Genomic DNA, 56,395 nt, shown 5'->3' with positions numbered 1-56,395 from the left:
CGCAGCGACAGCCTCACCGCACAGACCAAGAAGCTCGATGCGCAGAAGGAGGCCCTGGACACGCGCATGGCCGCGGCCGAGGCCCGCTACAAGGCGCAGTTCACCGCACTGGACACGATGATGAGCAAGCTGCAGAGCACCAGCGACTTCTTGACCCAGCAGCTCAACAAGAGCAGCAGCGAAGACTAATCGACGAGCCTTGCCATGAATGCCCGCAGCCTAGCCAATCAGTACAAGCAGACCGGCGCCAGCAGCGCGACGCTGGACGCCAGCCCGCACCAGCTGATCGCGATCATGCTGTCCACCGCGCGCGAGCGCATCCGCCTGGCGATCGCCTCGCTCGAACGCGGCGACGTCACCCGTAAGGCGCATGCGATCACCGACACCTGCGCCATCATCGGCGGGCTCAACGGCTCGTTGAACATGGACGCCGGCGGCGAGATCGCCGCGGGCCTGGCCGCGCTGTACGACTACTGCCAGCGCCGCCTGCTGGCCGCCAACCTCAACAACGACCTGGCCCCGCTGCAGGAAGTGGACGGCCTGCTGGGCGAGATCGAGGCCGCCTGGCGCCAGATCGCGCCGCAGGGCGCGTGATGGAGATCGCGCAGCCGCCCCCGTCGGCCCTGGCGCAGGTGCCCGCGCTGCCGATCGAGCAGATCCGCCACGCCATCCACCTGGAGACCTGGGAGGCGGCGGACGAACTGCTCAGCCGCTACCAGCACCAGCTGGTCCTGGCGCTGTCGCGGATCGACCTGAAGACCGCCGACCGCGGCCTGTGGCTGGCCCTGCTGGCCGACTACCAGCTGCTGATGGAAGAACTGCGCGCCGGCCGCGACGCCGCCAGCGCCGAACTGGCCCGCCTCGGAGCCGGCCGTCGCGGCGCCAATGCCTGGATGCGTGCGCTGAAGTAGCGCCCCGCGCCGGCGCAGCTGACGCGCCGCCGCTGTCCTATCCGCATCCTGCACGCGACTTGCGGCATCCTGCCGCCTTCGTCCCCCGAGTCCGCGCGATGACCGACCCCGTGCCCGCGACGCCCGAACAGGCGCACGCGCTGCTGTTCGACGAGATCCTGACGCTGGAGGAGACGCGCGCGGCGGCCTTCGTGCCGCAGGCGCTGGTGCCGTCGGCCGTGGATGGACTGCTCGGCCGGGCCGAGTCGCTGCTGCGCGCGCTGGCGGTGATCGACGATGGCATCGGCCGCGGCGACGATCCGGACCAGCCGCCCGACCCGGCGCTGCTGCGCCTGGAGGCCAAGCTGGATCTGCTGACCCTGCTGGTGGCCGACCTGGCCGGCGGACAGGCCGCCCAGGACGCACAGCGCGCGCTGCGCTGGTCGGCGCGCGGCGTCGAACTGGTGCTGGACCAGGCCGCGCAGCCCGGCACGCAGGGAGTCTTCCGCGTGCGCGCCTCGGACTGGCTGCCCTCCCCGCTGGTGCTGCCCGCGCAGGTGGTGGCCGCCGCGCCCGACGCGGCCGGCACGCGCGCCTGGCTGGCCTTCGCGCCGAGCTCGCCCGCGCTCGAGGCGGCGCTGGAACGGCACGTGTTCCGCATCCATCGACGTGACATCGCGCAACGTCGGCGTGGGACCTAGGCACGCTTGCGAGGTGATGCAAGCCCTTTTCAGCCGCGACGTGGTTCGTTAAGGTGCCACGCGCAGGGGGTTACACGGAAACAAAACGAAGGAGCGGCGCGTGCTGTCCGTCCTGATATGCGATGACCACGCGCTGGTGCGAGCCGGCGTGCGCCGCCTGCTGGAATCCATGGAAGGCGTCGAGATCGTGGGCGAAGCCGCCAACGCCGACGAGGTGGTGATACGCACCAAGCAGCTGCTGCCCCATGTCGTGGTGCTCGACCTCTCGCTCAAGGGCCGCACCGGCTTCGACGCGCTGGCCGAACTGCGCCGGCTGCATCCCGACGTGGCCATCGTGGTGCTGTCCATGCACGAGGATGTGCTGCACGTGCGCGAGGCGCTCACGCGCGGCGCGCTGGGCTATGTGGTCAAGGATTCCTCGCCGGCGGAACTGGAGATCGCGCTGCGCGCAGCGGCGGCCGGCCGGACCTTCCTCAGCCCGCAGGTGTCCGCGCCGCAGCTGCGCGGCTATCGCGCCCCGCGCGAGCCGGGCGATGTGGAGAGCCTGCCGCGCCGCCAGCGCGAGATCCTCGACGCGCTCGGCGCCGGGCGGACGACCAAGCAGATCGCCGCCGACCTCAGCATCAGCGTCAAGACCGTGGAGACCCATCGCGCGCGGATGATGGAGGCGCTGGGCTGCCGCAACGCCAGCGAGCTGCTGCGCGTGGCGATGCGCCACCACGACCGCCCCTGATCGCGCGTCGGAGGGCCGTCGCCACCCCGTGGCACGGCGCGTGCTGACACGCTCCGCAGCCCGCGCATCGGCGACCACTTTTCGACGCCTTGCCCGGGTGCGTTGCCGCAAGGTGTCGGCACGTGTCGCACGGTCCGCCAAAAACCCGGCTTGTGATCCGTGTCGCACGTGACGCATTGGGTCAACTTTCTACGTTCAGCTGGCTTTCACGTCAGATTTACGACGCAAAGTGGGGGATGCCCCTACAAGACGACAGGATTACCCTGAGTCCCTACAGGGTTTGCCCCGATTCGGAAGTCGGCGCGTCAATTCCACGATAGCTCCACACACCGGCACTGGGCCGGATGCCACGGAGAGATCAACGTGAAAGGCACCCTGACCGCCAAGATGGCGCAAGGCGTCAACCTGACGCCGCAACTGCTCCAGTCCATCCGCCTGCTGCAGCTCACCAGCCAACAGCTGGAGCTGGAGCTGGCCCAGACCCTGGAGCGCAACCCGCTGCTGGAAACCGACGAGCCCGAGGCCGAGGCGCAGACGCTCGAAGCCGATGATGCGGCTCAGCTGGAAGCGGCCGCGTGGGACGAACTGCCCGAGCCCGCGTTCATGGCCGGCCTGTCCGGCAACGCCGGCGGCACCCTGGACGAAGACGCCACCGCGCGCATCGCCGCCGGCGAGTCGTCGGACATGCGCGTGCGCCTGCTGACCCTGCTGGCGGTGAGCTGGAACGCCGCCGACCTGGCCATGGCCGCCTGGTGGCTGGACCGCTGCGACGACCGCGGCTATCTGGAGCAGCCGCTGGACGCGCTGCTGGCCGAAGGCGAGCAGCGCTTCGACCTGGACGCGCTGCAGCTGGTGCGCCAGCGCCTGCTGCACGGCGAATGGGCCGGCATGGCCGCCACCGATCCGGCCGAGTGCCTGCGCGCGCAGCTGCGCACGCTGGCCGACAGCCCGGCCCGCACCCTGGCCGCGCGCATCCTGGCCGATCACCTGGACCTGCTGGCCGCGCACGACGATGCCGCGCTGGCCGCCGCCACCCAGGCCAGCCTGGACCAGGTGCGCGCCGCGGTGGCGCTGGTGCTGTCGCTGCGCGCCCATCCGGTCGAGGCCCCGGCCGCGACCGAGGACAGCCACATCCTGCCCGACGTGGTGGCCTGGTTCGCCGGCGGCGCCTGGCGCGTGGCGCTGGGCCGCTACACCACCCCGCGCGTGCGCATCAGCGCCCACTGCGAGCGCGCCCTGGCCGGCAACGGCGGCGAGAACGCCGTGCTGCGCGGCCTGCTGGACGAGGCGCGCTGGCTGGTGCGTGGCCTGAACATGCGCAACGACACCTTGCTGCGCACCGCCCAGCTGCTGGTCGAGCGCCAGCGCGGATTCCTGGAGCAGGGCGAGGAAGCCATCCTGCCGCTGACCCTGCGCGAGGTGGCCGACGCCATCGGCGTGCACGAGTCCACCGTCTCGCGCATCGTCGCCGGCAAGTACATGCAGACCCCGCGCGGCACGATCGAACTCAAGCGCCTGTTCGCCGTGCGCCTGGAAGGCGCCGACGTCTCCGGCAGCGCCGTGCGCGCCATGGTCAAGCGCCTGATCGAGGAAGAGCCCCGCACCGCGCCGCTGGCCGACGACGTCATCGCCAGCCTGCTGGCCCGCCAGGGCGTGCGCATCGCGCGCCGCACCGTGGCCAAGTACCGCGACCAGCTGGCCATCGGCCCGGCCAAGGCCCGCCAGCTGTCCCGTCCTTCCATTTCGGTTGCCGCCTGACATGAACACCGCCCGCATTCTCGTCATCGACCAGGACATGGACCGCGCCGAGCGCGTGGCCACGCTGCTGGAATTCATGGACTACACCCCGCGCATCGTCGCCGAGGTCGCCGACCTGGACCTGGGCCGTGCGCGTCCCAACGACTGGATGGCGGTGATCGTCGGCGACGTCGAGGCGTCCGCGCTGGTCACCTTCACCAGCTGGCTGTCGACCCAGCCGCTGCACCCGCCGGTGCTGGAGCTGCCCGGCCACGCGCCGGACGCGGCCTGGCGCGCGCCGCTGCATCGGCAGACGGTGTGGCCGCTGGACTTCCCGGTGCGCCGCACCCAGCTGCAGGACGCGCTGTCCAAGGCTGCGGTCAAGCACGCCGAGGCCGAGGCCCGCGTCGGCCGCGCCCAGTCCGGCCCGACCGGCCGCAGCGCGGCGGCGATCGAACTCAACCGCATGATCGACCAGGTCGCACCGCACGACACGACCGTGCTGATCCTGGGCGAGTCGGGCACCGGCAAGGAAGTGGCCGCGCGCGCCCTGCACGATCGCTCCTCGCGTCGCGACAAGCCGTTCGTGGCGGTCAACTGCGGCGCGATCCCGGCCGACCTGCTGGAGAGCGAGCTGTTCGGTCACGAGAAGGGCTCCTTCACCGGCGCGCTGACCCAGCGCAAGGGCCGCTTCGAGATGGCCGAGGGCGGCACGCTGCTGCTGGACGAGATCGGCGACATGTCCCTGCCGATGCAGGTCAAGCTGCTGCGCGTGCTGCAGGAGCGCTGCTTCGAGCGCGTCGGCGGCACGGCCACCATCAAGTGCGACGTGCGCGTGATCGCCGCCACCCACCGCGACCTGGAAGCGCGCATCGGCACCGGCCAGTTCCGCGAGGACCTGTTCTACCGCCTCAACGTGTTCCCCATCGAGATGCCGGCGCTGCGCGAGCGCATCGAGGACCTGCCCGAGTTGGTCGACGCCATCACCCGCCAGCTGCGCGACAACGGCCGCGGCCATGTGACCCTGTCCGACGAGGCCATCGCCACGCTCGCCCGGCATCGCTGGCCCGGCAACGTGCGCGAGCTGTCCAACCTGATCGAGCGCCTGTCGGTGCTGCATCCGGCCGGCACCGTGCGCGCGGCCGACCTGCCGGCGCGCTATCGCAGCGCCGCGCCAGGCGAAGGCCTGGAAGACGCACCGGCGCTGCAGCAGATCGCCCAGCCGCAGAGCGCGGTGGCGGCGCTGGTCAACGCCACGCCGGTGGCCAAGGCCGCCGCTCCCGCTGCCGCGGTGGCGATGCCGGCGCCTGCCGCGCCGGCCGGCGAGGCCGTGCTGCCGGCCGCGGGCATCGACCTGCGCCACCACATGGCCAGCATCGAGCTGGACCTGATCCGCGCCGCGCTGGCGCAGACCGGTGGCGTGGTCGCCCATGCCGCACCGCTGCTCGGCCTGCGCCGCACCACGCTGGTGGAGAAGCTGCGCAAGTACGGCATCGACCGCGAAGCCGAAGGCGTCGCGGTGGCGGCGGGTTTCTGACTTGGGGGATGGCACGCGTCTTGCCTGATCCCGTCAAGAACCCAACGGCAACACGGCCATGACCGACGCCATCTCCTCGATCCTGTCCCAGATCCGCGCGCACGAACTGCGCACGCGCGAAGGCGTCGGCAACGCCATCGACGTGAACGGCCTGGGCAACGTCGGCGGCGTGGCGGGAAGCAACGCGGTCAACCCGGCCGGCCCCGGCGGCTTCGGCCAGCTGCTGTCCCAGACCATCGACAACGTCAGCGCGACCCAGGCCAACGCCAGCGCCATGCAGACCGCCTTCGAACTGGGCGATCCGCGCGCCGACCTGGCCCGCACGATGGTGGCCATGCAGCAGTCGCAGGTCGCCTTCCGCGCCACGGTCGAAGTCCGCAACCGGCTGGTGCAGGCCTATCAGGATGTGATGAACATGCCGGTGTAAGGGCCGGGACCGGGGACCAGGGACCGGGGACCCGGGACAAGCGGCTTCTGGCGAGCGTGACGATTCACCAGAGCCGCCGTTCAAACCACAGGAAAGCTACAGCTCCACCGCTCTACCGCTTTTCCCGGGTCCCCGGTCCCGGGTCCCGGGTCCCGGCTCCTCCCACTCACCACCCACACATCCGCCACCCATGAGCGCCACCGCCCTTCCCAAAGCCGCCAATGCGCTGCGCGACCTCGGTCGCTTCCAGGACATTCCGGTGGTCCGCCAGCTGGCGGTGTTCATCCTGGCCGCGGCGGCCATCGCGCTGGGGCTGTGGCTGTTCTTCTGGACGCAGAAGCCGGACTACGTGGCGGTCCAGGCCGGGCTGGACGCCAAGTCCACCGCGCAGGCCTCCGAGGCACTGCGCGGCGCGCAGATCCCGTTCAAGCTCGACGCGGCCACCGGCGCGCTGACCGTGCCGGCCGACCAGGCCGGCGCGGCGCGCATGACCATGGCCAGCGCCGGCATCACCAGCAGCGGTCCGGCCGGGTTCGAGTCGCTGCAGGGCGACCAGGGCTTCGGCACCAGCCAGTTCGTCGAGAACGCGCGCTACCAGCACGCCATGGAGATCGAGCTGGCCCGCACCATCGCCCAGCTGCGCCCGGTACGCGAGGCGCGCGTGCACCTGGCCATGCCCAAGCCCTCGGCCTTCACCCGCCAGAACGAGCCGGCCAGCGCCTCGGTGGTGCTGCAGCTGGGCGCCGGGCAGACCCTGGAGCAGAACCAGATCGACGCGATCGAGCGCCTGGTCGCCTCGTCGGTGCCCGACCTGTCGCCCGAGCACGTGACCGTGGTCGACCAGTTCGGCCGCTTGCTCTCGCAGGACGATCCGGACAGCGCCGAGGCGGTCAACGCCAAGCAGTTCGAACAGCAGCGTCGCCAGGAAGCCCTCTACGTCCAGCGCATCGAGGAACTGCTGGCGCCGATGACCGGCCCGGGCCGGGTCAGCGCCAAGGTCAGCGTGGACATGGACTTCGCCCAGACCGAGCAGGCCAGCGAGACCTATGGCCCGCAGCCGGCGATCGTGCGCAGCGAGCAGCTGAGCGAGTCGGGCAACCTGTCGGCCTCCAACGCCAACGCGCAGGGCGTGCCTGGCAGCGCCAGCAATACGCCCAACGCCAACAACGCGGCCGCGCCCGCCAACGGCGCCAACCCGGCCAACGGCGCCGCGCCGCAGCAGGCCAATGCCAACGCCGGCAACAACCAGGGCACGCGCAGCACGGTGCGCAACTACGAGATCGACCGCACCCTGACCCACACCCGCCAGGCGACCCCGCGCATCCGCCGCGTCACCGCCGCGGTGCTGGTGGACAACGTGCCGGCCGGCAGCGCCAGCGCCGGCAAGCCGGCCGCCACCCGCGCGCTCAACGACGGCGAACTCAAGCGCATCGAGACGCTGGTGCAGCAGGCCATCGGCTACGACCAGCAGCGCGGCGACGTGGTCTCGGTGGTCAACGCCCCGTTCGCCCCGGCCGCGGTGGAGACGCCGCAGGACGCGCTGCCGCTGTGGCAGGACCCGCGTGCGCTCAACATCGCGCGCATGGTGCTGGGCGGGCTGGCGGTGCTGGGGCTGATCTTCTTCGTGCTGCGCCCGGCCTTCCGCGCGATGCTGTCCCCGCGCGTGGCCGTCGGCAATGCGCTGGTGCCCGCCGGCGCTGGCGGCCAGGTCATGCCCACGGTCACCGCCGAGATGGTCGACGACGACGAGGTGCCGGTGAAGCTCTCGCCGGCCTATTCGCCCAAGCCGGTGCTGCCGCCGGGGCCGGGCTTCGAGCAGAAGCTGCAGACCGCACGCGAGGTGGCCAGCACCGATCCCAAGCGCGTGGCCCAGGTCGTGCGCGAGATGGTGAACTCCGATGGCTGATCAGGATGCGCCGCTGACCGGCACCCAGCGCGCGGCCGTGGTGCTGCTGTCGCTGGGCGAGGCCCAGGCCGCCGAGGTGCTCAAGCACATGGAGGCCAAGGAAGTGCAGAAGCTCGGCGTGGCCATGGCCAGCGTCGGCGACATCCCGCATTCGCTGGTGCAGCAGGTGATCGCCCGGTTCGTCGACACCCTGGAGCAGCCGGCCAAGATCGGCGACGGCGCCGACGAATACGTGCGCGCGGTGCTGATGCAGGCCCTGGGCGAGGAGCGCGCCAGCGGCCTGATCGACCGCATCCTGTCCGGGCGCAACACGCCGGGCCTGGAAGCGCTGAAGTGGATGGAGCCCAAGGCCATCGCCCAGCTGGTGCGCAACGAGCACCCGCAGATCATCGCCATCGTCATGGCGCATCTGGAAGGCGACCAGGCCGCCGAGGTGCTCAAGCACATCCCGGCCGAGCTGCACGGCGATCTGCTGGTGCGCATCGCCACGCTGGACGGCATCCCGCCGCATGCGCTGGCCGAGCTCAACGATGTCATGGCGCGCCAGTTCAGCGGCAGCCAGGGCAAGCCCTCGGCCATCGGCGGGGCCAAGGTGGCGGCCAACATCCTCAACTTCGTCGAGGCCGGCCAGGACGAGTCCCTGCTCAAGGCCATCGCCGCGGTCGACGACGGGCTGGGCACCGAGATCCGCGACCTGATGTTCGTGTTCGACAACCTGGCCAATCTGGACGACCGCACCATGCAGGCGATCCTGCGCGAGGTCTCCACCGACAAGCTGGCCCTGGCCATGCGCGGCGCCGATGTGCGCGTGCGCGAGAAGATCACCAAGAACATGTCCCAGCGCGCCGCCGAGATCCTGCTCGACGACATGGAGGCCCGCGGCCCGGTGCGCCTGGCCGAAGTGGAGGCCGCGCAGAAGGACATCCTGGACCAGGTGCGCAAGATGGCCGAGGCCGGTGACATCTCCATCAGCACCCGCAGCGAGGCGCTGGTGTGATCGACGCCTTCGCCCCGGCCGCCGACGCGGTGCGCTGGACCGCCCCGGGCCTGGGCCCGCGCCGCGACGCGCCCGAACTGCCCAAGCCGCCGACCGCCGCGCAGATCGACCAGATCCGCAGCGACGCCCAGGCCGAAGGCCACGCCGCCGGCTACGCGGCGGGGCTGGCCGCGGGCCAGGCAGAGATCCAGCGCCGCATCGAGCAGATCCAGGCCGTGCTGGACGGCTTCACCCGGCCGCTGGCGCGCCTGGATGGCGAGGTGGCCGACGCGCTGGCCGACCTGGCCACGCGCATCGCCGGCGTGCTGGTCGGCCGCGCCTATGCCGCCGATCCCAGCTTGCTGGCCGACCTGGTGCGCGAGGCGATCGACGCGGTCGGCAGCGGCAGCCGCGAACTGGAACTGCGCCTGCACCCGGACGACTTCGGCGTGCTGGCCCCGCACCTGGCGGGCCTGAGCGGCGTGCGCCTGACCGCCGACGCCGGCCTGGGCCGCGGCGAGCTGCGCCTCAACAGCGAGGGCGTGCGCATCGACGGCACGCTTCATGCACGGCTGCAGTCGGTGCTGGAGGCCACCCTGGCTTCCGGCGAAGGACATGCGCCCGCGCCATGAACGCCCTGCCCCACGACGCCGTGACCGATGGCCTGCAAGGCGCCCGCAATCTGCGCCTGGCGCAGCGACTGCGCCAGGCCGATCCGGCCAACGAATCGATGGGCCTGGTGCGCGAGGGCGTGCTGCGCCGCGCGGTGGGCCTGACCCTGGAAGCCTCCGGCTGCAGCGCGCCGATGGGCTCGCGCTGCCGCGTGGCCACCTCCGGCGGGCGCTGGGTCGATGCCGAGGTGGTCGGCTTCTCCGGCGAGCGCACCTTCCTGATGCCGACCGGCGACCTGCAGGGCCTGCTGCCCAATGCGCGCGTCATCGCCACCCGCACCAAGGGCGAGGTCGCGGTGGGCGAAGGCCTGCTGGGCCGGGTCATCGACAACGACGGCGCGCCGCTGGACGGCAAGGGCCCGATCCGCGCCGAAGGCTATGTCGCCCTGGCCGGCGTGCCGATCAATCCGCTCTCGCGCCAGCCGATCGTCGAATCGCTCGATGTCGGCGTGCGCGCCATCAACGCCATGCTGCCCATCGGCCGCGGCCAGCGCGTGGGCCTGTTCGCCGGCTCGGGCGTGGGCAAGTCGACGCTGCTGGGCATGATGACCCGCTACACCTCGGCCGATGTCATCGTCGTGGGCCTGATCGGCGAACGCGGCCGCGAAGTGCGCGATTTCGTCGAGGCCACCCTCGGCGAGGAAGGCCTGCGTCGCGCGGTCGTGGTCGCCGCGCCGGCCGACCGCCCGCCGCTGGCGCGCCTGCACGGCGCGCTGCGTGCCACCGCGATCGCCGAGTGGTATCGCGATCAGGGCCTGCACGTGCTGCTGCTGATGGATTCGCTGACCCGCTTCGCCCAGGCCCAGCGCGAGATCGGCCTGTCGGTGGGCGAGCCGCCGACCACGCGCGGCTATCCGCCCAGCGTGTTCGCCAAGCTGCCCGCGCTGGTCGAGCGCGCCGGCATGGGCGCCGACGGGCGCGGCTCGATCACCGCCTTCTACACCGTGCTGACCGAGGGCGACGACCAGCAGGAGCCGATCGCCGATGCCTCGCGCGCGATCCTGGACGGCCACATCGTGCTGACCCGCCGCATCGCCGACGCCGGCCAGTACCCGGCCATCGACATCGAGCAGTCGGTCAGCCGCGTGATGCAGGACATCACCGACGCGCCGTGGCGCGAGCACATCCGCAAGCTCAAGCGCCTGATGGCCGCTTACTCGGCGCAGCGCGACCTGATCGCCATCGGCGCCTACCAGCGCGGCAGCGATCCCAACGTCGACGAGGCGATGGCGCGCTGGCCGGCGATCCAGAACTTCCTCGGCCAGGACGTGCGCGAAGCCTCCGACGTGCAGGCCAGCCGGCAGTCGCTGCATCGCCTGCTGGACGACACGCCCGGCCAGCCTTTCCCGCTCAAGCAGTAACCGCTGCTCCCCCTCGCAATCCACGTAAGAGAACGCCCCCATGCGCTCACAACGCCTCGAACCGCTGATCAAGGTGACCCAGCAGCGCCAGGACGACGCCGCCCGCGCGGTGGCCGAGCGCGAGCGCGTCGTGCACGAACAGCAGGAGCGCCTGGACGCACTGCGCCGCTACGCCGAGGAGTACGCCGCCTCGCCGGCCAACGCCACCATGTCGCCGGCGCTGCTGGTCAACCGCGTCGCCTTCCGCGAACGGCTCAATGCCGCGGTCGTGCAGCAGGCCGGCATCGTCAGCCAGAGCCAGCAGGTCACCGACGTCGAACGCGCGCGCCTGCTGCTGGCCAGCCGCGAGACCCTGGTGCTGGAGAAACTCGCCGACAGCTACCGCGCCCAGGAGGCGCAGGTGCAGCAGTCCAAGGCCCAGCGCGAGCTGGACGAGATCGGCAACCGCGGCGTCGCCGCGCGGGCCGCCGCGCTGCAGGCCGAAGGAGAAGGCGCATGATCGCCGGGGGCGCAGCGTTCTTGAGCGGCGCGGGCCTGGCCTCGCCGGGCGCGTCGGCCTCACCGGCCGCTTCGGCGGCGACGGCCGGCGACGGCCGCAGCTATGCCGATTTCGCCGCCAGCGCGGCCACTGCGGCGACCGGCAGCGCCACGCCGGCGGCCGGTGCCAGCGCTGCGGCGCAAAGCGCTACCGCCAATGCCACCTCTTCGCAGCCCGCCAACCCCAGCGCCGCCGCCGCGCCGGCGGCGGGCAGCGCCACGCCGCCCGCCGGCGGGAGCGACACCATGCAGCCCAACCCCGCCAATGCCACGCTTCCGCTGCCTGCCGCCAATGTCGGCACCGCAGTGCTCGCGGCCGCCGCGCACCAGATCCGCCGCGGCGCGGACCCCGAAGCGGCCATCCCGGATGCCACGCAGTCGATGCAGGCCGCGCTGACGCCCCAGATGGCAGACAGCATCGCGGCGCCGCTGACCACGTCCGCGACCGCCAGCAAGGACGACATCCAGGCCGCGCCCGTGCCGTCGAGCGATCCGCAGCAGCTGCTGGCCCTGCTGGCCGGCAGCCTGGCCATCACCGCGCCGGTCACGCCGGCGGCCAACGCGCCCACGCTGCCGGCGGCGGACGTCAGCGTCACCGGCGCGGCCAGGGCCGTGAACCCGGCGCTGCTCGCCGGCAATGCCGTCGGCGCCAACGCTGCGTCCACCGCTGCCACGCCCGCGGCTGCGACCGCTCCTGCGTCCACCGGCGATGCCCAGCCGTCGCTCGCCACCGGCGTCGCGTTCACCGCGCCGGCCCAGCCGCTCACCGACGCGGCGACGCTGCCGACGGCGGATGGCAGTGCCACCAGCGCCACCAAGGGCGCGACCGCCGCGCTGATCGCCGGCAACGCCGCCGGCGCCCTGCAGCAGTCGCCAGGCCTGGTCTCGACCGGTGCGCTGGCCGCCCTGCTCGATCCCAAGGCCGCCGCCACTGCCGCGCCGGCCGACGCGCTGAAGCTGGCGGTCGGCGCCGCGCTGGAGCGCGAGGGCGCCAACGGCTTCGCGCTGCCGGACAGCAAGGACGACAGGTCCGACGCGCTGAGCTTCGGCGGACTGGTCCAGGGCACGCCGAGCCTGGATCGCCCGCTCACCGCCAATGCCGTGACCGCCACGCCGATGAGCATGCCGGCGCAGCTGGACGACGGCTTCGACGACAGCTTCGGCACGCGCATCGCGTGGATGGCCGAGCAGAAGCTGGGCCACGCCGAGATCCGCCTCAACCCGGAGCACGCCGGCCCGATCGACGTGCGCATCCAGCTGGACGGCACCCAGGTCAATGCCGCCTTCCACAGCGCCAACGCCGATGTGCGCCAGGCCCTGGAAGCCAGCCTGCCGCGCCTGCGCGACCTGCTCGGCCAGCAGGGCCTGCAGCTGGGCAACGCCGACATCGGCCAGCGCCAGCAGTCCGGCCAGCAGCAGGATCAGGGCGCCGCGCCGCGCTCGCAGGGACAGTCCTTCGGGAGCGATGCGTTCGGCAATGGGCGCGCCACAGCGCAGGCCTCGGTCGCTCCGGTGGTTGTGCGTAGCCGGGGCCTGCTCGACGAGTACGCCTGATCGCTGCGCGCACTCATCGCCATGGCGCCGGCAGAGGACAGCCGCGGCTCCCGTTGAGACGGGAGGCCAGCGCCTTGACCCTTCGCGTGTAAAGCCACTGGGTTCCCGCTTTCGCGGGAACGACGGTAGGGAGGTTTTGCTAGTAGTGACGATAGGGAGGCTAGCTGCTAGGTGCGGCGCGCGCCTTGAAGCCACCTACTCGCCGAAAGCCAATCCCACTCCGCGCGATGAATTCAAAGCCCGTCATCCCCGCGAACGCGGGGATCCAAGGACGTCCGTGCAGGCCGAGCAACGTCCATGGGTTCCCGCTTTCGCGGGAACGACGGTAGGGAGGTTTTGCTACTGGTGACGATAGAGAGGCTAGCTGCTAGGTGCGGCGCGCGCCTTGAAGCCACCTGCTCGCCGAAAGCCAATCCCGCTCCGCGCGATGAATTCAAAGCCCGTCATCCCCGCGAACGCGGGGATCCAGGGACTTCCGTGCAGGTCGAGCAACGTCCATGGGTTCCCGCCTTCGCGGGAACGACGGTAGACGTTTCGTGGGGGCGCCAAGGCGCCTCGGCGCCGGCGGATCGTTGGGCGAGAGCCCATGACCGCGACGGAATTCCGCCGCCAACAAGGCGCATCGGACGTTCCCCGCAGGCTCACCCAGGCATCGGACGCACGGCACGCCGCTTGCATCACGCGGGGCAGTCTCCCCTTTCGTCGATACCGGAGTGGTTCCCGTGGCTTCCAAACCCGCAGCAGCGGCCGATGCGCCCAAGAAGAAGAGCAAGCTGCCCCTGATCCTCGGCGCCGTGGTGCTGCTCGGCGGCGGCATGGCGGGCGGCTGGTTCATCCAGCAGCGCGCCGGCGGCGGCCACGCCGCGGCGGAAGGCGCGCCGGCGGGCGAACACGGCGCGAGCGCCAAGGCCAAGGCCGGCGCGACCTACTTCGCGCTGGACCCGGCCTTCGTGGTCAATCTGGCCGATACCGACGCCACGCGCTATCTGCAGGCCGACGTGCAGGTGATGACGCGCGACCCGGAAACGCTCAAGGCGCTGCAGGACCAGGCGCCGGCGATCCGCAACCGCCTGTTGCTGCTGTTCGGCCAGCAGACCGCCGCCGGCCTGGCCCAGCGCAGCGGCAAGGAGCGCCTGCAGGAGGCCGCCCTGGTCGAGGTCAAGAAGGTCCTGGCGGGCGAAGGCGGTCCCAACAAGCCCGAAGCGGTCCTGTTCACCAGCCTGGTCGTGCAGTGATGAGCAACGAACTGCTGTCCCAGGACGAGATCGACGCGCTGCTGCACGGCGTGGACAGCGGCGCGGTCGGCACCGGCCAGGCCGCCGCGCCCGGCGAGGTGCGCCTGTACGACTTCAAGCAGGCCGGCCGCGCGATCCGCAACCGCCTGCCCGGGCTGGACGCGCTCAACGAGCGCTTCGTGCGCAACTTCAGGACCGGGCTGTTCAACCTGCTGCGCCGCGCGCCGGAGCTGACCTACCGCGGCACCGACGTGCTGCGCTTCGACGAGTACGCCAATGCGCTGCCGATGCCGGCCAGCGTCACCCGCGTGCACATGGCCCCGCTCAAGGGCACCGCGCTGGTGGTGTACGAGCCGCGCCTGGTCTTCAGCACGGTGGAGAACTTCTTCGGCGGCGCCGGGCGCCTGCCCACGCGCATCGACAACCGCGAGTTCACCCCGACCGAGCAGCGCGTGATCCAGCTGATGCTCAAGCAGACCCTGGCCGACCTGGCCGAGGCCTGGACGCCGCTGGCGCCGGTGGCGCTGTCGGTGCTGCCGCCCGACCCCAACCTGGCCACCGCCGACCTGATGGACGGCCGCGACTACATCGCGGTCAGCCGCTTCTCGGTGGCGCTGGAAGGCGGCGGCGGCGATCTGCACCTGGCCATGCCCTACAAGATGCTCGAGCCGGTGCGCGAACAGCTGGAGGTCTCGAGCAAGCGGCCCAAGGCCGAGGCCGACGCCGGCTGGTCGCGCGCGCTGCGCGCCGGCCTGCAGGACGCCGACCTGGAGCTGAGCCTGTCCATCGCCCACCGCCAGATCAGCCTGCGCGATCTCTCGCGCCTGCGCGTGGGCGACATCATCCCCATCGAGCTGGCACGCCCCGTGCATCTGGAAGTCGAGCGCACGCCGATGTTCGCCGGCGAGTTCGGCGTCCACAACGGCTTCAACGCCTTCAAGGTCACGCAGGTGCAGTTCCCGCGCGTGCCCTCCTCCAACGATTCCCCCGAGTCCGACCTCCTATGAGCACCGATCCCGCCGCGCCCGCCGCCTTCGATTCCCTCACCGCCGAACCCGGCGCCGTGGCGGGCGATCTGAATCTGGACGTCATCCTGGACGTGCCGGTGCAGCTGTCGCTGGAAGTCGGCCGCACCCGCATCCCGATCCGCAACCTGCTGCAGCTCACCGCCGGTTCGGTGGTCGAGCTCGAACGCGCCGCCGGCGAGCCGATGGACGTCTACGTCAACGGCACGCTCATCGCCCAGGGCGAGGTGGTGGTGGTCAACGACCGTTTCGGCGTGCGCCTGACCGACGTGGTCAGCCCGGCCGAACGCATCAAGAGGCTCAAGTGAGCACGGCGGCGTCCGCATCGGCGTCGCTGGCGGCGCCGGACGCGGTCGTCGCCCCCGCCGACACGCTGCCGGCCACGGCCGCCGCCAGTCCGCAGATCGACGGCCACGCGCCGACGAGCACGGCGCCGGCCGCGGCCACCAGCGTCCCGGCCTCCACCGCGCCGGCGACGACCGATCAGGCGTCCGCCGCCGCGCTGCCGACCAATGTCGAGGCCGAGGCCGCAGCCGCGTCCACGGCGCAGCCGGCCAAACAGTTCACCGTGCCGGGCCGCCTGGCCGCGCAGGCCACCACCACCCAGCTCGGCGCGCCGGTCGGCGCCCCGGCCAGCGGGACCGGCGCCGGCAGCATCGGCGGCGCGGTACTCGCCCTGGTGCTGGTGGTCGGCCTGATCCTGCTGCTGGGCTGGCTGGCCAAGCGCATGCCCGGCATCGGCGGCGCCAGCAATCCGGCGCTGAAGGTGGTCGGTTCGCTGTCGCTGAGCCCACGCGAGCGCGTGGTGGTCGTGGCGGTCGGCGACACCCAGCTGGTGCTGGGCACCGGCGCCGGCGGCACGCGCGTGCTGCACCAGCTCGACACCCCGCTGCCGCTTCCCCAACACAAAGCGCCGCCTGCCTTCGCCCAGGTGCTGGCGCAGCACTTCGGTAAGAAATCATGAGCCTGTCGCGTTCGCGCCTGATGCCGCTGCTGGCGGTGCTGCTGCTCGGCCTTGGTCTGGCCCTGGCCGGCAGCGCCCTGGCCCAGCAGGCCGCCCCCCCGGCCGCACCGGCGCAGGCCACCGCCGCGCCGCAGAACAACCTGCCCAGCGTCACCGACCTGGCCGGCCAGCCGCTGCCGCAGGTCAACGTCGGCCAGGTCGGCGGCGAGAAGGTCAGCATGCCGCTGCAGGTGCTGCTGCTGATGACCAGCATCACGCTGCTGCCGGCCGCGCTGCTGGGCATGACCGCCTTCACCCGCGTGATCATCGTGCTGGGCCTGCTGCGCCAGGCGCTGGGCACCGGTCAGACCCCGTCCAATCAGGTGCTGCTGGCGCTGGCGCTGTTTCTGACCTTCATGATCATGACGCCGGTGTTCGACGCGTCCTGGACCCACGGCATCGCGCCGTACCTGGACAAGACGATGGACTTCAAGTCGGCCTGGAGCGCGGCGATCGAACCGTTCCGCGGCTTCATGCTGGCCCAGGTGCGGCAGAACGACCTGATGACCTTTGCCAACCTCTCGCACACCGGGCCGTACGCCAACCCGCAGGACGTGCCGTTCGGCGTGCTGGCCGCGTCGTTCCTGACCAGCGAGCTGAAGACCGCGTTCGAGATCGCCTTCCTGATCTACATCCCGTTCGTGATCATCGACCTGGTGGTGGCCAGCGTGCTGATGTCCATGGGCATGATGATGCTCTCGCCGATGCTGATCTCCGCCCCGTTCAAGATCCTGCTGTTCGTGCTGGTCGACGGCTGGGTGCTGGTGGTGGGGTCGCTGGCGTCGAGCTTCAATCCGTTTTGATGGGCTTGGAGGGTTGGCCACAGCTGTAATTCGTTTCGATATTTTCGAAGAGCTGTGTCCTGTCTTCCATTCGCCTTGACCGGTGAAGGTTCCGACCTGGGTCGATGGACTCTAGCTTCGGCTTGTTGTTAAGGGTTCTCGCGAAGAGCGACCCCTCCCCAGCCCTCCCCTTGGCCTGCGGCCGAAGGGAGGGGGCAAAAGCGGGGCCAAGCGCTTCTCCGCGACGGCAAGATCAAGCGATTCTTTTGCCGCCCGCATGACCGCCCCCCTCCCTTTCGCGAAGCGAAGGGGAGGGCTGGGGAGGGGTTACGCCGTTGCCGTTGCCGTTGCCGTTGCCGTTGCCGTTGCCGTTGCTGTTGCTGTTGCTGTTGCTGTTGCCACCCGCATCAGCCCTCCAGCCCCAGCGCCCGCAAGATGTCCTCCAGCACCGCGTCGGTCCGCTGCAGCACGTCATGATTCCAGTAGCGCAGCACGCGATAGCCCGCCGCATTGAGCGCTCGTGTCCTCACCGCGTCCGCCTGGAGCTGTTGGGCGTGCTGCCCGCCGTCGAGTTCGATGATCAGCCCCATCGCTGGTGCCGCGAAATCGGCGATATAGCCGGCGATCGGCATCTGGCGCCTGAACTTCACTCCGGCCAGTTGCCCGCCGCGCAAGCGTTGCCAGAGTCGGTGTTCGGCGTCGGTCGGCGCGTTGCGCAGCTGGCGTGCGCGGTGGCGCAGGGCATCCATGCCTGAGCTCCTTGGGTGGTCGCTACAGAATGCGACGTAGGAAATGCGAAAAAGCGGAAAAGCTCACCCCTCCCCAGCCCTCCCCTTGGCCTACGGCCAAAGGGAGGGGGCAGGTCATGAGTTCAGCCCAGATCCGCACGGCCGTGCTTTTTGCCCCCTCCCTTTGGCCGCAGGCCAAGGGGAGGGCTGGGGAGGGGTTAGCTTTTGCTCCTGGGCTCCAGGCACGCGCCTTGCAGCCTTGCCGGCATTCGCCGGAAACCCGGCGCCCGACGCGCTTCGCCCGATACGGCCATGACCCCCGAAACCGCCCTCACCGAAATCTCCCGTGGCCTGGAAATCGCCCTGGTCCTGGGCGCGCCGCCGCTGTTGATGGTGCTGGTGGTCGGCGTGGTGGTGGGCATCGTGCAGGCGGCCACGCAGATCAACGAGGCCACCATCGCCTTCGTGGTCAAGGCGCTGGCGCTGGTGGCCACGCTGGCGATCGCCGGCAACTTCCTGCTGGGGCGCCTGACCGCCTTCACCATCGACCTGTTCCACCGCATCCCGCAGCTGATCGGCTGAAGCCTCAAGGCGCGCGACGATGGATGCCGTCACCCTGACCACGTCCACCGGCGTGGACCTGTTCGGCCTGCTGGCCACGGTGCTGTGGCATGGGCTGCGCATCGGCGCGGCGTTCCAGGTGCTGCCGGTGATCGGCGGGCGCACGCTGCCGGCGCGGGTGCGCCTGATCCTGGTGGTGGCGCTGTCGGCCACGCTGTCCACGGTGCTGCCCGCCGCGCCGCCGCTGGCGATCGATTCGGCCACGGTGCTGGGCGTGCTGCGCGAGTTCACCGTGGGCCTCGCCATCGGCCTGGTGCTGCGCCTGGCCTTCGAGGCCGGGCAGCTGGCCGGCGAACTGGTGTCCCAGGGCATGGGCCTGTCGTTCGCGACCATGGCCGACCCGCTGTCCGGCGCGTCCTCGCCGGTGCTCTCGCAGTGGTTCTTCCTGGTGTTCTCGCTGCTGTTCTTCAGCTTCGACGGGCACCTGGCGCTGATCAACCTGCTGGCCGGCAGCTATGCCAGCCTGCCCATCGGCGCGGCCCTGCCCGATCCGCATGCGGTGCTGTCGGCGGTGCCGGACTTCTTCGGCGCCGCGCTGCGCGCCGGGGTGCTGCTGGCGCTGCCGGTGATCATGGCGCTGCTGGCGGTGAACATCGCCTTCGGCGTGCTCTCGCGCGCCGCCCAGCAACTCAACCCCATGCAGATCGGCCTGCCGGTCTCGCTGCTGGTCGGCCTGGTGCTGCTGATGCTGCTGGCACGCCAGCTGCAGGCCCCGGTGCAGGCGTTGTTCGACCAGGCCTTCGCCGCAGCCCGCGCGATCACGGGCTGACCAGGAGCGCAGGAAGATGAGCGAAGACCAGGAAGACCGCACCGAACTACCCACCGAAAAACGCCTGCGCGAGGCCCGCGAGAAGGGCAACGTGCCGCGCTCGCGCGAGCTGGCCAACGTGGCGGTGCTGGGCTGTGCGGTCATCGCGCTCAAGGCCAGCGCCGGCCACATCGGCGCGGTCAGCCGCGACTGGATGCGCGGCGCGCTGCAGCTGGACCGGGCCATGCTCGACGCGCCCGAGCGCCTGCTGCCGCACGCCGCCTCGCTGGCGGTGGCGCTGTTCAAGCCGATGCTGCCGCTGCTGGCCGCCGCGCTGGCGGCCTGCCTGATCGCACCGGCGATCATGGGCAGCCTGCGTTTCACCAGCCAGGCGCTCAAGCCGGATTTCAGCCGGCTCAATCCGATGAGCGGCCTCGGCCGCATGTGGGGCAAGGAGAGCCTGGCCGAGCTGCTGCGCTCGCTGCTGCGCGTGGGCCTGATCGGCGGCATCGGCACCTGGATGGTCTACCGCGCCTTCAAGGCGCTGCTGGGAATGCCGCAGGCCTCGCTGGAGCAGTCGGTGGCCGGCGGCGTGCAGATGGCCATGTCCACCCTGCTGGCGATGATCGGCGCGCTGGGCGCGCTGGCCCTGCTGGACGTGCCCTGGCAGCACTACCAGCACCGTGCGCGGCTGAAGATGACCAAGCAGGAGATCAAGGACGAGTTCAAGGAGGCCGAGGGCAACCAGGAGGTCAAGGCGCGCGTGCGCCAGGTCGCCATGCAGATGTCCAAGCGCCGGATGATGGAGGCGGTGCCCACCGCCGATGTGATCCTGATGAACCCCACCCACTACGCGGTGGCGCTCAAATACAAGGCCGACGCCGGCATGCGCGCGCCGGTGGTGGTGGCCAAGGGCGTGGACGAGACCGCCCTGGCCATCCGCGAACTGGCCCAGGCCCACCGCATCGCCGTGGTCGAGGCGCCGCCGCTGGCACGCGCCTTGTACAGACAGGCCCAGGTCGATCAGGAAATCCCGGTGAAGCTCTACGCCGCCGTTGCCCAAGTGCTGTCTTACGTCTACCAGCTGCGCGCCTGGGCGCCGGGCCGCGGCCCGATGCCGGCGCTGGCGCCGCTCGACGCCGGTCCCGAGGGCGCGGTGGATTACGACCCCCACGCCGCCGGCGCCATCGCCAAGGAACCGTCACCGTGAGTGCGCAGCAAGGTCGGTTCTCCGTCGATGGGCTGATGGGCGCGGTGCGCTCGGGCGCGGCCGCGCCGCTGGTGGTGGTGGCCATGCTGGCCATGGTCATCGTGCCGCTGGCGCCGTTCGTGCTGGACGGGCTGTTCACCATCAACATCGCCCTGTCCCTGGTGGTGCTGCTGGCGGTGGTCTACGTGCGCCGCCCGCTGGAGTTCTCGATCTTCCCCAGCGTGCTGCTGCTGGTCACCCTGCTGCGCCTGGCGCTGAACGTCGCCTCCACCCGCGTGGTGCTGCTGCACGGCCACAAGGGCCCCGGCGCGGCCGGCCATGTGATCGAGTCCTTCGGCCAGTTCGTGATCGGCGGCAGCTTCGCGGTGGGCATCGTGGTGTTCGCGATCCTGACCATCGTCAACTTCGTGGTGGTGACCAAGGGCGCCGGGCGCATCTCCGAGGTGTCGGCGCGCTTCATCCTCGACGCCCTGCCCGGCAAGCAGATGGCCATCGACGCCGACCTCAACGCCGGCCTGCTGACCCGCGAGGAGGCCAAGGCCCGCCGCCAGGAAGTGCGCGAGGAGGCCGACTTCTACGGCTCGATGGATGGCGCCAGCAAGTTCGTGCGCGGCGACGCCATCGCCGGCATCCTGATCCTGGCGATCAACATCGTCGGCGGCCTGCTGATCGGCGTGCTCCAGCACGACATGTCCTTCGCCGACGCGCTGCGCACCTACACGCTGCTGGCCATCGGCGACGGCCTGGTCGCCCAGCTGCCGGCGCTGCTGATCGCCACCGCCGTGGCGATGCTGGTGACCCGCTCCACCGGCGAGCAGGACATGGGCGCCACGGTGTCCAAGCAGGTCTTCGGCCATCAGCGCGCGCTGACCATCGCCGCGCTGCTGCTGGGCCTGATCGGCATCATCCCGGGCATGCCCAACGTGCCGTTCCTGATCCTGGCGGCGGTGCTGGGCTATGCGGCCTGGCAGCTGCACAAGCGCCGCCTGGCCGCCCCGCAGGAAGACGCCGCGGCCGCGGCGGCCGCCGCCAGCACGCCGGCCGGCAATGCCGAGCTGAGCTGGGACGAGATCCGCCCGGTCGAGCCGCTGGCCCTGGAAGTGGGCTACAAGCTGATCGCGCTGGTGGACAAGAACCAGGGCGGCGAACTGCTGGCGCGCCTGAAGGGCGTGCGCCGCAAGCTGACCCAGGACCTGGGCTTCCTGATTCCCGCCGTGCACGTGCGCGACAACCTGGAGCTGGCACCGGGCCAGTACCGCGTGCTGGTCCACGGCGTGCCGCTGGCCACCGGCGACATCCATCCCGACCGCGAGCTGGCGCTGGACCCGGGCCGCGTGTTCGGCGCGCTGGACGGCATCCCCGGCAAGGACCCGGCCTTCGGCCTGGATTCGACCTGGATCCTGCCCGCCCAGCGCGCGCACGCCGAGTCGCTGGGGTATACCGTGGTCGACGCGGCCACCGTGGTGGCCACCCACCTGTCGCACCTGATCCGCGAGCGCGCCGCCGAACTGCTGGGCCTGGAAGAGGTGCAGCAGCTGCTGGCCACGCTGGGCCGCGGCGGCAACGCCAAGCTGGTCGAGGACCTCACGCCCAAGCTGCTGCCGCTGTCGGTGGTGGCCAAGGTGCTGCAGTCGCTGCTGGCCGACAAGGTGCCGCTGCGCCAGATCCGCCAGATCGTCGAGACCCTGCTCGAGCACGCCGTCCACACCCAGGATCCGGCGCAGCTGACCGCCGCGGTGCGCGTGGCGCTGGGCCGCTTCATCGTGCAGGAACTCAACGGCATGGCCGACGAGCTCCCGGTGTTCACCCTGGCACCGCAGCTGGAGCGGGTGATGCAGGACTCGGTCAGCGGCCAGGGCGGCGCCCTGGAACCCGGCCTGGCCGAGCGCATCCACCAGAACCTGAGCCAATGCGTGACCCAGCAGGAAAGCAAGGGCGAACCGGCCGTGCTGCTGGTGCCCGGCAACGTGCGCGCCGCCATCGCCCGCCTGGTCCGCCACAGCGTGCCTTCGCTGTCGGTGCTGGCCTATTCGGAAGTGCCGGAGGACAAGCGGTTGCGGCTGGTGGGGGCGGTGGGGTGAGGAGGCTGGGATTCGGGATTCGGGATTCGGGATTCGGGATTCGGGATTCGGGATTCGGGCGAAGCTAGGGGCACTGGCAGAAGTGGGCAAGAAGAACTGGCGATCGAGGCGAGATCCTGGAATCAAGCGACGTTCGCGCTAGCCGCGTGACCCGCCCCCTCCCTTGCGCGCAGCGCAGGGGAGCTCGAAGTCGCGGTAGCGACTGAGGGGGGAGGGGTCAGCTGTTGCTATTGCTGCTTCGCTCTCCTCCGGCCACGCGCGAAAAGCACCCTCCCCAACCCTCCCCTGCGCTACGCGCAAGGGAGGGGGCAGAACACTTGGGCTCACGCTTCCCGCGATCCCGAATCCCGAATCCCCAATCCCCGCCCCACCCGCGGCACAACTCCTGCATGAGTCCAACCAAGCGTGATGCCGGAGGGCCGGCAGCGCAGGAGACCACCGCCCGATGAACATCAAGAGTTTCGTTGCCAGCGACATGCGCACCGCGCTGCGGATGATCCGCGACGCGCAGGGGCCGGACGCGGTGATCCTGTCCAGCCGGCCGGTGGCCGGCGGCATCGAAGTGGTCTCGGCCACCGAGTACGACCAGGCCGCGCTGGCCCGCGCTATGCGCGCGGCGGGCGCCGACCCGGCCGATGCCAGCCCGGCCGCGCTGTCGGCGCTGGCCCAGCAGCAGCTGCCCGCCGGGATCCCGGCATCCGTCGGAATCCCGGCGCAGCCGGTCGCCGCCGCCCAGCCGATCGCCGCACCGCCGCCGCCGAGCGCGCAGCCCGATCCGGCCGCCGCCTTCGCCGCGGTCATGGACAAGGCCCGCCCCGCAACGCAGGGCGCCGACTCGCTGCTGGCACGCGCCCGCGCGCGCCTGCTCGGCCAGCCCGCCGAACCGGCGCCGGCCGCCGAGCCCGCCCAGGTCCACGTCGCCGCACCCGAAGCCGCCGCCCAGGTCGACGTGCAGGATTTCGCCGCCGCCCTGCGCGCGCGCCTTGCCGAAAGCGAGGCCCAGGCCACCGTCACCCTGGACATGACCCGCCCCGCGCAGCCGATCACCGCCGCGCCGGTGGCCGAGGCCGCTGCCCCGATCATCGAGGTCCCGACCGAACCCGCCCGCTCCGCTCTGGCGCTGGTGCCCGGCATCGAGACCGACCCGGCGATCGTCGCCATGCGCGAGGAGATGGCCCGCATGCGCGCACTGATGGAAGCGCAGATGGAGCAGCTCTCGCTCGAACGCTTGCGCGGCTCGCCGGCGCGCGCGGCCGCCTTCGACGCCCTGACCGGCTACGGCTGCGAGCAGGCCCTGGCCCAGGCCGTGGCCCTGCGCGTGGATCCGTCTCTGCCGCTGGCTGAGGTCAGCGCGGCGATGCTGGCCGAACTGGCCGACAGCCTCAGCATCTGCGCCAGCGAGACCATCGACGAGGGCGGCGTGATCGCCCTGGTCGGCCCCACCGGCGCCGGCAAGACCACCACCGCGGCCAAGCTGGCCGCGCGCTTCGCCGCTCGCCACCGCGCCCGTGACGTGGCCCTGATCACCACCGACTGCGAGCGCCCCGGCGCCCACGAACAGCTGCAGGCCTACGGCCGCAAGCTCGGCATCACCGTGTGCGAGGCGCGCGGCATTGGCGGCCTGCAGCTGGCGCTGGAGCAGCTGGCCGACTATCCGCTGGTGCTGGTGGACACCACCGGCTACGCGCCGACCGACCGCGCGCTGTTCAACCAGATCCTGTGGCTGCGCGCGACCGCCAAGGTGCGCAGCCTGCTGGTGCTGCCGGCCAACGGCCACGCCCAGGACATGGGCGAGGTCATCCGCCGCTACCGCCCGGCCGCGCCGGAAGGCCTGATCCTGACCAAGCTGGACGAGACCGGCTACCTGGGCAGCGCCCTGTCGGTGGCCGCGCGCACCGCCATGCCCATCGCCTACACCACCAACGGCCAGCGCATCGACAGCGACATCGACGCCGCCGACGCCCTGGCCATCGCCCAGGCGATGGAAAGCGCGCGCCGCAGCAGCGATGTGGCCACCCACGGCATCGAGACCCGCCATGCAGTCGCCTGATCCCCGCGCCCCGCGCATCCCCCGCGTCATCGCCGTGGCCAGCGGCAAGGGCGGCGTGGGCAAGACCACGACCTCGATCAACCTGGCCGCGGCCATGGTCAACGCCGGCCAGCGCACGCTGCTGCTGGATACCGACCTGGGCCTGGCCAACGCCGATGTGATGCTGGGCCTGTCCCCGCGCTTCACCCTGGCCGATGTGTTCGCCGGCAAGTGCACGCTGGCCGATACGCTGCTGGAAGGCCCGGGGGGCCTGCTGGTGGTGCCGGCCGCCTCGGGCAAGCAGCACATGGCCCAGCTGACGCCGGCCGAGCACACCGGCCTGATCCACGCCTTCTCCGAGCTGGACGTGCCGCTGGACGTGATGGTGATCGACAACGCCGCCGGCATCGCCGATGGCGTGCTGACCTTCTGCCAGGCCGCGCACGACGTGGTGGTGGTGGTCTGCGACGAACCGGCCTCGATGACCGATGCCTACGCGCTGATCAAGGTCCTGGGCCGCGACCGCGGCGTGCGCCGCGTGCACGTGCTGGCCAACCAGGTCGGCGATGCGACCGAGGGACCGGCGCTGTTCGCCAAGCTCGAACGCGTGGTCGGCCGCTTCCTGGACATCACCCTGAACTATCTCGGCGCGGTGCCGCGCGACGAATGGCTGCGCCGCGCGGTGCAGCGCCAGGAGGCCGTCGTGGACGCCTTTCCCTCGGCGCCCTCGGCCATCGCCTTCCGCGACATGGCCCGCCGCGCGCGCCAGTGGCAGCAGCCCACCGCCCCGCGCGGCCATGTCGAATTCTTCCTCGAACGCCTGGTCGGCCAGTCCGCCCAAGGGAGCCCGGCATGAACCTCATGGCCGCCGCCCAGTACCGCGCCCACCAGCAGGGCTCGCCCGCCGAGATCGTCGAGCGGCACGGCGAACTGGTGCGCCGCATCGCCCACCACCTGGCCGCGCGCCTGCCGGCCAGCGTGGAGATCGACGACCTGATCCAGGCCGGCATGCTGGGCCTGATCGACGCGGCCCGGAACTTCCAGAACGACCAGGGCGCCACCTTCGAGACCTACGCCTCCATCCGCATCCGCGGGGCGATGATCGACGAGATGCGCCGCGGCGACTGGACCCCGCGCTCGGTGCACCGCAACTACCGCGAGATGGTCTCGGCCGTGCGCCAGGTCGAGCAGGCCACCGGCCGCGCCGCGACCGCCGCGCAGGTGGCGGCGGTCATGCAGATCCCGCTGGACGAGTACCACCACCTGGTCGAGGACGCCGCCCGCGGCCAGCTCACCAGCCTGGACGCGCACATCGCCGAACACGACGGCGAGGCGCGCCTGGCCGGCGCCGACAGCGCCACCCCGGCGCGGGCGTTCGAGCAGACCGCCTTCCGCGACGCCCTGGCCGAGGCCATCGCCGGCCTGCCCGAGCGCGAGGCGATGGTGCTCTCGCTGTACTACGAGCAGGAGCTCAACCTGCGCGAGATCGGCGCGGTGCTGTCGGTCAGCGAATCGCGCGTCTGCCAGATCCACGGCCAGGCCGTGATCCGCCTGCGCGCCCGCCTGGGCGAATGGAAGCGCGAGCCGGCGGAGATCGACTGAGGGTGGCTGTTTGGTGGGGTGCTGAAAGCCGAAGAGCTAGAAGCTGCAAAGCTAGAAGCTGCAAAGCTCGAAGCTGAAAAGCTCGAAGCTGAAAAGCTGAAAAGCACCCCCTCCCAACCTCCCCCTTCGCTGCGCGAAAGGGGAGGGGCCGATCGCCTGGTGGGACCCGCCACGGCGGCGATGGGACTTTCCGAGCAGAACCCATCCCCGGTAAAGCCGCATCGCCGCCATGGCGGCTCTCACTTGTAGAGCGGAGCTTGCTCCGCTGGGGCTTTCCCCACGAACCGAACCAAGAGCGGCGGAGCGAGCTCCGCTCTACAGACGGGCGGCCGCTAGATTTGAGAGACCGTTGCTCCCACGACAGCAAGGCGCTCCCAGCAAAGCCCGAAGCCGGCTCCTGCCTTTCGCGGGAGCGATAGCCTCAGCCATTTAAAAGGCCGCGCGCGGTCTGCCCCCTCCCTTTGGCCGCAGGCCAAGGGGAGCTCGAAGTCGCGGCTAGCGACTGAGGGGGTGGGGTGCTCTTCGCGGTGAGCCTGAAGATCCCAGCCTCCCAACTCCCCTCGCTGCGCAAAGGGACGGCACGGATTCCAGCCACATCGAGAAACCGCGCACTGCATCACGCCGCGACAGTGATCCATCGCGGAGCCGCGCCATGAGCCTGGCGCGTATCTTGCAACACAGGGTCAGCCGCAACGCATCCCAGGTGCATGAGGCGCGCGCATCGCGCGCGCCGCATCCCGCCTGTCGCGCCGCGTGCGAAAAACCTCTCTTCAGGAATCCGGCGCGCGGCCGTCATACAGATCATGGACAAGCTCAGCCTCGTTGGTGCCATTCTCGCGCTGGTCGCGCTGCTGCTCGGCAGCGTGCTCAAGGGCGCCGGAATCGAAAGCCTGTGGTCGCCGGCCGCGTTCGTGATCGTGGTCATCGGCACCTTCGCCTCGATCATGCTGCAGACCCATATGTCCACCTTCCTGCTGGCCTTCAAGCTGGTCAAATGGGTGTTCATGCCGCCCGCGCAGGACCGCGCCGGCGTGCTGGCCAAGATCGTCGAGTGGTCCAACACCGCGCGCAAGCAGGGCCTGCTCGGCCTCGAGGCGCAGGTCAAGGAGCAGGACGACGCCTTCATCAAGAAGGGCCTGCAGATGGTGGTCGACGGCATCGAGCCCGAGTCGATCCGCAACGTGCTGGAGACCGACATGCACCACCAGCAGACCCGCGACACCGCCGCGGCCAAGGTGTTCGAGGGCATGGGCATCTACGCGCCCACACTGGGCATCATCGGCGCGGTGCTGGGCCTGATCGCGGTGATGAAGAACCTGGCCGACCCGTCCAAGCTGGGCCACGGCATCGGCGCGGCGTTCACCGCCACCATCTACGGCATCGGCATGGCCAACCTGATGTTCCTGCCGGTGGCGGCCAAGCTCAAGGCGCTGATCGCCGAACAGAACGAGTCCCGTGAGATGATCCTCGAGGGCCTGATCGCCATCGCGCAGGGCGAAAACCCGCGCAACATCGAATCCCGACTGTCGGTCTACGTGGCGCACTAGAACACAAGGACGACCTCCCCCCATGGCGCGCAAGCACCAGCACGAAGACCACGTCAACCATGAGGCCTGGGCGATCCCCATGGGCGACCTCATGACGTTGCTGCTGGCCTTCTTCGTGGTGATGTACGCGATCTCCTCGGTCAACGAGGGCAAGTTCCGCGCGGTGTCCGACGCGCTCAACGCCGAGTTCGGCGGCCCGCCGCGCTCGGTCTCGCCGGTGCAGCTGGGCAAGCACCAGTTGCTGGGCTCCTCCTTCGACCGTCCCTCGCTGGCGACCTCGGCCGCGCGCATCGGCCCGGCCCCGGCCAGCCAGCTGATGCAGGCCAAGATGCGCCAGGCGCTGGACGCGCCGCGCTACGGCCAGTCCACCGTCGGCATGACACCCACCGCGTTCGACGCCACCGCCAGCCAAGGCCCGGGCATCGGCGGCGGCCAGCTGGGCGCGGTCGGCGAGAACATCCAGGCCGTGCTCTCCGACCTGGTGGCCAAGCACCAGGTCACCGTGCGCCGCGGCGAGAACTATCTGGAAGTGGAGATCCAGAGCGACATCCTGTTCCCAAGCGGCGTGGCCACGCCCAGCCCGGTGGCCGCCTCGACCGTGCAGCGCGTGGCCGAGGTGCTGCGCGACGTGCCCAACGCGGTGCGCGTGGAGGGCTATACCGACGATCAGCCCATCGCCACGGCGCAGTTCGCCTCCAACTGGGAGCTGTCGGCCGCGCGCGCGGCCAGCGTGGTCCACGTGCTGACCCAGACCGGCGTGTCGCCGGCGCGGCTGGCGGTGGTGGGCTACGGGCAGTTCCAGCCGGTCGCCGACAACGCCACCGCACAGGGCCGCAACGCCAACCGCCGCGTGGTGCTGGTGATCCTGGCCACGCCCAACGGCGGCCGCCCGCGCGGCCCGGACTCGGTCAGCCCCGACACGCTCCAGCCGCAGCCGTCCACGCCGGTGGCCGTCACCCCGCTGCCCGCCAACGTGGAGGCCGCCGGTTGATGAAGACCTGGGCGATCGCCAACCAGAAAGGCGGCGTGGGCAAGACCACGACCACGCTGTGCCTGGCGCGCTGCCTGGCGCAGGCCGGCCGGCAGGTGCTGATCGTGGACATGGATCCGCATGCCTCGATGACGCGGGCGTTCAACGTGCCGCGCCATCCAGTGCCCAGCGGCACGCACGAGCTGTTCGCCCACGGCGCGCCCGGCGCGGATACGCTGGCGCGCACCACGCCCATCGAGGGCCTGCGCCTGCTCGCCGCGCAGCCGGCGCTGGCCACGCTGGAGCGCCGCAGCGCCAGCCAGCCGGGCCTGGGCATGGCGCTGCAGCGCGCCCTGTCCGGCGTGGCCGACCTCTACGATGAAGTGCTGCTGGACTGCCCGCCCACGCTGGGCCTGCTGATGGTCAACGCCCTGGCCGCGGCCGACGCGCTGATCGTGCCCACCCAGACCGATCCGCTGGCCCTGCACGGCCTGACCGACATGCTGCATACCGCCGAGATGGTCGAGACCTCGCGTCGCCGGCCGCTGCCGCGCTTCGTGCTGCCCACGCTGTACGACAGCCGCACCACCCTGGGCACGCAGAGCCTGGAGCTGCTGCACGACCTGCACACCGGCCGCGTGTGGCCGCAGGCCATCCCGATGGATGCGCGCCTGCGCGATGCACGCGCGCTCGCCTCGGCCGCGCCCATGACCGGCCCGGGCGCCGACGCCTACCGCCAGGCGCTGGCCTGGCTGCAGGCCCAGCCGCCGCTGTCCGCCACACGGAGCCAGGCCGCGTGAACCGCTCGCCCTCCGACGATCCGATCGCCGGCTACGTCGATGCCCTGCTCGACGATCCCGCGCGCGAGCGCGCGCGCACCGAAGAGGATCCGGTCACCGGCCTGCCCACACGCAACGGCCTGCTGGTCGCGCTGGACGAACGCCGCAATCAAGGCATTCCCACGGCGGTGGCGGTGCTGGGCCTGGACAACTTCCGCTCGATCATCGTGACCCTGGGTCATGCCACCGCCGATACGGTGCTGCAGGTGGTGGCCGCGCGCCTGTTCGCGCGGCTGCCCGACGATGTCTTCCTGGCGCGGCTGGAGGGCGATGAGTTCGCGCTGTGCTTCCCCAGCGCGCGGCAGAAGCCGATGGAGGCCATGCTCAACGCGCTGCTGCTGGACCTGGCCCAGCCGTGCGAGGTCGATCTGCATCGCGTGCACCTGGATGCCTGCATCGGCGTGGCGATGGATGGAGAGGCCGAGCCGGCGCTGCCGGCGGTGCCGGCCGACGAGGTCGCCGCGGTCGACGATTCGCCCGAGCTGCCCGATGCGCTGGAACTGGTCACCCGCGCGCAGCTGGCCATGCACCACGCCAAGCGCAGCCGCGGGCGCTCGCTGCGGCGCTTCGAACCGAGCATGCGCACCGAGGCCATCGACCGGCGCAGGCTGGACCTGGAGCTGCGCCGCGCCCACCGCGACGGCGAGTTCGAACTGCACTACCAGCCGCAGATCGAGCTCAAGTCCGGCCGCGTGTCCGGCGCCGAGGCCTTGCTGCGCTGGCGCCACCCCGAGCGCGGGGTGCTGCTGCCGGCGGAGTTCATCGAGGCCCTGGCGGTCAGCGGCATCGCCACCACAGTGGGCTGGTGGGTGCTGGAACAGGCCTGCAAGGACGCGGTGAGCTGGCCGCTGATGGACGGCCGCCCGCTGGCGGTGAGCGTGAACCTGTTCCCGGTGCAGTTCGCCCACGAGGATCTGCTCAAGGAAGTCGACAACGCCCTGGCCAGCAGCGGCCTGGCGCCGGCGCGGCTGGAGCTTGAACTGACCGAGATCATCGCGCTGCGGGAAGACGGCAATGCCGCTTCCACGCTGCAGCAGCTGCGCCGGCGCGGGCTGCGCGTGGCCTACGACGACTTCGGCACCGGCTATGCCTCGCTGTCCACGCTGCATCACCTGGCCGTGGACCGGGTCAAGATCGATCGCGGCTTCGTGCGCGATGTGATGCAGGACCGCGGCGATGCGGCGATCGTGCGCTCGATCCTGCTGATCGCGCGCAACTTCGACCTGCAGGTCACCGCCGAAGGCGTGGAGACCGACACCCAGGCCGACTTCCTGCGCGCGCTGGGCTGCAACGAGGTGCAGGGCTATCTGTACTCGCCGGCGCTGCCGCGGGTGGACTTCGACGTCTGGCTGGACCGCTACCAGCGCAGCCGCGCCCTCCCGCACGATCGATAATGAGCTGCAGCCGCGTGGGCTCCGACGCCGGCGCGGCTGATCCACTCCGAGGTCAAGCGCGCGACGCGCCAGCGTGCGGCTGTACCGCGCGGCTCGATTCGAGGCGTCCCTGCCGACCTCATCCTCACGTCGAAGCCCGTCGCACGCTTTAGGCTGGCGCCCATGCCCGACCCTGCCCATGACGCGGCCCACGACCCCGCCTTCCGCGACGCGCTGATCGCCGCCCAGGACGCCGAGCGCGCGCGCATCGCCCGCGAACTGCACGACGAGCTCGGCCAGCTGCTCACCTCCCTGCGCCTGAGCCTGGCCGAACTCTCCGCCACCCTGACCGTGCCGCAGCAGCAGGATCTGGCCTGCGATCTCGACGCGCTCTCGGCCCAGGCCCTGCAGGCCGTGCGCGGCATGACCCACGCCCTGCAGCCGCCGCTGCTGCAGCAGGCCGGCCTGGTCGCCGCGCTGGAGGCGATGTGCCAGCGCCACGACGCCTCGGGCGCGGTGCGCTGCACCCTGCAGGCCCCGGCCGAGCTGCCGCGCCTGCCCGACGCACTGGAGCTGGCCGTGTACCGCATCGCCCAGGAGGCATTGACCAATGCCCTGCGCCACGCCCGCGCCACGCAGATCCAGGTCAGCCTGCTGGTCCGCGCCAGCACGCTGCAGCTGACCGTGCGCGACGACGGCACCGGCTACGACGTGGGCAGCCCGGCGGGCTTCGGCCGGCGCGGCATGCATGCCCGCGCCGGGCAGCACGCAGGCCAGCTGCACGAGAGCTCGGACGATGAGGGCACCTGCGTGCGCGCGACCTTCCCGCTGGGCGGGGCAGGCTGAGCGAACCGGCCGGCGTCCCCGACCAAAGGCACGCCAACGCCGCGATTGCGATAAATAGCGTTGCTATCATGCGGGCATCGCATCGCAACACCTCCTGAGGGCTCCGTGCACATCGTCGTGGCTGGTGAAACCAGCGAACAGGCAGCGCAACTCCAGATCCACCTGGCCGCGCGTGGCCGCGACTGGGGGGTGAGTTGGCTGCAGCTGGGCGATGGTCCCACCCCGCATCTGGACGCGCTGGCGCCCGACGCGCTGGTGTGCTTCTCCGGCACCGGCTGGAACCGCTGCAACCTGATGATGCACGAGCTGCGCGAGCGCTTCCCGCTGGCCGCGCGCGTGGTGCTGGTGCCCGATCCGCAGGGCGAGGAGATGATGCAGGCGCTGGACGTGGCCCACCGCGTGCTGCCCGAGCCCTTCGATCCGGTCGCCCTGATCGATGCCATCGACGACATCGTCGAACTGCGCTCGCTGCTGGACGATGCGCGGCTCAAGCAGGCCATCGAGCAGGCCGGCCCGCTCCCGGCCGCGCCCAAGCAATACCTCACCCTGAGCCGCCTGCTGCGCAACGACAGCACCCAGGCCGCCGATCTGGTGGACGTGGTCACGCAGGACCCGGCGTTGGCCGCGCGCGTGCTGCGCCTGAGCAACTCGGCCTACTACTCCGGCGGGCGCGAGATCAGCGACCTGCGCATGGCGGTGGTGCGTCTGGGCCAGGACGCGCTGCGCCGGCTGGTGCTGGCCAGCGAGGTGTTCTCCTCCGGCCCCGGCGTGGACGAGGTGCGCGAGCGCGCGCTGCGCATCTCGCGCCTGGCCGACCAGCTGCTGCCCGAGGCCGGCACCGGCGTGGCCGCCACCGCCGGCCTGCTGTCCCAGGTCGGCAGGTTGCTCCCCCCGCTGGAACTGCACGAGCCGGACGGCCCGACCCTGCTGCCGCACAGCGTCGCCGGCGCCTACCTGCTCGGCCTGTGGGGCCTGCCCGCGCCAATGATCGAAGCGGTCGCCTGGCACCAGCAGCCGGCGCGCGCCGGCACGCTGTTCTGGGTCGCCGGCGCCGTGCATGTGGCGGCCGCGCTGATCGACGGCAGCGAAGTCGACACCGACTACCTGCGCCGCGTGCGCAAGCTGCACGAACTGCCGCGCTGGCGCGCCCTGGCCGACGCCGACCAGGCCCTCGCTCAAGCCTGAAAGGCCCCCTCAGTCGTTAGCCGACTTCGCGCGCTCCCTTGGCCTTGCGGCCAAAGGAAGGGAGCGGAAGCACCGCACCCAAGAGACAAGTGCAGTTAACGCCCCTCCCCTTTCGCGCAGCGAAGGGGGAGGTCGGGAGGGGGGCTTTTGCCTTTGAAGCCACCGCGAAAAGCACCCCTCCCCCTCAGTCGCTAGCCGCGACTTCGAGCTCCCCTTGGCCTTCGGCCAAAGGGAGGGGGGGCGGAGCGCTTCGTCTGAAGAATGGTTGAGAGGGCCGTCGCGCCCGGCTAGCGCGACATGAAGCTCAACTCGAACAACGCTTACTGCGCCGCCGGCTTGGTCGCGGCAGGCGTGCTCGCGGCCGGCGTTGAGGCAGTCGGCGCTGATTCCGAAGCCGGAGTCGAGACCGGCGCGGAGGCAGCCGGCGCCGCCGCCTGACCCGCCTTCTCCAGCATCGCCTCCACCGAGCCGGTGGTGATCGGGTGATAGCCCGGCTTGGCCTTGGCGAACACCTCGCGGGCGAACTGCAGCCCCTCGGGCGTTTTCACCAGTTCGGCGTAGATCGGCATGATCAGCTTGCGCCGGCCGACACGGCCGATGAACTCGCCCGCCGCCGGCCACACGTCGTGATCGCCGCTACGGATGGCCAGCGGATACCAGCGCATGGCGATCTCGCCGTTCGGCGTGCCGGTGAAGTGATAGGCCGCATCGAGCTGCTTGAGCTTGTCCACCGGCAGGGTCTGGCCCAGGCCTTCGATGAAGTGCACCCACTGCTGGGTCACCCAGTCCTCGGTGACCTGCTTGTTGGGCAGCGTGCCGCTGCCCAGCCAGGCGATGCGGGCGGTGTCCACCAGCGCGAACCCGCGCGACTGCGCGCGCGTGGCGAAGGCGGGAATGCCCGGCTGGTCCAGCCACGCATCCAGCTCGGCCTGGGTGACCGCATTGGGATTCTTCGGCAGCAGGTGCTGCTTCATGTAGGCGACGAACTGGTCGGTGGTCGCGCTCTGGAAGGCGTGGTCGTTGAACCAGCCGCGCAGGAACGGATCGAACACCGCACGCCCGAAGCGCTGCTCCAGGAACTGCAGGAACCAGGCGCCCTTGACGTAGGCGACCTGGCTCAGCGCCTCGTCCGGATCGGTCTCGCCCAGCGGCGGCAGCGCCAGCGCCTGCTGCGCCGGGGTCATGTCCTTGAGCTCGTTGAGCAGATCGGTCTGGTCGATCTGGCGCTCCATCTCGGCCATTTCCTGGCCATAGACCGCCTCGGTGATGCGGCCCTGCACGTAGGTGGTGAAGCCCTCGTTGAGCCAGATGTCCTTCCACGAGGCGTTGGTCACCAGGTTGCCCGACCAGCTGTGCGCCAGCTCATGGGCCACCAGCGAGACCAGCGACTTGTCGCCGACGATCACCGTGGGCGTGGCGAAGGTCAGCGTCGGGTTTTCCATGCCGCCGAACGGGAACGAGGGCGGCAGCACCAGGATGTCGTAGCGGCCCCAGCGGTACGGGCCATACAGATCCTCGGTGGTGGTGATCATCTTCTCGGTATCAGCGAACTCGGCCGCGGCCTTGTCGGCCATGGCCGGCTCGGCCCAGATGCCGGCGCGGTCGGAGAGCTTGCGGAACACCAGGTCGCCGGCGGCGATGGCCAGCAGGTAGGACGGGATCGGCTTGTTCTGCACGAAGAAGTAATCGCCGTCGCGCACCGCGGCCGGGTCGTTGCCGGCGCTCATCAGCACCATCACGTCGGGCCGGCTGGTCACGTGCGCGGTGTAGGTGAAACGCACGCCCGGGGTGTCCTGCAGCGGCACCCAGCTGCGCGCATGGATCGCCTGGGACTGGCTGAACATGAAGGGCAGCTGCTTGCCCTCGGTCATCGACGGCGCCAGCCACTGCAGGCCCGAGGCGTCGGGCGAGGTGTGGTAGGTCACGCGCACCACCGGATTGCGCTGCGGCGCCTGGATCGTCAGCTTGCTGCCGAAGGTCTTGTCCGCGTCGGCCAGCGCGTACTGCAACGGCGCGAAGGTCTTGCCGTCGGCGCCGGCGCCCTCGACCTTCTCGATGGCCAGCGCGCGCGTGTCGAGGACCAGCTCGGTGGCCTTGGGGTCTTTCCAGTCCAGCCGATAGGTGGCGGTGCCGCCGATCTGCTTGGTGTCGAAGTCCAGCTTGACGTCCAGCGCCAGGTCCTTGATCACGACCTTCTCGGGCTGGGCGTAGGAACTCTCGTCGTGGCGACGGTCGGGCTTGGACACGGCGGCGGCCTTGGGCGTGGCGGCGGGTGCGGTCTCGGACGTAGCCGATTCCTTCGAGCAGGCCGACAGCAGCAGGGCCGCGCAGGACAGGGTGAACAACACAGAGCGCATCGGGGGAATCAGCCGGTCTGGGACGGGAACTTGCATTCTAGCCCCTGCGTCCCGGGCCGATCGCCCAGTGCACAACGCCCGGCCTGGGCCGGGCGTTGCGTCGCGTGCCTGCGGGTGCGCCTGCGACCTCCAGGCGCCCTCCGGGCCCCTTAGACCTTGTAGCCGTCGTGGATGGCGACGATGCCGGCCGACAGGTTGGTGTAGCGGGTGCGGGCGAAGCCGGCCTCGGTCATCATCGCCTTGAGCTGGTCCTGCGGCGGATGCTTGCGGATCGACTCGGCCAGGTACTGGTAGCTGTCGGCGTCGCCGGCGAACAGCTTGCCCAGCTTGGGCAGCACCTTGAACGAATGGAAGTCGTAGATCGGCCGGAACCACTCGGGCTTGACCTCGGAGAACTCCAGCACGCGCGCCTGGCCGCCGACCTTGAGCACGCGATGCATCTCGCGCAGCGCCGCGTCCTTGTCGGTCACGTTGCGCAGGCCGAAGGCGATGGTCACCAGGTTGAAGCTGTTGTCCGGGAACGGCAGCGCCTCGGCGTTGAGCTGCACGTATTCCAGCCCCGACACCAGCCCGCGGTTGGTCAGCCGGTCGCGGCCGACGGTGAGCATGCCGGCATTGATGTCGCCCAGCACGATACTGCCGGCCTTGCCGACGCGATCCTTGAGCAGCGCGGCGATGTCGCCGGTGCCGCCGGCCAGGTCCAGCACGCGGTCGCCGGGCTTCACCTGCGCGGTGGCGGCGAAGTAGCGCTTCCAGATCCGATGAATGCCCAGACTCATCAGGTCGTTCATCAGGTCGTACTTGCCGGCGACCGAGGTGAAGACCTCGCCGACCAGCTTCTGCTTGTCGCGCGCGGCGACATCACGGAAGCCGAAGTGGGTGGTGCCGGAGGTATAGGGGGATTCGCTCATGCCCGCGATTATCGCACCGACCGGCGCGCGATGGCGTCGAGACGCCGCGCGCCACCCCAAAAGCAAAAGGCGCACCGAAGTGCGCCCTGGAATCTGCTCCCCCGCCGGCCTTTTGCCCCCTCCCTTTCGCGCAGCGAAGGGGAGGGATGGGGAGGGGTGCTCTTCGCACTACACCAAAAGACCTCGAGCCCCTCCCCTTCGCCAGAGAGTCAATCCGCCCTCAGCGCTGCACCCCAGCCACCGGCACCGGCTCGCGCACCTTCGAGCCGCTGATGCCGTAGTAGGCGATGTACAGATAGCACACCAGCGGCAGCACGAAGGCGTGGTGCAGACCGATATGGTCGGCCAGGAAGCCCATCAGCAGCGGCAGCACCGCGCCGCCGACGATGGCCATAATCAGCAGCGAGGAGGCGCGGTTGGTCAGCGGCCCCAGCTTGGCCATGCCCAGCGTGAAGATGGTCGGGAACATGATCGAATTGAACAGACCGATGGCCACCACCGCATAGACCGCCGTCATGCCCGTCGTGGCCAGGGTGACCAGCAGTAGCACCGTGGCCACGCCCGCGAACACCGCCAGCAGCTTGCCCGCGTCGATGCGCACCAGCAGCGCCGAGCCGACGAAGCGGCCGACCATCGCGCCGGTCCAGTAGGCCGAGACGTAGTTGGTCGCCGCCTTCTCGGTCATCGCGCCGATGTCGGGCATGGCCAGGAAGTTGACCAGATAGCTGCCGATGGAGACCTCGGCACCGACATAGAAGAACAGGCCCAGCACGCCCAGCAGCACGTGGCGATGGCGCAGCGGCTCGAAGATGCCGTAGTGGCGCCCGTCGCCCTGCTCGCTCTCTTCCGACAGCTTGGGCAGGCGGAAGGCGAAGATGAACACCGCCAGCGCGAACAGCGCGATCGCCAGGCCCAGGTACGGCATCTGCACCGAGCTGGCCTCGGCGGTGCGATAGGCCAGCGCATCGGCCTGCGACATCGCGGCCACCTGCTCGGGCGTCTTCGGATCGGCCGCCAGGATCAGCAGGCCGCCGAACAGCGGCGCGATCGCCGTGCCCAGCGAGTTGAAGGCCTGCGACAGGTTCAGGCGGCTGGAGGCGGTCTTTTCCGGCCCCAGCAGCGCGACATAAGGATTGGCCGCCACCTGCAGCACGGTGATGCCGGTGGCCAGCACGAACAGCGCGAACAGGAACAGCGGATAGCTGTGCGCCCCGGCCGCCGGCCAGAACAGCAGCGCACCGACGCCGGCCACCGCCAGCCCGCAGACGATGCCGCCCTTGTAGCCCAGCGCGGCGACCACGCGACCGGCCGGCAGCGACATCAGGAAGTACGCGCCGAAGAAGGTGAACTGCACCAGCGCGGCCTGGGTGAAGTTCAGCGTGAACACCGACTTCAGATGCGGCACCAGGATGTCGTTGAGGCAAGTCAGGAAGCCCCACATGAAGAAGATGATCGTCACCACCGCCATGGCCAGCTTGGGCGTGGAGCGCGCCACCGAGGTCGAGGTGGGCGTGGGGGTGGCATGCATCATGGACAATCCTGGATTGGGGTGGTCGGCGACGGCGCAGAGTATTCCATGTCGCCCGTCCAGCTCCTGTTGCGATGCAATATCCTTTGGTCTAACGGCGATGTCCTCGCCCCTGCTGGAGCCCCTGCATGATCGCCACCCCCGACTACGCCGCCCTGCTGCGCACGGCCATCGACGAAGCCCGCGCCGGCCTGGCCGAAGGCGGCATCCCCATCGGCGCGGCGCTCTACCACGGCAACGGCCGCCTGCTCGGCTGCGGCCACAACCGCCGCGTGCAGGAAGGCGACCCCTCGGTGCACGGCGAGACCGACGCCTTCCGCAAGGCCGGCCGCCAGCGCAGCTACCGCGACACGATCATGGTCACCACCCTGGCCCCGTGCTGGTACTGCTCGGGGCTGGTGCGCCAGTTCGGCATCGGCACCGTGGTGGTGGGCGAATCGCGCACCTTCCAGGGCGGCATCGACTGGCTGCGCGAATCGGGCGTGCAGGTCATCGATCTGGACGATCAGGAATGCGTCGACCTGCTCGGCGGCTTCATCGCCGCCCACCCCGAGGTGTGGAACGAGGACATCGGCGAGGACTGAAGCGGCTCACCGTCGTTCCTCATCTTTTCCACCAACGCGGCTCAACCACACAACCCCTGCTTCGTCGTTCCCGCGAACGCGGGAACCCAAGGACTTTGCTCGCCTAACAGCGCGCACGATCGCGCCCGCGCCGGCGCCGCGCTGCAATCAGCGCGGCTCGATATGGAATGCGCCGAAGGCCACGCCCAGATCCCAGCCCTTGCCCGTGCCGGCGAGCGACAGCGACACCTCGCCCTTGGTCATCACCTGGGCCTTGCTGGATTTCTCCACGCCGGCATGCGCCTCGGCGGTGGCATAGCTGCCCAGCAGCTCATCGATGCTGCGCACCTCGGTGAACTCGCCGCGCCCGTGGATGCTGGACTTGCCCACGGTCAGCCCGCCGCCCTTGGCGCTGACCTTCACCGCCATGCGCTGGCCGTTGTCGCAGGTGATTTCACCGGTGCCCTGGGAGGTCTTGTAGAACACCGACCATCCCGACATCTGGAAGGTCAGGTGGCAGGTGGTGCGCGCCTGCGCAGGCGCGGCGATGGCGGCCAGCGCGAGCGCCGACACGAGCACGAGAGGACGCAGCATGACGCACCTCGATGACGGGAAAGACAGGCGCAGCGTATGCCGCGCATCCAGAACGGACCAACAACGCGCTGTGACTACTCTGGGAGCCCTTGTCTGTTCCGACCACGTCGCGGCTTCCCTGTAGAGCGGAGCTTGTGGCAATCCCCTCTTGGGGGCTCCGCTGCATTTCGGCCGGATCGTGGGAAAGCCCCAGCGGAGCAAGCTCCGCTCTACCTAGGGGAGCCGCTGATGGCGGCGAGGGGCTTGCCCGGCAAGGCCTCATCGCCGCCATTGCGGCTTCCGGCAGGCATGGCATGCGTCGCCGGCACCACACGACGAAGGCGCCCGCAGGCGCCTTCGTCATCTCGACCGCCGGCATCGGTCAGAGGATGTAACGGCTCAGGTCCGGATCCTGCACCAGCTCGCCCAGGTACTTGTCGACATAGGCGCGATCGACCGTCACCGCCTCGCCGTCGCGATCCGGCGCCTCGTAGCTGAGCGTGTCCAGCAGCCGCTCGAGCACGGTGTGCAGGCGCCGCGCGCCGATGTTCTCCTGGCGCTCGTTGACCTGGAAGGCGATCTCGGCCAGGCGCTCCACCGCGTCGGGCTCGAAGGCCAAAGTCACACCCTCGGTCTGCATCAGCTGCACGTACTGTCGGGTCAGGGCCGCCTTGGGCTCGGTGAGGATGCGCACGAAGTCCTCCTTGCTCAGCGCGCCCAGCTCCACGCGGATCGGGAAGCGGCCCTGCAGCTCGGGGATCAGATCGCTGGGCTTGGCCAGGTGGAACGCGCCGGAGGCGATGAACAGGATGTGGTCGGTCTTGACCGTGCCGTACTTGGTCGACACGTTGGAGCCTTCCACCAGCGGCAGCAGGTCGCGCTGCACGCCCTCACGACTGACATCGCCGCCGCCGACGTTCTCGCCGCGCTTGGCGACCTTGTCGATCTCGTCGATGAAGACGATGCCGTGCTGCTCGCAGGCCTCGATTGCCGCCGCGCGCACGTCGTCCTCGTTGACCAGCTTGGCGGCCTCTTCCTCGATCAGCTGCGGGCGCGCGGCCTTGATGGTCACGGTGCGCTTGTGGGTCTTGGCCGCGCCCAGGCTGGAGAACATCTGCTTGAGCTGCTGACCCATTTCCTCCATGCCCGGCGGGGTCATGATGTCCACGCCGCCGACGCTGGCGGCCAGCTCCAGCTCGATCTCCTTGTCGTCCAGTTCGCCCTTGCGCAGCATCCTGCGGAACTTGGCGCGGGTGTCGCTGTCCTGCGCGGACGGCTCGCTGGACACCACGGCCGGATCGAAGCCGATGCCGCCGCTGCGCTTGGGCAGCAGCGCATCGAGGAGGCGATCCTCGGCGCGCTCCTCGGCCTGGGTGCGCACCCGGGTCTTGGCCTGTTCGCGATACAGCTTGACCGCGGTGTCGGCCAGGTCGCGGATGATCTGCTCGACGTCCTTGCCCACATAGCCGACCTCGGTGAAGCGCGTGGCCTCGACCTTGACGAACGGCGCATTGGCCAGCGTCGCCAGGCGCCGCGCGATCTCGGTCTTGCCCACGCCGGTGGGGCCGATCATCAGGATGTTCTTGGGCATGACCTCGTTGCGCAGCTCCGGCTCGAGCTGCGCGCGGCGCCAGCGGTTGCGCAGCGCGATGGCCACCGCGCGCTTGGCCGCGTGCTGGCCGACGATGTGCCGGTCCAGCTCCTGCACGATCTCGCGCGGGGTCATGGTGGAGTTATTCGCTTCGTTCATTGTGGGAATCGGGAATAGGAAATGGGGAATGGTCAAAAGCGGAGCCATCGGGATACGGGAAACCGCCTTTGCGATTCCCCACTCCCGATTCCCCATTCACAGCTCTTCGACCACCACGTTGCGGTTGGTATAGATGCAGATGTCGCCGGCGATGTTGAGCGCCTCGACCGCGATGGCCTTGGCCTCCAGCTCGGTATGCGCCAGCAGCGCGCGCGCGGCGGACAGGGCATAGGAGCCGCCGGAGCCTATGGCGATGATGCCGTCCTCCGGCTCGATCACATCGCCGGTGCCGCTGATGATCAGCGAGGTGTCCTTGTCGGCCACCGCCAGCAGGGCCTCGAGCTTTCCGTAGCGGCGCTCGGTGCGCCAGTCGCGCGCCATCTCGACCGCGGCGCGCTGCAGCTGGCCGTGCTTTTCCAGCTTGGCCTCGAACAGCTCGAACAGGGTGAAGGCATCGGCCGCGGCGCCGGCGAAGCCGGCCAGCACGTGGCCGTCGCGGCCCAGCCGCCGCACCTTGCGCGCATTGCCCTTCATCACCGTGTGGCCGAGCGTGACCTGGCCGTCGCCGGCGATGGCGACGTGGCCGTTGCGGCGCACCGACAGGATGGTGGTGGCGTGGAAGACGTTGGGGTTCTGACTGGGGTCCATGGCAGGCTCCGGAATGCTCCAGAGCAGATGGGGCGCCCAGCGCGGGTCTTCAACCCGCCCGCCGCGCCTGGGCCCAACGCCCAGGCGCGGCGGATCGTGCTTACTTCTTCGCCGGGCCCTGCTGCAGCGCCTTCAGGCGCTCGCACATCTGCTTGCCGCCATCGGGCGCGGACTTGATCCTGGCGATGCCCGCGTTGAAGCCGGCGTCGTACAAGGCATCGAAGCCGCTCGAATCGGCGCCCTTGCCGTAGATGGCCGCGCGCGACTGTTCCTTGCGCGTCTTGGCCTGTTCCGGGGTGATGTTGCCGCACTGCTGCGCCAGTCCGTTGAGCTGCGCACCGTTCTTGATGATCGCGTCGCGGGTGGCGGCCGCGTCCTGGGCCATGGCGGGCGCGGCGATGGCCAGCGACAGCGTCAACGCGGAAAGGAACTGCCTCATGCAACGACTCCTGGTCCTGTTGAAGGGAGCCGCATCCTTGCCCGTCCAAGCTGAACCTTGACCAGATTGTCAGCCAGCGCAATACGAGGGTCATATTCCTGCCACCTGTGGCTGCCTTGCCGCCAGAACTCAGGCGACGCGGCGGGCCAGGCACGAGAAGCAGCCCTGCCGGGCGTTGTGCAGATGCGCATAGGCCACCGCCGGGCTTTTGAACCAGGCTTCCAATGCCTCGGCGACGTCGACGCCCCGGTGCACCTGCGCGTCCACCATCATGTCGCGCCGGTCGTAGGCGCGCAGCGAGATCAGGCGCCGGCTGACGTAAGGCGGCACCTCGCCCGGCGGCAGCACCGCCTGGGTCACCCGGGCGCGCACATAGATCGGCCCGGAGCTGCGATACGGCGAGTCGACGGCTTGGTGCGCGTATGGGAGCAACAGCACGTCCTCACCGAGCGCCGCGTCCTCCAGGCTGATGCGGCAGGGGTAACCGTGGGCGTCATCGACACGGCAACGCAACGCACCACGCGCGGCCAAGGCCGCGTCGTCGAGCGCGAAGAGGGGCTGGAAGCGTCGGTGGTCCAGACCGGACAGCTGGAAGCGGGACATGGCGACACTGCAGATGGGTGGAACGCCAGCATGACCTTTCGCATGTGGCGCGGCTCGCCACTTCCGGACGCCGCAGTGCGCGGCTTTAGGACTTGCGCTTGGCGCGCGGATGCGCGCCGTCGTAGACCTTGGCCAGGTGCTGGAAGTCCAGGTGCGTATAGATCTGCGTGGTGGCGATGTCGGCATGGCCGAGCAGTTCCTGCACGCCGCGCAGGTCGCCGGAGGATTCGAGGATATGGCTGGCGAAGCTATGCCGCAGCATGTGCGGATGCACGTGCTTGAACAGCCCCTGGCGCTGCGCCAGCTGCTGGATGCGCAGCTGCACGGCGCGCTGGGAGATCGTGCCGCCGCCGCGCCCGGGGAACACAGGCGCGGCGTCCTCGGCCGGCTTTTCCTCGCGCCAGGCCGCCAGCGCGGCGCGCGCGTGCGAGCCCACCGGCACGATGCGCTGCTTGCGGCCCTTGCCCAGCACGGTGACCACGCCGGCGGCCAGGTCCAGGTCGGACCAGCGCAGCGCGCACAGTTCGCTCAGGCGCAGCCCGGAGGAATAGAACAGTTCCAGCAGCGCGCGATCGCGCAGGCCCAGCGGCGCATCGGTCGGCACCTCGACCAGGCGCACGGCCTCGTCGGCGTCGAGCACCTTGGGCAGCTTGCGCGGCGCCTTGGGCGCGCGCAGCCCGGCCACGGGACTGGCGGCGATGCGCCCGTGCTTGAGCAGCCACAGATAGAAGCTGCGGCAGGCCGACAGCCGGCGCTGCAGACTGGTCGGCGCCAGCCCCTGGCGATGACCGGCGGCGATGAAGGCCCGCAGCTGATCGGCCTGCAGCGCCTCGACCGGCGTGCCGTCCTGCGTCTGCGCGGCCCACTGGGTCAGTGCGGTCAGGTCGCGGCGATAGGCGTCCAGCGTATGCGCCGAGACCTGGCGCTCGACGCGCAGGTGGTCGAGAAAATCCGCGACGGGACCGGGGACCGGGGACCCGGGACCCGGAACAGCAGCGTGACCGCGCGACTGCCTAGGCTTTTCCCGGTCCCCGGTCCCCGGTCCCCGGTCCCGGCTTTCCATCATCCGAACCGCTTCAACGCGGTGGTCAGCGCCTCGCCCATCATGCGCAGGAACAGCGTGCCCATGCCGGGGTAGAAGCGGTTGCCATCGCGGCTGCCGACGGCCACCAAGCCCACGCCGGGCAGCGGCAGCAGCGCCGAGGAACCGATCTCCTCGGCCTGGGCGGCGTAGAGCAGCGTGTTCTTCTGCGGCTGCAGGCGCCCGCACAGCGGCTCGCCATCGGCCAGGCAGTCGCGGAACGGGACAAGGTGCGAGCTGCCCTCGGCGATCGACTGCAGCCAGGGCGCGTCGATCAGCGACTCCGGCAGCGGCGCGAAGATCACGATCCGCACCAGGTCGCCCTGGAAATCCTCCTCCAGCGAGGCCGCCATCGCCGCCAGCGTGTCGGCGACGCTGGACTGGCGCATCAGCGCCAGGGTCAGCTGGTGCACACGCACGGCCAGGCGCTCGTTCTCCAGCGCGTTGGCCGACAGTTCGCCCAGGCGGCGCGAGAGCTCGCGGTTCTTGTCGCGCAGCACCTCCAGCTGGTAGCTGGCCAGCGAGGCGGCCGGGCCCTTCTCGCGCGGCACCACCAGGGTCTGGGCCAGGTCCGGAAACTGCTGCAGGAAGCCCGGATGCCGGCGCAGCCAGGCGGCCACCTCGTGGCTGCCGAGTTTCTCGTTGGTCTCGCTCATTGCGTCCATTCCCCTTCGAACACGAATGTCGCCGGCCCGGACATCACCACCTCGGCGGCATCGTCGGGCCAATCGATCTGCAGGTCGCCGCCGGGCAGCGACACGGTGACGCTGCGCTCGACCAGGCCGGCGCGCATCAGCACCACCGCCGCCGCGCAGGCGCCGCTGCCGCAGGCCAGGGTTTCGCCGACGCCGCGCTCGAGCACGCGCAGCCCGATGCGCTGGCGGCTGATCACCTGGGCGAAGCCGACGTTGACCGATTCGGGAAACGTCGCGCTGGCCTGCAGCGCCGGGCCCAGCTCGGCCACCGGGGCGCTGGCGACATCGGCCACCTGCACCACCGCATGCGGATTGCCCATCGACACCGCGCCGAACACCACCGCCTCGCCGTCGATCTGCACCGAATAGCTCGGTTGCTCGCTGTCGAACCCGGCCAGCGGCACCTGCGCCGGCTGCCAGCGCGGCACGCCCATGGCCACGGCGAAGCCGGCCTCGGTGCGCTGCACGCGATGGGTACCGGCGGGACTGTCCATCTGGAAGGGCGCCTCGGCCTGCGCTAGGCCGGCACGCACCAGCCAGGCGGCGATGCAGCGCGCGCCGTTGCCGCACTGGCCCGAGAGCGAGCCATCTGCATTCCAGATCCGGTACGAGGCGACCGAGCCCTGGGCCCGCGGCGCCTCGATGGTCAGCAGCTGGTCGCAGCCCACGCCGCGATGCCGGTCGGCCAGGTGCGCGGCCAGGGCCGCGTCCGGCGCGGGGCGTCCGCCGCGCAGGTCGAGCACGACGAAGTCGTTGCCCGCCCCATGCATCTTGGAGAACCGCAGCGGTGCGGTGTCAGGGCTTGCCATTGCCACTGCCCTGGTCGATGGCCTGGGTGGCGGCATCGTCCTGCGGGCTCGGTGCGGAGGTCGGTTCCTGCGGCTTGACCTGCACCGGCGGCGCGCCGGTCTGGGTCTTGGGCGCCGGGGCGGGCTGCTGCACCGGCGTGGGCCGCTCCGGCAGCACCAGCGGACCCTTGTTGCCACAGGCCGACAGCGCCAGCAGCACGGCGCTTACGAGCGCGATTCGCGATACGGTCTTCATGGCTCGAGTATAGCGATTGCCGGCGCACAACCGCCGGCGCGGGCCGCACGCGATCAGCGCCGCGTCACGGCGCCGGCGGCGGCTCGGGCCGCTGCCACATCCACAGCACCACCGCCGACAGGCAGGCCACAGGAATGGCCGACAGCCACCAGTGCGCCGGCGTCAGCCAGGCCATCGCGGTCACGGTGAATGCGGCGCTGGCCAGCATGGTCCAGCTCGCCAGCCACTTGGCCCGGCGCGGGATCGCCCCGTGCGCCTGCCAGTCGTGGATCAGCGGGCCGAAGTGCCGATGCGACAGCAGGGCACGGTGCAGGCGCTCGGACCCGCGCGAGGCGGCGAAGGCCGCGATCAGGATGAACACCGTGGTCGGCATCACCGGCAGGAACAGCCCGATCACGCCCAGCAGCAGGCTGGTCCAGGCCAGCAGCCACCAGGCCCAGCGAAAGCGGCTGGGGGGCGGCGTCAGTTCCGGCGGCAGGGGCGTGTCCACCTGCGTATTGTCGCCCGCCGCGCGTGTAGGCGGCATCGCGAAAGGCGCACGCTGCGTTGCAGGCCGCGCCGATGTCCCCATGGGTGGGAACATCGGTGCGCCGGGTCGGCCGGGGCGGGCCAGCCCCGGGCCGGGGGTGCGCTCAGTGCTGCTGGGTGACGCCCAGCTGGTCGAGCATGAAGGCGTAGTACTCGGACATTTCCTGGTAGCGGCGGAAACGGCCGGACTTGCCGCCGTGGCCGGCTTCCATGTTGGTGCGGAACACCACCGGCTGCTTGCCGGTGTCCAGATCGCGCAGGCGGGCCACGTACTTGGCCGGTTCCCAGTACTGCACCTGCGAGTCCCACAGCCCGGTACCGACGAACATCGCCGGGTAGGCCCGCTTCTTCAGATTGTCGTAGGGCGAGTAGGTGACGATGTAGTCGTAGAACTCGCGCTTCTCCGGGTTGCCCCACTCGTCGTACTCGTTGGTGGTCAGCGGGATGCTCGGGTCGAGCATGGTGGTGACCACGTCCACGAACGGCACCTGCGAGATGATCACGCGGTAGTCGTCCGGCGCCATGTTGGTGATCGCGCCCATCAGCAGGCCGCCGGCGCTGCCGCCCATGGCCGCGACGCGGTCCTTGGCTGCGTAACCCTGCTTGACCAGCGCCTCGGTGACGTCGATGAAGTCGGTGAAGGTGTTCTTCTTCTTGAGCAGCTTGCCGTTGTCGTACCAGGCCCGGCCCATCTCCTCGCCGCCGCGGATGTGGGCGATGGCGTAGACCATGCCGCGATCGAGCAGGCTCACCACCGGCCCGGAGAAGCCAGGATCCATCGACATCCCGTAGCTGCCGTAGCCGTACTGCAGCAGCGCGGCAGTGCCGTCCTTCTTGAAGCCCTTCTTGTAGACCAGCGACACCGGCACCTTGGTGCCGTCGCGCGCGGTCACCCACAGGCGCTCGGTGGTGTACTTGGCCGGGTCGTAGCCCAGCACCGGCTGCTGCTTGAGCAGGCGGCGCTCGCCAGTGACGGTGTTGAGCTCATAGGTCGTGGCCGGCGTGGTCAGCGAGGTATAGCTGTAGCGCAGCCACGGCGTGTCGTGCTCGGGATTGGCGTCCAGGCCCATCGAATAGGCCGGCTCGTCGGCCTGGACATAGGAGGACTTGCCGTCCTTGCCCAGCAGCCGGATGCGCTCCAGCCCTTCCGAGCGCTCGCCGATCGCGGTGAAGCCGTCGAACAGCTCGAAGCCGTCGATGTAGACGCTGTCGCTGTGCGCGATCCAGTCCTTCCAGTCCTTGCGCGCGGTGGCGCCGTCGGCGGCGGTCACGATCTTGAAGTTGGTCGCGCCGTCGGCATTGGTGCGGATCACCCAGCGGCCGTCGAAATGGTCGGCGTCGTATTCCACATCGCGCGCACGCGGCGCCAGCACGGTGAAGGCCTGCGGATCGGCCGCCGGCGCGTAGCGCTCCTCGCTGGAGACCGTGCTGTGCACGCCGATGGTGATGTACTTGTCGTCGCGGGTGCGGCCCAGGCCCATGTAGAAGCTGTCGTCGTGCTCCTCGTAGACCAGCGTGTCCTGCGCCACAGGCGTGCCCAGCACGTGCTTCTTCACGCGCACGGTCAGCAGCGTCTCCGGGTCGTTCTCGACGTAGAACAGGGTCTTGTTGTCGTCGGCCCAGACCACGTCGGGCGACACGCCCGGGATCTGGTCCGGCAGCACCTGGCCGGTGCTCAGGTCCTTGAAGCGGATCGTGTACTGGCGCCGGCCGACCGCATCGTCGGCATAGGCCAGCAGACGGTTGTCCTGGCTGACATCCCAGGTGCCCACGCTGTAATAGCCCTTGCCGTCCGCCAGCGCGTTGACGTCCAGCATCACCTCTTCTGGCGCCTCCATGCTGCCCTTGCGGCGGGCGTGCACGGGATAGTCCTTGCCGGTCTCGAAACGGGTGTAGTACCAGTAGCCGCGCTCGCGGTACGGCACCGAAGCATCGTCCTGCTTGATGCGCGCGACGATCTCCTTGTACAGCGTGTCCTGCAGCGGCTTGAGCGGCGCCAGCACCGCATCGGCGTAGGCGTTCTCGGCCTTGAGGTAGTCGAGCATCTGCGGGTTGGTGCGCGTGTCGTCGCGCAGCCAGTAGTACTCGTCCTGACGCTGCGCGCCGAACGGCGCGGTCACCACGTGCGGCTTCTTGGCCACGTCCGGCGGCGTGGCCTGGGTGGCGGCGAGGGTCGAGGGAATGGAAGTGCTCATCAGCAGGGTCGCGGCCAGCAGGGCGGGAAGGGGCTTCATGGATAGGTCCGTCTGGATCGGGTTGCAAGGGCCGGACACGGGCGCCGCGCATCCTGCGGCGCCCGCGCCCTGCGTCGGCGGCTCACGTCACTGGCTCAGCTGTTCCCACAGGAAGGTGTAGGCCAGCGCGTTCATGTGCGCGGATTGGGCGTTGTTGGCCGCGCCGCCGTGGCCGCCCTCGATGTTCTCGTAGTAGCGCACGTTCTTGCCGGCGTCGAGCATCTTGGCCGCCATCTTGCGCGCGTGACCGGGGTGGACGCGGTCGTCGCGGGTGGAGGTCAGGAACAGCGTCGGCGGGTAGTCCTTGCTCGCATCGAACAGGTGATACGGCGAGAAGGTCTTGATGTAGTCCCAGTCGGCCGTGTCCGGGTTGCCGTACTCGGCCATCCACGAGGCGCCGGCCAGAAGGTGGCTGTAGCGCTTCATGTCCAGCAGCGGCACCTGCACCACGATCGCGCCGAACAGCTGCGGATACTGGGTCAGCATGTTGCCCATCAGCAGGCCGCCGTTGCTGCCGCCCATCGCGCCCAGGTGGGCGGGCGAGGTGATCTTGCGCGCGGCCAGGTCCTGGGCCACCGCGGCGAAATCCTCGTAGGCCTTGTGCCGGTTGGCCTTGAGCGCGGCCTGGTGCCAGCGCGGGCCGTATTCGCCGCCGCCGCGGATGTTGGCCACCGCGTACACGCCGCCCTTCTCCAGCCAGCCCTTGCCGATGCCGCCGGAGTAGCCCGGCGTCATCGAGATCTCGAAGCCGCCATAACCGTACAGCAGGGTCGGCGCGCGGCCGTCGTACTTCAGGTCCTTGGGCCGCACCAGGAAGTACGGCACGCGCGTGCCGTCCTTGGAGGTGGCGAAGTGCTGCTCGATCACATCGCGCGAGGCGTCGAAGAAGGTCGGCATCGTCTTCAGCGGCGCCAGCGCGGCCGTCGGCGCGTTGGCGTCGGCCAGCATCAGCGTGGTCGGCGTCAGGTAGTCGGTGACGGTCAGCCACAGCGCGTCGGAGTCGTCGCCGTCCACGGCGCTGGCGCTGATCGCGCCGAAGGCCGAGTCGCCCACCTTCAGCGGCGTGGACACCCACTTGCCCTCGGTGTGGGTCAGCACGCTGAGGCGGTTCTTGACGTCCTGCATGACGTTGAGGACGACGTGGTGCCGGGTGAAGGTGACCCCGGCCAGCGAGGTCGTGTCGGTCGGCTCGAACAGCACGTCGAAGTCGCGCTTGCCGGCCATGAAGTCTTCGAAGCGCGTCACCAGCAGCGAGCCGGCCTTGTAGGTCTTGCCGCCGACGGTCCAGGGCTCGCGCAGTTCCAGCGCCAGCCATTCGCGCTGCACGGTCTTCTGCGCCGAGTTGGGCGCATCGATCTTGGTCAGTGCGCCATCCTTGCCGCGCAGATAGAGCTCGTCGTTGTAGAAGGCGATGGTGCGGGTGACGAAGTCGCGCTCGAAGCCCGGCGTGGCGTCATGCGCGGCCGCGATGTACATGTCCTCCGGCTTGCCCTCGTAGACGAGCTTGGCCGAAGCCAGCGGCGTGCCGCGCTTCCATTCCTTGACGATGCGCGGATAGCCCGAGGTGGTCAGGCTGCCGTCGCCGAAATCGGTGTAGACATAGACGGTGTCGGCATCGATCCAGCCCAGGCCGCCCTTGGCCGCCGGCCGGTAGAAGCCGTCCTTGACCCAGGTCTTGGTGGTCAGATCGAACTCGCGGGTGACGTCGGCGTCCGAGCCACCGCGCGAGAGCGCGATCAGGCAGCGGGTGTAGTCGGGCTTGCGGCATTCGGCGCCGTGCCAGACCCAGGTCTCGTGCTCGGCGGCGTTGAGCGCGTCGAGGTCCAGCACGGTCTCCCAGGTGGGATTGGGCTTGCGGTACTCGGCCAGCGTGGTGCGGCGCCAGACGCCGCGCGCGTGGTCCTTGTCCTTCCACAGGTTGTAGTAGTAGTCGCCGATCTTGTTGACGTAGGGGATCTTGGCGTCCGAGTCCAGGATCGCGCGGATCTGCCCTTCCAACTGCTTGAACTGCGGCGTGCCGGCAAGCTGCGCCTCGGTGACCGCGTTGTGCTCCTTGACCCAGGCCAGCGGCCGGGCGCCTTCGACCTCTTCCATCCACTGGTAGGGGTCGTTGTCCACGGGGGTCTCCTGGGCATGGGCGCTGGCGGCGGCGAGGCCGGCGACCAGGGCGAGGGCGAATCGGTTCAAGGCGGGCTCCGTACGAGGCATTGCAGCCGCCGCACGCTAGCACAGCCCTCGCGGTGCCCTGCCCGTGCCGAAGGTCAGGCCACGCGGGCGGGCGAGCGGCTGCGTGACCCGATGGTCATCGCGCGGCGGCGGCGGGCCTGCTGACCGCCGCGCCGACGCCGCGGCACCGCATCGATGGCCGGATGCGCCGGCGCGGGCCAGGACGGCAGGCGGAAGCGGTGCAGCGACCACCACGCCACCAGCGGCAGGCCGGCCAGCCACAGCGGGGTCCAGCCCAGGGCTTCGGTCGATCCGCGCGCGGCCGGCAGCAGGACCACCAGGGCCAGGCCGGTCAGCGCGATCGTGCGCAGGGTCAGCTCCAGGCGGGGATCGGCGTGGGAAGCGGTGCGGGCAGCGTGCGAAACGTGGGCCATGGCGGTGCGTCCGGTCGGAGGTGGAAGCGCAGGCTGCCCGCGCCCATTCTCACCGGTTGCGACCGCCGCGCGGGCGAACGCGGCCTTGACGCCGGCCGGCCTAGCCTGCTCGCCGATGCCCGCCCTGCCGACCATCGCCTCGCCCCGGAAGCGCCGCCACCTGCTGGCCCTGGCGCTGCTGCCCCTGATCGCCGCCTGCGGGACCGTGCCCATGCCGACCACAAGTACCGACGCCGCCCCGCCGATCGACCTGCCGCGCTTCATGGGCGCCTGGCATGTGATCGCCCATGTGCCCTACTTCGGCGAGCGCGGCCATGTCGCCAGCCGCGACGAGTACCGGCTCAAGCCCGGCGGCGGCATCGCGGTGCATTACGTCTATCAGGAAGGCTTCGGCGAGCCGGTCAAGACCCTGGACTCGCGCGCCACGGTCAAGGCCGGCACCGGCAACCGGCGCTGGACGACCTGGTTCTTCGGCGTGATCCCGACCAAGTACCGCATCCTGGAGACCGCGCCGGACTACTCATGGGCGCTGGTCGACTATCCGGGCCGCGACCTGGCCTGGATCTTCTCGCGGACCGCCGACCTGCCCGATGCGCAGTACGCCGACCTGGTGGCCCGGATGCGCGCCCACGGCGTGGACACGCGCAAGCTGATCCGCGTGCCGCAGCTGGCCGAGCAGGAAGGCAAGCCGGGCTTCGCGCCGGCGAAGAAGCCGCAGGCGCGCTAGCACGCGCCCCGGTCTCGAAGTGCCGCCGCTGTTCCGTAGAGCGGAGCTCGCTCCGCTATGGCTCTCCCAACAATCCGACCAGCCGTAGAGCGGAGCTCGCTCCGCTGTGGCTCTCCCAACGATCCGACCGAAGAGCCGTAGAGCGGAGCTCGCTCCGCTGTGGCTCTCCCAACGATCCGACCGAAGAGCCGTAGAGCGGAGCTTGCTCCGCTATCGCTCTCCCGATGATCCGAACGCAGAGCAGCGGAGCAAGCTCCGCTCTACACGGTGCGTGGTCCGGATCATGCGAGTGCCGCAGTGCCCGGAACGAGAAGAGCCCGGATGGCGACATCCGGGCTTCTTCGTTTTCACCAGGTGCTGGGCCTGGATCAGCTCAGCTGGCCGTGGCAGTGCTTGTACTTCTTGCCGCTGCCACAGGGGCAGGGATCGTTGCGGCCCACCTTGGGCTCGTCGCGGAACACCGTGGCCGGGGCGGCGGCCGCGGCAGCCTGCGCGGCCTGCACCTGGGCGGCTTCCTCGTCGGCGCCATAGCCACCGGTGGGCGCGTGCTGGAACTGCATGGCGCGCTGCTGGGCCTCGGCCACGCGGCGCTCCTGCGCCTCCAGTTCGGCCACCTCCTCCTCGCTGCGGATGCGCAGGCGCGCCAGGATGGTGATCACCTCGCGCTTGACGCCTTCCAGCATCTCCGAGAACAGCTCGAAGGCTTCCTTCTTGTACTCCTGCTTGGGCTGCTTCTGCGCATAGCCGCGCAGATGGATGCCCTGGCGCAGATAGTCCATGCGCGCCAGATGCTCCTTCCAGCCCTTGTCGAGCACGGTCAGCATCACGTGCTTCTCCAGCGCGCGCATGGTCTCGGCGCCGATCTGCTCTTCCTTCTGCGCGAAGTGCGTGTCCATCGCCTCCTGCACCAGCGCCTCGATGCGCTCGGCGTCCAGTTCCTCGAACTGGGCCGGCCACTGGGTCACCGGCAGGTCCAGGCCCGCCTCGGCGGCCAGCTCGGCCTGCAGGCCGGGCAGGTCCCACTGCTCGTCGACCGAATTGGCCGGCACATGACGCGCGACCAGGTCGGCGACCACGTCGCCGCGGATGCCCTCGATGTTCTCCTTCACCGACTCGGCGTCCAGCAGCTCGTCGCGCTGGGCGTAGATGACCTTGCGCTGGTCGTTGTTGACGTCGTCGAAGTCCAGCAGGTTCTTGCGGATGTCGAAATTGTGCGCCTCGACCTTGCGCTGGGCCTTCTCGATCTGGCGGCTGACGAGGCGATCCTCGATCACGTCGTCCTCCTTCATGCCGATCAGCTTCATCGCCTTCTGCACCCAGTCGCTGGCGAAGATGCGCATCAGGTTGTCTTCGAGCGACAGGTAGAAGCGCGAGGAACCCGGGTCGCCCTGGCGGCCGGAACGGCCGCGCAGCTGGTTGTCGATGCGGCGGCTCTCGTGGCGCTCGGTGCCCACGATGTGCAGGCCGCCGGCTTCCTTGACCTGCTCATGGCGGGTCTTCCACTCCGAACGCACGCGGGCGATGTCCAGCTCCGAGGCGTCCTCGCCCAGCGCGGCCAGTTCGGCCTCCAGCGAACCGCCCAGCACGATGTCGGTGCCGCGGCCGGCCATGTTGGTGGCGATGGTCACCGCGCCCGGACGGCCGGCGTTGGCGACGATCGAGGCCTCACGCTCGTGCTGCTTGGCGTTGAGCACCTCGTGCGGGACCTTGTTCTTGCGCAGGTGCTCGGAGAGCATCTCCGAGGTCTCGATCGAGGTGGTGCCCACCAGCACCGGCTGGCCGCGCTTGTAGCAGTCCTGGATGTCGGCCAGCACCGCGTTGAACTTGCCCTTGCGGTTGAGGAACACCTGGTCCGGCGAATCCTTGCGGATGGTCGGCCGGTGGGTCGGGATCACGATCACTTCCAGGCCGTAGATGCTCTGGAACTCGTAGGCCTCGGTGTCCGCCGTACCGGTCATGCCGGCCAGCTTGTTGTACATGCGGAACAGATTCTGGAAGGTGATCGAGGCCAGCGTCTGGTTCTCGCGCTGCACCTGCACCCCTTCCTTGGCCTCGACCGCCTGATGCAGGCCGTCGGACCAGCGCCGGCCCACCAGCGTGCGGCCGGTGAACTCGTCGACGATCACCACCTCGCCGTCGCGCACGATGTAGTCCACGTCGCGCTGGTAGATGGCATGGGCGCGCAGGGCGGCGTTGAGGTGGTGGACCACGCCCAGGTTCTGCGGCGAGTACAGGCCATCGTCCTCGTCGTCCTTCAGGATGCCGGCCTGGCGCAGCAGGTCCTCGGCGTGGGTCTGGCCGGCCTCGGACAGGTGCACCTGCTTGGACTTCTCATCGACCCAGTAGTCGCCCTCGCCTTCCTCGCTCTCCTGCTTAATCAGCGCCGGCACGATGCGGTTGACGCGCACGTACAGCTCGGGCGAATCGTCGGCCGGGCCGGAGATGATCAGCGGCGTGCGCGCCTCGTCGATCAGGATCGAGTCGACCTCGTCGACGATGGCGAAGTTGAGCTGGCGCTGGTAGCGGTCCTCGCGCGCCATGGCCATGTTGTCGCGCAGGTAGTCGAAGCCGAACTCGTTGTTGGTGCCGTAGGTGATGTCGCTGGCGTAAGCCGCGCGCTTGTCGCCGTGCGGCATGCCCGGGTAGACCACGCCCACGCTCAGGCCCAGCCAGTTGTACAGCTTGCCCATCTGCGCCGCGTCGCGGCGGGCCAGGTAGTCGTTGACCGTGACCACGTGCACGCCCTTGCCTTCCAGCGCGTTGAGGTACACGGCCAGGGTCGCGACCAGGGTCTTGCCCTCGCCGGTGCGCATCTCGGCGATCTTGCCCAGATGCAGCACCATGCCGCCGACCAGCTGCACGTCGTAGTGGCGCAGGCCCAGCACGCGGCGCGAGGCCTCGCGGCACACGGCGAAGGCCTCGGGCAGGATCTTGTCCAGCGCCTCGCCCTCGGCGACGCGCTTCTGGAATTCGGGAGTCTTGGCCTTCAGTTCCTCGTCGCTGAGCTTCTGCAGCTCCGGTTCCAGCGCATTGATGCGCACCACCAGGCGGTCGAGCTGTTTGAGCAGACGTTCGTTACGGCTGCCGAAGACGCGGGTGAGCAAGCTGTTGATCATGAAGAAGAACCGGAATGGGAAGGAGCGTCGGCATCACCGCTGGCCTCTTTGCTTCCCCAAGGCCGGATGCCGAAAAACGCAACGCGGGCGCAAGGCGCCCCGTCACGAGAACACGACATTGTAGCTTGGGGCGCCGCTGATCGAATCAAGGCGCCCCGCGGACGCGCCTCAGCCGCGGCCGCGCACGCCCACCGGGGTGGGGCCCTGGCCCAGGAACTTGCTCGGGTTCACCACCTGGCCGTCCTGCCAGACCTCGAAATGCACGTGGGCGCCGGTCGAACGCCCGGTGGACCCGGCCTTGGCCACTTCCTGCCCGGCGCGCACCAGGTCGCCCGGCTTCACCACCACGCGCGAGTTGTGCGCGTAGCGGGTCACATAGCCATTGCCGTGGTCGATGTCGACCACGTTGCCGTAGCCGCTCTTGACCCCGGCGAAGCTGACCACGCCGTCGGCCACGGCCATGACCGGATCGCCGACGTTGGCCTTGAAGTCGATGCCCTTGTGCCGCTCGCCGCCGCCGCCGAACGGATCGGCGCGGCCGCCGAAGCCGGAGGTGATGTAGGTATTGGCCAGCGGCATGCGCGAGGGCGTGGCGTTGCGGTCCAGCTGGCGGTTGAACAGCAGCGACTCGAGCACCGAGAGTTGCTGGCCGGAGGCGTCGAACTTGGCCCCCAGCGCGTCCAGGCCCTGCGCCAGCTCGCGCGGCGGCATGTCGCTGACCGCGCCTTCCGGGCCGCCCACGCCGACCGGCTCGTTGAAGTCGAATTCGCCGTCGTCCAGCTTGCCCATCTGGGTTAGCCGCTCGCCCAGCGCGTTGAGGCGGTTGGCCTGGGCCTGCAGCTCGCCCAGGCGCGCGGACATGGCGTTGATCTCCTGCTGCGCGCCGCGCTTGACCTGCTCGAGCTCGGCCTGCTGTCTGGCGGTCTTGGCCTGCAGGTAGGACACCTGCGCCAGGCCGAAGGCGCTGCGCGTGGCCAGGCCGGCCAGCAGACCGGCGGCGAGCAGGATGCCGGCACTGGCCAGCGGGCGGGCGTGGCTGAAGCGGCGCGCCTGCACGGCCCGCAGGGCCAGGTGATGGCGTGCCCAGGAGCGCGTATTGTGAAGAACGTTGTTGAAGCTCATGGAATATCGATGTCTCAAGCCAAGTCCCAGTCGCGTCGGCCGGCGACGCCGGTGCCGGCCCTGGAGGCCGCGCTGGCGTCGGCGGCGGCCGATCCGCTGCGTCATGCCATCCGGCTCGACGCGCTGGAACAGCAACTGCGCCCCTGTCTGCTCCCGGCGCTGGCCGCGCACTGCCGCCTGGCCAATGTGACGGGGGACCGTCTGGTCTTCGTGGTGGATTCGCCGGTCTGGAACGCCAAGCTCCGCCTGGCCTCCGCACACCTGGTCGAAGTCGCCCGCTCCCTCGGTCTTGGGATCAACTCCGTGATCGCCCGGACTTCGCTGCAACCCCTCTTCCAGGCCGAGACCGCCGGCCAGCGCTCCGGCACGGGCTCCCCGGTCGCGCGTGCCGCCCTGCGCGAGGCGATGGAGATGCTGGAGGCGTCTCCCGCGCCAGGCGCGGGTGGAACAACAGGGCCGCGTCCCAGGTCCAAACGTTAAGACCGGGTGGAAGGCCGGCAGGCATCGTACCGACCCGGGCTGGGCCAGTCGTTAGCTCAAAGTTAGAAAACGGTTAAGCCGGGCCTGTTCAGGCGATCGGATTCACGTTTCGTCGACGCGCTCGACCCGCGCGCCTCGGCGCGGGCAGGCGTTCAGTGCGCCAGCGCGGGGATGGCCGCGTAGTGAATCGGCGGCGGCGGCTCGGTGGCCTCCGGGCCGAAGGACACCTCTTCCCAGGCGTCGGTCTGGGCGATCAGCGAGCGCACCAGGGTGTTGTTGAGCGCGTGACCGGACTTGTAGCCCTCGTACTTGCCCAGGATCGCGTGGCCGGCCAGGTAGAGGTCGCCGATGGCGTCCAGGATCTTGTGGCGCACGAACTCGTCGGCGTAGCGCAGGCCGTCGTCGTTGAGCACGCGGAACTCGTCCAGCACGATCGCGTTGTCCATCGAGCCGCCCAGGCCCAGATTGCGCTCGCGCATGTACTCCAGATCGCGCATGAAGCCGAAGGTGCGCGCTCGCGCGACCTCGCGGATGTAGCCGCC

The 56,395-nt window shown here is 70.2% G+C and carries 55 protein-coding genes (2 of these 55 cut by a window edge); 35 read left to right on the top strand and 20 right to left on the bottom strand.

Features of this window, described 5'->3' with window-relative positions:
* The 19 genes from fliD to fliP all read left to right on the top strand — a co-directional run.
* Positions 1-189 carry the end of a flagellar filament capping protein FliD gene (fliD, locus tag MWN52_RS03660; RefSeq protein ID WP_286576655.1) on the top strand. Its footprint begins 1,170 nt before the window's first position, so the window shows 189 of its 1,359 coding nt (coding positions 1,171-1,359); its start codon lies off the left edge, out of view; its stop codon occupies positions 187-189.
* A gap of 15 nt (positions 190-204) precedes the next feature.
* A complete protein-coding gene (gene fliS / locus MWN52_RS03655; protein WP_130523223.1) occupies positions 205-594 on the top strand; it encodes a flagellar export chaperone FliS in 390 nt (129 codons plus the stop codon).
* Complete coding sequence (locus MWN52_RS03650; RefSeq protein WP_286576652.1) at positions 594-911, top strand: hypothetical protein; 318 nt, start codon at positions 594-596, stop codon at positions 909-911. Before fliS ends, MWN52_RS03650 begins: the two co-directional genes overlap by 1 nt.
* Positions 912-1,009: 98 nt before the next feature.
* Positions 1,010-1,591 carry a PilZ domain-containing protein gene (locus MWN52_RS03645; RefSeq protein WP_286576649.1) on the top strand — a complete coding sequence of 194 codons (582 nt, stop codon included), beginning with the start codon at positions 1,010-1,012 and terminating at the stop codon, positions 1,589-1,591.
* Positions 1,592-1,694: 103 nt separating this feature from the next.
* Complete coding sequence (locus MWN52_RS03640; protein WP_286577672.1) at positions 1,695-2,324, top strand: response regulator; 630 nt, start codon at positions 1,695-1,697, stop codon at positions 2,322-2,324.
* 363 nt (positions 2,325-2,687) lie between these two features.
* On the top strand, positions 2,688-4,082 hold the full coding sequence (rpoN, locus tag MWN52_RS03635; protein ID WP_286576648.1) for an RNA polymerase factor sigma-54: 1,395 nt from the start codon (positions 2,688-2,690) through the stop codon (positions 4,080-4,082).
* 1 nt (position 4,083) lies between these two features.
* A complete protein-coding gene (locus MWN52_RS03630) occupies positions 4,084-5,598 on the top strand; it encodes a sigma-54 dependent transcriptional regulator (RefSeq protein WP_286576647.1) in 1,515 nt (504 codons plus the stop codon).
* 58 nt (positions 5,599-5,656) lie between these two features.
* Entirely contained in the window at positions 5,657-6,025 is a 369-nt protein-coding gene (gene fliE, locus MWN52_RS03625) for a flagellar hook-basal body complex protein FliE (protein WP_286576645.1), read from the top strand.
* A 190-nt stretch (positions 6,026-6,215) separates the two neighbouring features.
* Positions 6,216-7,931: a flagellar basal-body MS-ring/collar protein FliF gene (fliF, locus tag MWN52_RS03620; RefSeq protein ID WP_286576643.1), complete on the top strand. Its 1,716-nt coding sequence runs from the start codon at positions 6,216-6,218 to the stop codon at positions 7,929-7,931.
* Positions 7,932-7,944: 13 nt separating this feature from the next.
* Positions 7,945-8,928 (top strand): flagellar motor switch protein FliG, encoded by a 984-nt coding sequence (fliG, locus tag MWN52_RS03615; protein ID WP_165394586.1) that lies wholly within the window; start codon positions 7,945-7,947, stop codon positions 8,926-8,928.
* Positions 8,928-9,539, top strand: a complete 612-nt coding sequence (locus MWN52_RS03610) for a FliH/SctL family protein (protein WP_379655776.1) — start codon at positions 8,928-8,930, stop codon at positions 9,537-9,539. Before fliG ends, MWN52_RS03610 begins: the two co-directional genes overlap by 1 nt.
* On the top strand, positions 9,536-10,939 hold the full coding sequence (gene fliI, locus MWN52_RS03605) for a flagellar protein export ATPase FliI (RefSeq protein ID WP_130515561.1): 1,404 nt from the start codon (positions 9,536-9,538) through the stop codon (positions 10,937-10,939). The genes MWN52_RS03610 and fliI overlap by 4 nt, the downstream gene beginning before the upstream one ends.
* 40 nt (positions 10,940-10,979) lie before the next feature.
* On the top strand, positions 10,980-11,438 hold the full coding sequence (gene fliJ / locus MWN52_RS03600; RefSeq protein WP_130515559.1) for a flagellar export protein FliJ: 459 nt from the start codon (positions 10,980-10,982) through the stop codon (positions 11,436-11,438).
* Positions 11,435-13,030, top strand: a complete 1,596-nt coding sequence (locus MWN52_RS03595; RefSeq protein WP_286576642.1) for a flagellar hook-length control protein FliK — start codon at positions 11,435-11,437, stop codon at positions 13,028-13,030. The genes fliJ and MWN52_RS03595 overlap by 4 nt, the downstream gene beginning before the upstream one ends.
* A 722-nt stretch (positions 13,031-13,752) precedes the next feature.
* Entirely contained in the window at positions 13,753-14,265 is a 513-nt protein-coding gene (locus MWN52_RS03590; protein WP_130523213.1) for a flagellar basal body-associated FliL family protein, read from the top strand.
* The gene (fliM, locus tag MWN52_RS03585) at positions 14,262-15,272 is read left to right on the top strand and encodes a flagellar motor switch protein FliM (protein WP_425608075.1); all 1,011 of its coding nucleotides are present in this window, start codon (positions 14,262-14,264) and stop codon (positions 15,270-15,272) included. Before MWN52_RS03590 ends, fliM begins: the two co-directional genes overlap by 4 nt.
* The gene (fliN, locus tag MWN52_RS03580; protein ID WP_130515551.1) at positions 15,269-15,598 is read left to right on the top strand and encodes a flagellar motor switch protein FliN; all 330 of its coding nucleotides are present in this window, start codon (positions 15,269-15,271) and stop codon (positions 15,596-15,598) included. The genes fliM and fliN overlap by 4 nt, the downstream gene beginning before the upstream one ends.
* Positions 15,599-15,870: 272 nt before the next feature.
* Entirely contained in the window at positions 15,871-16,254 is a 384-nt protein-coding gene (gene fliO / locus MWN52_RS19590) for a flagellar biosynthetic protein FliO (protein WP_425518747.1), read from the top strand.
* Entirely contained in the window at positions 16,251-17,096 is an 846-nt protein-coding gene (gene fliP / locus MWN52_RS03570) for a flagellar type III secretion system pore protein FliP (RefSeq protein WP_425608074.1), read from the top strand. The genes fliO and fliP overlap by 4 nt, the downstream gene beginning before the upstream one ends.
* Before the next feature lie 386 nt (positions 17,097-17,482).
* On the opposite strand, the gene MWN52_RS03565 is transcribed toward fliP, so the two are convergent.
* Entirely contained in the window at positions 17,483-17,824 is a 342-nt protein-coding gene (locus MWN52_RS03565) for an endonuclease domain-containing protein (protein ID WP_286576637.1), read from the bottom strand.
* A gap of 291 nt (positions 17,825-18,115) precedes the next feature.
* On the opposite strand from MWN52_RS03565, the gene MWN52_RS03560 reads away from it, so the two are divergent.
* From MWN52_RS03560 to MWN52_RS03500, 13 genes are all read left to right on the top strand, one after another.
* Complete coding sequence (locus tag MWN52_RS03560; protein WP_130515545.1) at positions 18,116-18,385, top strand: flagellar biosynthetic protein FliQ; 270 nt, start codon at positions 18,116-18,118, stop codon at positions 18,383-18,385.
* 19 nt (positions 18,386-18,404) lie between these two features.
* Positions 18,405-19,193, top strand: a complete 789-nt coding sequence (gene fliR, locus MWN52_RS03555; RefSeq protein ID WP_130523210.1) for a flagellar biosynthetic protein FliR — start codon at positions 18,405-18,407, stop codon at positions 19,191-19,193.
* Between the two features lie 16 nt (positions 19,194-19,209).
* Complete coding sequence (flhB, locus tag MWN52_RS03550; RefSeq protein WP_286576636.1) at positions 19,210-20,382, top strand: flagellar biosynthesis protein FlhB; 1,173 nt, start codon at positions 19,210-19,212, stop codon at positions 20,380-20,382.
* 35 nt (positions 20,383-20,417) lie between these two features.
* Positions 20,418-22,463 carry a flagellar biosynthesis protein FlhA gene (gene flhA / locus MWN52_RS03545; protein ID WP_130531028.1) on the top strand — a complete coding sequence of 682 codons (2,046 nt, stop codon included), beginning with the start codon at positions 20,418-20,420 and terminating at the stop codon, positions 22,461-22,463.
* A gap of 445 nt (positions 22,464-22,908) precedes the next feature.
* Positions 22,909-24,513 carry a flagellar biosynthesis GTPase FlhF gene (gene flhF, locus MWN52_RS03540; RefSeq protein ID WP_286576635.1) on the top strand — a complete coding sequence of 535 codons (1,605 nt, stop codon included), beginning with the start codon at positions 22,909-22,911 and terminating at the stop codon, positions 24,511-24,513.
* On the top strand, positions 24,500-25,348 hold the full coding sequence (locus tag MWN52_RS03535) for a MinD/ParA family protein (RefSeq protein WP_131660903.1): 849 nt from the start codon (positions 24,500-24,502) through the stop codon (positions 25,346-25,348). The genes flhF and MWN52_RS03535 overlap by 14 nt, the downstream gene beginning before the upstream one ends.
* Complete coding sequence (locus MWN52_RS03530; protein ID WP_130515535.1) at positions 25,345-26,094, top strand: RNA polymerase sigma factor FliA; 750 nt, start codon at positions 25,345-25,347, stop codon at positions 26,092-26,094. Before MWN52_RS03535 ends, MWN52_RS03530 begins: the two co-directional genes overlap by 4 nt.
* An 803-nt stretch (positions 26,095-26,897) precedes the next feature.
* Positions 26,898-27,641 carry a flagellar motor protein gene (locus MWN52_RS03525; RefSeq protein WP_130515533.1) on the top strand — a complete coding sequence of 248 codons (744 nt, stop codon included), beginning with the start codon at positions 26,898-26,900 and terminating at the stop codon, positions 27,639-27,641.
* A 22-nt stretch (positions 27,642-27,663) separates the two neighbouring features.
* Positions 27,664-28,632 (top strand): flagellar motor protein MotD, encoded by a 969-nt coding sequence (gene motD / locus MWN52_RS03520; protein WP_130515531.1) that lies wholly within the window; start codon positions 27,664-27,666, stop codon positions 28,630-28,632.
* Complete coding sequence (locus MWN52_RS03515; RefSeq protein ID WP_130515529.1) at positions 28,632-29,411, top strand: ParA family protein; 780 nt, start codon at positions 28,632-28,634, stop codon at positions 29,409-29,411. Before motD ends, MWN52_RS03515 begins: the two co-directional genes overlap by 1 nt.
* Positions 29,408-30,844: a putative bifunctional diguanylate cyclase/phosphodiesterase gene (locus MWN52_RS03510; RefSeq protein ID WP_165394554.1), complete on the top strand. Its 1,437-nt coding sequence runs from the start codon at positions 29,408-29,410 to the stop codon at positions 30,842-30,844. The genes MWN52_RS03515 and MWN52_RS03510 overlap by 4 nt, the downstream gene beginning before the upstream one ends.
* A 162-nt stretch (positions 30,845-31,006) precedes the next feature.
* Positions 31,007-31,669, top strand: a complete 663-nt coding sequence (locus MWN52_RS03505; protein WP_286576633.1) for a sensor histidine kinase — start codon at positions 31,007-31,009, stop codon at positions 31,667-31,669.
* Positions 31,670-31,774: 105 nt separating this feature from the next.
* Complete coding sequence (locus tag MWN52_RS03500) at positions 31,775-32,854, top strand: HDOD domain-containing protein (protein ID WP_130523203.1); 1,080 nt, start codon at positions 31,775-31,777, stop codon at positions 32,852-32,854.
* Between the two features lie 320 nt (positions 32,855-33,174).
* Here the strand turns inward: MWN52_RS03500 and MWN52_RS03495 are convergent, their stop codons facing one another.
* The 3 genes from MWN52_RS03495 to fucP form a co-directional block, all read right to left on the bottom strand.
* Positions 33,175-35,211: a M1 family metallopeptidase gene (locus MWN52_RS03495; protein ID WP_286576632.1), complete on the bottom strand. Its 2,037-nt coding sequence runs from the start codon at positions 35,209-35,211 to the stop codon at positions 33,175-33,177.
* A 149-nt stretch (positions 35,212-35,360) separates the two neighbouring features.
* Positions 35,361-36,122, bottom strand: coding sequence for a bifunctional demethylmenaquinone methyltransferase/2-methoxy-6-polyprenyl-1,4-benzoquinol methylase UbiE (gene ubiE / locus MWN52_RS03490; RefSeq protein WP_130515519.1), 762 nt, complete (start codon positions 36,120-36,122; stop codon positions 35,361-35,363).
* Between the two features lie 220 nt (positions 36,123-36,342).
* Positions 36,343-37,650 carry an L-fucose:H+ symporter permease gene (gene fucP / locus MWN52_RS03485; RefSeq protein ID WP_165394553.1) on the bottom strand — a complete coding sequence of 436 codons (1,308 nt, stop codon included), beginning with the start codon at positions 37,648-37,650 and terminating at the stop codon, positions 36,343-36,345.
* 128 nt (positions 37,651-37,778) lie between these two features.
* Here fucP and MWN52_RS03480 point away from each other — a divergent pair, with 128 nt between their 5' ends.
* The gene (locus MWN52_RS03480) at positions 37,779-38,234 is read left to right on the top strand and encodes a nucleoside deaminase (RefSeq protein WP_286576631.1); all 456 of its coding nucleotides are present in this window, start codon (positions 37,779-37,781) and stop codon (positions 38,232-38,234) included.
* Between the two features lie 147 nt (positions 38,235-38,381).
* Here MWN52_RS03480 and MWN52_RS03475 read toward each other — a convergent pair whose 3' ends face one another.
* The 13 genes from MWN52_RS03475 to MWN52_RS03415 form a co-directional block, all read right to left on the bottom strand.
* Positions 38,382-38,807 carry a hypothetical protein gene (locus MWN52_RS03475; RefSeq protein ID WP_286576630.1) on the bottom strand — a complete coding sequence of 142 codons (426 nt, stop codon included), beginning with the start codon at positions 38,805-38,807 and terminating at the stop codon, positions 38,382-38,384.
* A 361-nt stretch (positions 38,808-39,168) separates the two neighbouring features.
* A complete protein-coding gene (gene hslU, locus MWN52_RS03470; protein WP_205953477.1) occupies positions 39,169-40,536 on the bottom strand; it encodes an ATP-dependent protease ATPase subunit HslU in 1,368 nt (455 codons plus the stop codon).
* Positions 40,537-40,632: 96 nt separating this feature from the next.
* Entirely contained in the window at positions 40,633-41,184 is a 552-nt protein-coding gene (gene hslV, locus MWN52_RS03465; protein WP_130515511.1) for an ATP-dependent protease subunit HslV, read from the bottom strand.
* A gap of 100 nt (positions 41,185-41,284) precedes the next feature.
* Positions 41,285-41,623, bottom strand: a complete 339-nt coding sequence (locus tag MWN52_RS03460; RefSeq protein WP_130515509.1) for a hypothetical protein — start codon at positions 41,621-41,623, stop codon at positions 41,285-41,287.
* A 129-nt stretch (positions 41,624-41,752) separates the two neighbouring features.
* A complete protein-coding gene (locus MWN52_RS03455; protein WP_286576629.1) occupies positions 41,753-42,226 on the bottom strand; it encodes a DUF1203 domain-containing protein in 474 nt (157 codons plus the stop codon).
* A gap of 85 nt (positions 42,227-42,311) precedes the next feature.
* Entirely contained in the window at positions 42,312-43,292 is a 981-nt protein-coding gene (xerC, locus tag MWN52_RS03450) for a tyrosine recombinase XerC (RefSeq protein ID WP_425608073.1), read from the bottom strand.
* A complete protein-coding gene (locus MWN52_RS03445) occupies positions 43,289-43,963 on the bottom strand; it encodes a DUF484 family protein (protein ID WP_286576627.1) in 675 nt (224 codons plus the stop codon). The genes xerC and MWN52_RS03445 overlap by 4 nt, the downstream gene beginning before the upstream one ends.
* Positions 43,960-44,811 (bottom strand): diaminopimelate epimerase, encoded by an 852-nt coding sequence (gene dapF / locus MWN52_RS03440; RefSeq protein ID WP_286576626.1) that lies wholly within the window; start codon positions 44,809-44,811, stop codon positions 43,960-43,962. The genes MWN52_RS03445 and dapF overlap by 4 nt, the downstream gene beginning before the upstream one ends.
* Entirely contained in the window at positions 44,798-45,046 is a 249-nt protein-coding gene (gene lptM / locus MWN52_RS03435; protein ID WP_130515497.1) for an LPS translocon maturation chaperone LptM, read from the bottom strand. Before lptM ends, dapF begins: the two co-directional genes overlap by 14 nt.
* Positions 45,047-45,110: 64 nt before the next feature.
* On the bottom strand, positions 45,111-45,536 hold the full coding sequence (locus MWN52_RS03430) for a YbaN family protein (RefSeq protein WP_286576625.1): 426 nt from the start codon (positions 45,534-45,536) through the stop codon (positions 45,111-45,113).
* A gap of 142 nt (positions 45,537-45,678) precedes the next feature.
* Entirely contained in the window at positions 45,679-47,808 is a 2,130-nt protein-coding gene (locus tag MWN52_RS03425; protein WP_130530765.1) for a S9 family peptidase, read from the bottom strand.
* A gap of 87 nt (positions 47,809-47,895) precedes the next feature.
* Positions 47,896-50,016 carry a prolyl oligopeptidase family serine peptidase gene (locus MWN52_RS03420; protein ID WP_425608072.1) on the bottom strand — a complete coding sequence of 707 codons (2,121 nt, stop codon included), beginning with the start codon at positions 50,014-50,016 and terminating at the stop codon, positions 47,896-47,898.
* 53 nt (positions 50,017-50,069) lie between these two features.
* Entirely contained in the window at positions 50,070-50,408 is a 339-nt protein-coding gene (locus MWN52_RS03415; RefSeq protein ID WP_286576623.1) for a hypothetical protein, read from the bottom strand.
* A 115-nt stretch (positions 50,409-50,523) separates the two neighbouring features.
* Between MWN52_RS03415 and MWN52_RS03410 the strand changes: the two genes are divergently transcribed.
* Positions 50,524-51,135: a lipocalin family protein gene (locus tag MWN52_RS03410; protein WP_286576622.1), complete on the top strand. Its 612-nt coding sequence runs from the start codon at positions 50,524-50,526 to the stop codon at positions 51,133-51,135.
* Between the two features lie 368 nt (positions 51,136-51,503).
* On the opposite strand, the gene secA is transcribed toward MWN52_RS03410, so the two are convergent.
* Both secA and MWN52_RS03400 read right to left on the bottom strand, forming a co-directional pair.
* Positions 51,504-54,251, bottom strand: coding sequence for a preprotein translocase subunit SecA (gene secA, locus MWN52_RS03405; RefSeq protein WP_286576621.1), 2,748 nt, complete (start codon positions 54,249-54,251; stop codon positions 51,504-51,506).
* A 168-nt stretch (positions 54,252-54,419) separates the two neighbouring features.
* On the bottom strand, positions 54,420-55,373 hold the full coding sequence (locus MWN52_RS03400) for a M23 family metallopeptidase (protein WP_130515487.1): 954 nt from the start codon (positions 55,371-55,373) through the stop codon (positions 54,420-54,422).
* A gap of 9 nt (positions 55,374-55,382) precedes the next feature.
* Here MWN52_RS03400 and MWN52_RS03395 point away from each other — a divergent pair, with 9 nt between their 5' ends.
* On the top strand, positions 55,383-55,853 hold the full coding sequence (locus tag MWN52_RS03395) for a DciA family protein (RefSeq protein ID WP_286576620.1): 471 nt from the start codon (positions 55,383-55,385) through the stop codon (positions 55,851-55,853).
* 152 nt (positions 55,854-56,005) lie between these two features.
* Here the strand turns inward: MWN52_RS03395 and lpxC are convergent, their stop codons facing one another.
* A protein-coding gene (lpxC, locus tag MWN52_RS03390) for a UDP-3-O-acyl-N-acetylglucosamine deacetylase (protein ID WP_130515483.1) crosses the window boundary here: on the bottom strand, positions 56,006-56,395 show its end. The gene runs 534 nt beyond the window's last position; only the last 390 of its 924 coding nucleotides appear in the window; its start codon lies beyond the right edge, outside the window; it ends in the stop codon at positions 56,006-56,008.

The sequence above is a fragment of the Pseudoxanthomonas winnipegensis genome (assembly GCF_030322905.1).
Taxonomy (GTDB): Bacteria; Pseudomonadota; Gammaproteobacteria; order Xanthomonadales; family Xanthomonadaceae; genus Pseudoxanthomonas_A; species Pseudoxanthomonas_A winnipegensis.
The sequence above is the reverse complement of the archived record's forward strand: the minus strand, read 5'-3'. Positions and strand labels throughout refer to the sequence as shown.

Bases quoted from the DNA above. Each gene is read 5' to 3' on its own strand.
- fliS (WP_130523223.1), top strand. From the start codon at position 205: ATGAATGCCCGCAGCCTAGCCAATCAGTACAAGCAGACCGGCGCCAGC.
- MWN52_RS03650 (WP_286576652.1), top strand. From the start codon at position 594: ATGGAGATCGCGCAGCCGCCCCCGTCGGCCCTGGCGCAGGTGCCCGCG.
- MWN52_RS03645 (WP_286576649.1), top strand. From the start codon at position 1,010: ATGACCGACCCCGTGCCCGCGACGCCCGAACAGGCGCACGCGCTGCTG.
- MWN52_RS03630 (WP_286576647.1), top strand. From the start codon at position 4,084: ATGAACACCGCCCGCATTCTCGTCATCGACCAGGACATGGACCGCGCC.
- fliE (WP_286576645.1), top strand. From the start codon at position 5,657: ATGACCGACGCCATCTCCTCGATCCTGTCCCAGATCCGCGCGCACGAA.
- fliF (WP_286576643.1), top strand. From the start codon at position 6,216: ATGAGCGCCACCGCCCTTCCCAAAGCCGCCAATGCGCTGCGCGACCTC.
- fliI (WP_130515561.1), top strand. From the start codon at position 9,536: ATGAACGCCCTGCCCCACGACGCCGTGACCGATGGCCTGCAAGGCGCC.
- fliJ (WP_130515559.1), top strand. From the start codon at position 10,980: ATGCGCTCACAACGCCTCGAACCGCTGATCAAGGTGACCCAGCAGCGC.
- MWN52_RS03595 (WP_286576642.1), top strand. From the start codon at position 11,435: ATGATCGCCGGGGGCGCAGCGTTCTTGAGCGGCGCGGGCCTGGCCTCG.
- fliN (WP_130515551.1), top strand. From the start codon at position 15,269: ATGAGCACCGATCCCGCCGCGCCCGCCGCCTTCGATTCCCTCACCGCC.
- fliP (WP_425608074.1), top strand. From the start codon at position 16,251: ATGAGCCTGTCGCGTTCGCGCCTGATGCCGCTGCTGGCGGTGCTGCTG.
- MWN52_RS03565 (WP_286576637.1), bottom strand. From the start codon at position 17,824: ATGGATGCCCTGCGCCACCGCGCACGCCAGCTGCGCAACGCGCCGACC.
- MWN52_RS03560 (WP_130515545.1), top strand. From the start codon at position 18,116: ATGACCCCCGAAACCGCCCTCACCGAAATCTCCCGTGGCCTGGAAATC.
- fliR (WP_130523210.1), top strand. From the start codon at position 18,405: ATGGATGCCGTCACCCTGACCACGTCCACCGGCGTGGACCTGTTCGGC.
- flhB (WP_286576636.1), top strand. From the start codon at position 19,210: ATGAGCGAAGACCAGGAAGACCGCACCGAACTACCCACCGAAAAACGC.
- flhA (WP_130531028.1), top strand. From the start codon at position 20,418: ATGGGCGCGGTGCGCTCGGGCGCGGCCGCGCCGCTGGTGGTGGTGGCC.
- flhF (WP_286576635.1), top strand. From the start codon at position 22,909: ATGAACATCAAGAGTTTCGTTGCCAGCGACATGCGCACCGCGCTGCGG.
- MWN52_RS03535 (WP_131660903.1), top strand. From the start codon at position 24,500: ATGCAGTCGCCTGATCCCCGCGCCCCGCGCATCCCCCGCGTCATCGCC.
- MWN52_RS03530 (WP_130515535.1), top strand. From the start codon at position 25,345: ATGAACCTCATGGCCGCCGCCCAGTACCGCGCCCACCAGCAGGGCTCG.
- MWN52_RS03525 (WP_130515533.1), top strand. From the start codon at position 26,898: ATGGACAAGCTCAGCCTCGTTGGTGCCATTCTCGCGCTGGTCGCGCTG.
- motD (WP_130515531.1), top strand. From the start codon at position 27,664: ATGGCGCGCAAGCACCAGCACGAAGACCACGTCAACCATGAGGCCTGG.
- MWN52_RS03515 (WP_130515529.1), top strand. From the start codon at position 28,632: ATGAAGACCTGGGCGATCGCCAACCAGAAAGGCGGCGTGGGCAAGACC.
- MWN52_RS03505 (WP_286576633.1), top strand. From the start codon at position 31,007: ATGCCCGACCCTGCCCATGACGCGGCCCACGACCCCGCCTTCCGCGAC.
- MWN52_RS03495 (WP_286576632.1), bottom strand. From the start codon at position 35,211: ATGCGCTCTGTGTTGTTCACCCTGTCCTGCGCGGCCCTGCTGCTGTCG.
- ubiE (WP_130515519.1), bottom strand. From the start codon at position 36,122: ATGAGCGAATCCCCCTATACCTCCGGCACCACCCACTTCGGCTTCCGT.
- fucP (WP_165394553.1), bottom strand. From the start codon at position 37,650: ATGCATGCCACCCCCACGCCCACCTCGACCTCGGTGGCGCGCTCCACG.
- MWN52_RS03480 (WP_286576631.1), top strand. From the start codon at position 37,779: ATGATCGCCACCCCCGACTACGCCGCCCTGCTGCGCACGGCCATCGAC.
- MWN52_RS03475 (WP_286576630.1), bottom strand. From the start codon at position 38,807: ATGCTGCGTCCTCTCGTGCTCGTGTCGGCGCTCGCGCTGGCCGCCATC.
- hslU (WP_205953477.1), bottom strand. From the start codon at position 40,536: ATGAACGAAGCGAATAACTCCACCATGACCCCGCGCGAGATCGTGCAG.
- hslV (WP_130515511.1), bottom strand. From the start codon at position 41,184: ATGGACCCCAGTCAGAACCCCAACGTCTTCCACGCCACCACCATCCTG.
- MWN52_RS03460 (WP_130515509.1), bottom strand. From the start codon at position 41,623: ATGAGGCAGTTCCTTTCCGCGTTGACGCTGTCGCTGGCCATCGCCGCG.
- MWN52_RS03455 (WP_286576629.1), bottom strand. From the start codon at position 42,226: ATGTCCCGCTTCCAGCTGTCCGGTCTGGACCACCGACGCTTCCAGCCC.
- xerC (WP_425608073.1), bottom strand. From the start codon at position 43,292: ATGATGGAAAGCCGGGACCGGGGACCGGGGACCGGGGACCGGGAAAAG.
- MWN52_RS03445 (WP_286576627.1), bottom strand. From the start codon at position 43,963: ATGAGCGAGACCAACGAGAAACTCGGCAGCCACGAGGTGGCCGCCTGG.
- dapF (WP_286576626.1), bottom strand. From the start codon at position 44,811: ATGGCAAGCCCTGACACCGCACCGCTGCGGTTCTCCAAGATGCATGGG.
- lptM (WP_130515497.1), bottom strand. From the start codon at position 45,046: ATGAAGACCGTATCGCGAATCGCGCTCGTAAGCGCCGTGCTGCTGGCG.
- MWN52_RS03425 (WP_130530765.1), bottom strand. From the start codon at position 47,808: ATGAAGCCCCTTCCCGCCCTGCTGGCCGCGACCCTGCTGATGAGCACT.
- MWN52_RS03420 (WP_425608072.1), bottom strand. From the start codon at position 50,016: ATGCCTCGTACGGAGCCCGCCTTGAACCGATTCGCCCTCGCCCTGGTC.
- MWN52_RS03415 (WP_286576623.1), bottom strand. From the start codon at position 50,408: ATGGCCCACGTTTCGCACGCTGCCCGCACCGCTTCCCACGCCGATCCC.
- MWN52_RS03410 (WP_286576622.1), top strand. From the start codon at position 50,524: ATGCCCGCCCTGCCGACCATCGCCTCGCCCCGGAAGCGCCGCCACCTG.
- secA (WP_286576621.1), bottom strand. From the start codon at position 54,251: ATGATCAACAGCTTGCTCACCCGCGTCTTCGGCAGCCGTAACGAACGT.
- MWN52_RS03400 (WP_130515487.1), bottom strand. From the start codon at position 55,373: ATGAGCTTCAACAACGTTCTTCACAATACGCGCTCCTGGGCACGCCAT.
- MWN52_RS03395 (WP_286576620.1), top strand. From the start codon at position 55,383: ATGTCTCAAGCCAAGTCCCAGTCGCGTCGGCCGGCGACGCCGGTGCCG.